The organism is Asticcacaulis sp. AC402 (assembly GCF_000495835.1).
Taxonomy (GTDB): Bacteria; Pseudomonadota; Alphaproteobacteria; order Caulobacterales; family Caulobacteraceae; genus Asticcacaulis.
Genome location: NZ_AWGC01000010.1, coordinates 1 through 56,007, shown reverse-complemented (window position 1 = coordinate 56,007; position 56,007 = coordinate 1). Strand labels below are relative to the sequence as shown.

The window sequence follows — 56,007 nt, the reverse complement described above, 5'->3', positions numbered from 1 at the left end:
AATGGACAGAGCGAAACAAGACGTGACAGCATTCTAAATCCCCGGGCGTTGCCTTTGAAGCACACATTGGCTAAGGCGGCAGCCATGATCAATAGCCTTGTAACCGCGTGCGCCACCATCCAGTTGGAAATTCTGTCCAAGCTGATTTGGGCCGCGCGCCAACTCTTCAAACCCAAGGCTCTGTAAGTTCGGTCCCCTCCCGTTTTGCAGCGCCACGCCCCGGCGCCGTAAATCCTACAAGGCGCCAGATGAAAGTCTCCGCCGATGTCCGCCTCCGCAAAAAATCCCAAACCCTCTCACGGTTGGCTCGCCACCTGGGGCGGTTACATTTTTGCGGCCCTGGGCGCCTTCCTGTTCGCCAGCAAAGGCATTTGGATCAAGCTCGCCTACCAGTATGACATCGACGCTTCGTCCCTTCTGGCGGTTCGCCTGCTTCTGGCCACACCCTTCTTTGTTATCGGTGGCCTTGCGACCTATTGGCGGATGAAATCCCGCGGCATCGAAGGCCCGCCCCCCATTGCCAAACGGCCGGACCTCTACCTGAAAACGCTGGCCGTCGGCGCCCTGGGCTACTGGTTCGCCAGCTATACCGACTTCGAAAGCCTGGTCACCCTGACGCCGCAGTTTGAGCGGCTGATCATCTTCACCTATCCCTTGTTCGTCATTGTCTTCGGCGCCATGTTTTTTCATCAGAAGATGCGCGTCTCGGCCCTGTGGACCTTTGCCGTCGCCTATGCCGGTATCGCCTTCATCTTCATCACCGACTTGCGCATCCAGGGCTCGGCCATCGTAACCGGCGCGCTCTGGTGCATGGCGTCATCGGTGTCGTTCGCCCTCTATCTTCTGCTGGCCAAGCCGCTGATCGCCCGCATGGGGCCGTCCCTGTTCACATCCTGGGCCATGTCCGGTGCGGCGATCGCCACCTTCATCCACTTCCTCATGGTCCACCGCCTGAGCGACATCCACTGGAGCCCCGGCCTGTTCTGGCTGACCTTGGGCCTGGCCATCGGTGCCACCGTGGCCCCCAGCTACCTGACCAACTTCGCGCTGAGCCGGATTTCTTCGCAGGCCAATGCGGTGATCAGCTTCATCAACCCAGTCTTCACGCTGGCCATGAGCGTTCTGATCCTGCGCCTGCCGGCCACCTTCGCCGACATTATCGGCACGCTTCTTGTTCTCCTGGGAGTCGGCCTCTACACTTGGCTGGATCAACGCGCGGCCAAACAGGCGGCTCAATCAATCGGATGAGCATCACGCGCGACGGTGACGGCGGCAAAAAGCTCCGTCGCCGTGCGTCCGGACAGCGGATGAATCCATTCCGGCAGGATGTCCGTCAACGGTCCCATCACGAAGCCGCGATCCGCCGCACGTGGATGCGGCACGATGATGCCGTCCTTACCATCGAGAATCACCCTTTGGTAGGCGATCAGGTCCAAATCAATCACCCTGGGTGCGTTTTTATGAACACCTCTCACGCGGCCAAGGTCAGCTTCTACATCATGCAAAAACTGCAATAATTCCGTCGGTTCCAGAAGTGTCTTCACAGATAGTACGGCATTCACATACTCCGGGTCCTGAGGATTTGGCCAGGCCTGCGACTGCCACAAACGTGAAATTTTGTTAATGAAAAGTCCGCCCCCCTGCAAAGTCTTGACAACATGGCCGAAAGCTTGCGATGCAGTCTCCGTGCCCGACGACAGGTTGGACCCGTAGGCAATTAAAACTGCCTGAGTGTTGTCGCTCACCTCTTCACCCATCATTTTCACCGCTTATTTTGAGAGAGTATTTAAAATGAGCTTTTATCCTACCGACAAGATCGCGCTTTTTATCGACGGCGCCAACCTTTATTCGGCCGCCAAGGCGCTGAACTTTGATATCGATTACCGCAAGCTTCTCGACGAGTTTCGCAAGCGCGGCGTCTTGATCCGCGCTTACTATTATACCGCCCTCGTCGAAGGCGACGACTATTCGCCCATTCGGCCATTGGTGGACTGGCTCGATTACAATGGCTTTGCCCTGGTCACCAAGACGGCCAAGGAATATGTCGACAGCCAAGGCCGCAAGCGCTGGCGCGGCGACATGGACATCGAAATCGCCTGCGACATGATGGAAATGGCCGGCAATGCCGACCATCTGGTGCTGTTCTCAGGTGACGGCGACTTCCGCCGCCTGATCGAAGCCGTTCAGCGCAAGGGTTGCCGTGTCACCGTCGTCTCGACCGTCAAGTCGCAACCGCCGATGACCTCGGACGAACTGCGCCGTCAGGCTGACACCTTCGTCGACCTGGCCGATCTGGCCTCGGTTGTCGGTCGGCCGCGTCAGGTTCATCAAAACTCGCCCAAGTTCGTCGCGGCCGAGGATTTTGACGAGGCCTGATCTTCAGGAGACTAAGCCATGCTCCGTTACGCCGGCCCTATCGGACACATCGCCGTCGCGGACTTCGGGCAAGCCCGTGCGTTCTGCGAAGGCGTCCTGGGGCTGGAATTCGTGCGCAAAGACGGCTTTGCCATTGTGATGCGCTCAGGCCAGATCATGCTGCGGCTGAGCGTTCCTCCTGAAGTTACACCGGTGAGCTATACTGTCTTCGGCTGGGAGGTAATGGAGATTGAGACCCAGGTCGCCGACCTGACCGGACGCGGCGTGGTTTTCGAACGCTATGGCCGCCTCGGCGATGACCAGGACGAAGCGGGCCGATGGCTCACGGCGCATGGCGACAAGGTCGCCTGGTTCAAGGACCCGTTTGGCAACCTGCTTTCGCTCAGCCAGCATGTCGAACCCTGATTGCGACTGCCGTCTGTGCCCGCGGCTTGTCGACTACCGGGACAGCAACCGTTTAACCGAACCCAGCTGGCATAATGCGCCAGCGCCGCCATTCGGCGATCGCAACGGCCGCCTGTTGATCGTCGGCCTGGCTCCCGGCCGCACGGGTGCTAATCGGACCGGCCGGGTCTTCACCGGCGATGCGGCCGGCCGCATGCTGTTTCAAACCCTGATTGCGACCGGATTGGCCAGCGGCACCTACCGGGAGGACGGCCGCGACGACATCAAATTACACGACTGCCTGATCACTAACGCGGTCCTCTGCGCCCCTCCGGGCAACCGACCTCTACCAAGCGAAGAAACGACCTGCCGCCCGTACTTGACAGCGATCATAAAAAACATGCCGCGCCTGAAAGTCATTGTCACCCTGGGGGACGTCGCCCGTCGCAACCTGCTGAAAGCCCTGGGAAAACCCGCCTCGGCCATGACCGGAGGCCACGGTTCGACTGCCGTTTTCGGCGACGTCACCGTCATCAGCAGCTTTCACTGTTCCCGGCTGAACCTGAACACCGGCCGTCTGACACCGACCATGTTCGCTACAATATTTGCGCAAGCTCGGACCTATGCGTGACCGCCATCGAATTGATTCACTATCCGGCGCCGGCACCGCTATCCCGATGGACAATCCGACATCTTGACGACCGAGGCAGCCCGACCGATTATCAAAGCATGGTGTCGTCAGGGAAAAAACTTGCGGAATCAGCCAGGTCTAAGCGCCGTAGCGGCGACAACCCTGGGGCCGTGACAGACTATACTCGTGCTGAGGCGGCCTACACTTTAGAAGGCGACAAGGGCGGTCGAGCCTATTGCCTGCGACATCGAGGCGATATCCTGCGCGAGCTCGGGCAGACGACCGAAGGCGAAATCAGGTTGCGCGAAGCTGAGCGCCTTTATCGTCAACTTGACGATCCTCTTGGCCTGGCGAACACCTTACGTTGCCTGGCTCTCATGCGGGATGACATCGCGGCCACAGCCTTGTGGTTGGAAGCTCGCCTTCTCTATCAATCTCTCGGCGTGGAGGCAGGGATAGCAGAGGCAGATTGTCACCTCGTTTCCCACTCCCGCGCATCGGAATGACAGGAGTCCAGGCTGCTCCTCCACGATCTTCAAAATCGTTTCCTGTCACGGGCCCACTAAGGCCCTTCTAGGGCGGGATGGCTTTTGGTAGAATCGCCATATCGCTCTAAGTTTTTGTTTTGCGGCGCAATTTATCCGAAACGTGCTGCACACTTTATCGGATTGCGCTATAGGGCTACCCCTTATCCCGCAACAGCCTGGCCTTGTCGCGGTTCCAGTCGCGCTCGGCTGAAGCCTCGCGCTTGTCGTGGTTCTTCTTGCCCTTGGCCGTGCAAACTTCGAGCTTCACCCGGCCCTTGTCGTTGAAATACAGCTTGGTGGCGATCAACGTCATGCCCTCTCGCTGAATCGCGTTGATCAACCGCACGATTTCCTTGCGGTGCAGCAGCAGTTTGCGATGCCGGCGCGGCTCGTGGTTGAAGCGATTGGCCTGGGTATAGATCGGGAAGTCGGCATTGATCAGGAACAGTTCATCGTTCTTTTCGACGCTGACATAGGATTCGGCGATATTCGCTCGCCCAAGGCGCAGCGACTTGACCTCGGTACCGGTCAGCATCAGGCCGGCCTCAATCGGGCTTTCGAGGAAATAATCGAAGCGCGCCCGACGGTTATCGGCGATGACCTTATAGTTGTTCTGTTCTTCTGCCATTACGGTTCCATGTGGCGACCGACCCGGGAAAGGTCAAGGTCAGGCCAGTTCCAGCCCCGCCCGCGTCATCGCCTCATCGACCATCGGGCGTACCGCCGCGCTGCACGACGTGATCGGTAAACGCACCTCGTCGCTGCATACGCCCAGGCGGCTCAAGGCGTACTTGGTCGGCGATGGCGACGAATCGGCGAACAGCACCTTGTGTAACTTGATCAGTTTGTCCTGCCACTGCCGCGCTGCGTCAAAAGCCCCTTGCTGAGCCGCGGTGTACAGCGCGACCATGGCTTCCGGCGCCACGTTCGACGTCACCGAAATCACGCCATGCCCGCCGTGCGCCATATAGCCCAACAGGGTCGGATCATCCCCCGATATATAGGAGAAGTTGCTGTCGATCTCGATCCGCATCTGGCTGATTCGTTCCAGGTCGCCGGTGGCGTCCTTGATGCCCACGATATTGGGCAGCTTCGCCAACCGGATGACCGTGTCATTGCTCATGTCGACGACGGTGCGGCCGGGCACGTTGTACAACAAAACCGGAATCTGAACCGAATCGTTTATTGCCTTGAAATGCTGGAACAAACCTTCCTGCGACGGCTTGTTGTAGTAAGGCGCGACCACCAGCACGGCATCGGCACCGACGGCCTTGGCATGCTGCGCCAGTTCGATGGCTTCGGAGGTGTTGTTCGATCCGGCGCCGGCGATCACCTTGACCCGGCCGGCGGCCTTTTCGACGCAGAACCTGACCACCTGCTTATGCTCCTCGACCGTCAGGGTCGAGGTCTCGCCTGTCGTTCCGACCGGCACGAGGCCATGTACACCAGCGGACATCTGGCGCTCAATGTGCGCTGCGAAAGCGGGATAATCGACGTCTCCGTTTTTGAACGGCGTCACCAGGGCGGTGATCACGCCCGAAAAGGCAGGACGAAGAGCAGAATCGGTCATAGAAAGGCACCTGTACGCGGGCGAAGTGTGGCTTTTGGCCCAGCACACGAAAGTTTATCGGGAAAATAGCCATAGATAAGCCGGGCTTGCGCTGCAATGGTCTTTATAAAAAGAAACTATGGCCTATAGTCTCGCTCTATCGCTCGCTTTTGGATGATTTGATGACGACGCTCCAACGCCGCCCCATGTCCCGCTTTTTGCGCCCGTACGCTGGTTTTACGCGAAAAACCATGCTGATTTGTGGCGTCTGTGCGGTTAGCCTGGCCTTGCTACAACCGGTGGCCGCCCAGGACGACCCGGAGGCTGCTGCGCCAATGAGCACCCAGGGTATGCCGTTGACCGCGCCAGCCACTGCGACTCAGCCACCTCAAGCCTATGCTGGCGGCAATCTGTCCGATTCGGACCGCCAGGCCCTGGCCTCAGCGCTGCAGTACGTCCGCACCCGCAACTACGCCCAGGCCGACAGCCTTGGCCGTACCATTAGCCATCCGGCGGCGCGCAAACTGGTCACCTGGCACATTCTTAACAACGACGGGCAGGGCATCTTTAGCTTTGCCGCCCTGGACGCAGCCCGCCGCGACCTGTGGGGCTGGCCGCGTGAAGGCAAGCGCCAGACTGCAGCCGAAAGGATGATCGGCCTTTCGGGCATGACGCCCCAGCAGACTGTCGACTGGTTCAACGGCTCGCCGCCGCAAACCGTCGAAGGCGCTTCTGCCCTGATCACAGCCTATGGCCTGCTGGGACGCACGGTTGAGGCCCAGACGCTGGCCAAGACCTGGTGGACGACCAAGGTCTTCGACTCCGGAGCCCAGGCCAACTTCTACCAGGCCTTCGGACGCTATCTGGATCTGGCAGATCACATCGCACGCCTGGCCTGCCTGGCGCTGAACAGCCAGAGCGCCTCGTCACAGTCTATTCGCGACCTGTATCCCCATCTCGACCAGCATCAACGCAACATCGGTCAGGCCGTCATTGCCATGCGTACCGGCGCCGCCGGCAGCGACACCCTTTACCAGACTGCCCTGGCCGGCGACCCCGCCAACCAGGTGCTGGCCTTCGCTCGCGCCAAATACCTGGCCGGCCGCGACCTGGAATCGCTCGGTTACGGCATCCTGCCCAACCTGCCGCCGGCCTCGATAAGCCCAGAAGCCGCCAAGCAGATGTACGATCTGCGCCTGACCTATTTCAAAACGGCTCTGAAGGAGCGCAACTACCGCGCCGCCTACGACGCCATGAACGGTGGTGGGTTTGCACCAGGCGAAAGCATGGCCGAGGCCGAGTTCTTCGCCGGCTGGATGGCTCTGGTCAAGCTCAATGACAAGGAGGCGGCCCTGCGCCACTTCCATGCCCTTGCCACCGCCGGCACATCGCCGATAACCATGGGCCGCGCCAACTACTGGCTCGGCCGCGCCTATGAAGCGCGCAACGACGCGTCGAAGAACGACACCTCCACCGCCCAAACCTATTACGCCAAGGGCGGTCAGTACATCTATGCCTTCTACGGTCAGATGGCAGCGGAAAAAGCCGGAATCAAGGAGATCGTCCTGGGTAAGGATCCGATACCCAGCCAGGCCGATCGCGACCGCTTTAACGGACGTGAACAGGTCCAGGCGGCACGCATCCTGGGCGGCATGGGGGAAATCGATCTTTTCCGGATGCTCTCCTTGCACATCGGCACCACCCTGCCCAATGCCGAGGAACAGGCCCTGCTGGTCGACATGTCATCCATGTACGACACGCCGATCAACACTATGAAGGTCGCGCGCCAGTCTATGCAGCGCGGCTTCTACCTGCCCGAGCGCGCCTATCCCTTACGCACCATCCCGGGCAATCCATCCTCGGCGGAGAAAGCCTTTGTTTTGGCCATCGCGCGCCAGGAAAGCGGCTTCGATCCGTCCGTGCGTTCGCACGCCAATGCCCGCGGCATGATGCAACTGATCCCGTCGACGGCACGCGCCGTGTCGCGCCGCCTGTCGCTGGGCTACACCGAATCCAAGTTGTATGAGCCAGAATACAATATGACGCTTGGGTCCTATCACCTCGGTGAACTGGTCGACATGTTCAATGGCTCCTACATCCTGGCGGCCGTCGGTTACAATGCCGGCCCCAGTCGCATGGGCACCTGGATCGGCAATTGCGGCGATCCGCGTGGGGAGTCAGCCGATGCGCTCAGCTTTATTGAATGCCACCCGTTCAGTGAAACCCGCAACTATATGATGCGAGTCACGGAAAACACTCGCGTTTATCGCGCCAGGCTCAACGGCGGCCGCGCGCCTCTTACGGCTCAAGCCGACCTGACGCGCGGCACGCCAGCCCCGATAGGGGCGTTCGATCCGGAAGAGTTCAGTGATATGCCAACTGGGCCCATCGCCTATGGTGAGCTTCAAAATGGCCAGGGCGTGGCCACGGCGGCGGCCATTGCGGCAGGCGGTGTCGCTGCCATGAAGCCGATAGCCGACCCCAAGCCTGTCGCCGCTAAGCCCTCCAAAAAGAAGAGCGCTTCGACCAAGACCGGCACCAAAAAGAAGGCCACGACGAAAAAGAAGAAGCAAAACTAGAAAGGGTATCCGCAGATTGCACAGGTTACCCAGATTTGGAGGCTTTGCTCTGCAGCGCACGGCAGAAGAAATCTGTCCATTCTATGTAATCCGTGGACCAAGTTTTTCTACAGCAGTGGCAGGCTTTCCAACCGCAACATCCGCTGCCCATCGACAATACTAAGCTCACCTTTTAGATTGAATGCTTCGGACAAGTGCTTGGCTGAGAATATAATTTCTGGACCCGCCATCTTCACCAGCTGACCTCGATGCATCAGCATCACTTCGTCAGCAAACTGTGCCGCCAAATGCAGGTCATGGAGGCTGAGGACGACCGTCCTGCCCTCGGCTGCCCGCTCGCGCAGACGGATCAGTACATGGCGCTGCCACGCCGGGTCCAGCGCGATCAAAGGTTCGTCGAGCAGATAGATGTCCGCCGACGACACCAGAACACGCGCCAGAAGCACGCGCGCTCTCTGACCGCCTGACAGACCGAAGACACCGCGATCGCTAACCTCCTGCAAGCCCAGCGCCTGAAGCTCGGCAAACGCCTTCTGGCGCGCCAGTTCGGGCGTCAGGTGGGGGCAGCCCAGGGCTGCCACATCGACGCTGGGCAAATCCCAGGCAATGGTGCGTTCCTGCGGCAGATAGGCCATATGAGCCGCGCGGCGCATCGGCGGCATCGTCACGACATCCTCATCGTTCAGTCTGACCCGCCCCGCATTCAGCCGCAGAAGCGACGCCATCGCCTTCAAAAGGGTCGTCTTGCCGGCGCCGTTGGGGCCGACAAGGACATAGAGCTTGCCCGGTTCCAGACGGGCGGTGACCGACTGGACGACCGTGTCGCCGCCCAGGATCACGCTGACATCGCTAAGATCGAGCGTGGCCATCAGTCCTGCATCCATGAACGGGCCGACCGATAGGCCAGAATGGCAAACAGAGGTGCACCGATCAGCGAGGTCAGCACCCCCAGTCGCAATTCCCCCGAGGCCGGGATAAGCCGAACGCAGCCGTCAGCAATCAGCACCATCAACCCCCCGGCCAGGGTCGACGGCCAGATCAGTCGGTACGGATCCTTTATCCCCAGGGCTCGGACCAGATGTGGCGACGCCAGGCCGACAAAACCGATTACCCCGGCGACGGCGACGGCCAGGCCGGCCAGCAGCGAACTTCCGAATACAATTGCCTGAGTCAGCCGTGTCATATCGATACCCATGGAGCGCGCCGTTTCTTCACCCAGGGTCAGGAAACGCAGGCCGCGGCCCAAGTGAAGGCTGAGTGCCCCGACCACCACCAAGCCGAACACGGTCAGGAGAACATCGAACCAACTGCGGTTCTGGACGCTGCCCATCGACCAACTGAGGATTTCGGCTGTAGTCACCGGCGATGGTGACAGATTGAACACCAGCGCCATAAGCGCGCCGCACAGGGCCGACAGGCCAACCCCCAGCAAGATCAGCGCCTGGCGTTGCGGGAAACGCTGCACGAACAGCAACAGCAAAACGGCGATTGCGGTAGCGCCGATCATGGCGAAGCCCTCGACGACGAAGGGTATCAAACCCAGCCCGAGCACGATGGCGATTGAGGCCGCCAGACCTGCCCCGGCTGAAACCCCCAACAAACCAGGCTCGGCCAGCGGATTGCGGAGCAGACCCTGCATCAGGGCACCACTCATGCCCAGCATGGCGCCGACTCCGACGGCGGTCAGGTTGCGCGGCAGGCGGATCCCCCACACCACCTCGGCGCCGACCGATCCTGGACGCACCAGGGCATCGCCCCACGCATGCAGGCTTAAGGGAACATCGCCCAGCAACATCAATGCGATGACGAGAACGGCTGTGGTGATGGCAAGTCCGATATTGAGCGCGGAGGTCGAAACAAGCATCAACGGAACCCCTGCAGCGACAGGCTTTCGATGTCATACGCGGTGAACCAGCCGCCGCAGGCTACGGCCCGGGACGGCAGGATCAGATTAGGCCTGGCAGAGATGATCCGCCGAACGATCGGGCTGCGGCCTGGAACGCGGCGCATGGCGACGGAATCATCAAAAAAGGCCAGCGCAAAAACATCCGGCTTTTTGGTCAGCATAATCTCAGGGGAGAGAAAGTAAAATCCCTTGGTTTGGGTTTCCATGCGGAAGCCCAGACGCGTCAGCATGTCGCCGATCATGGTGTCTGGGCCGGCGCTGTAGCCGCCTGGCGTATAGTACAGTACCGTCCGGCCGCGACCAATGTTCTGGATATTGTCAAGCGTTTCCTCAAAACGACGGGCCTCGATGCGGGCACTGGCCGGCTGGCCGACGGCGTCGCCGACGCGATAAAGCTCATCGCGCGCCTGATCGTAACTCGATACATCATTGATTGTTACAATCTTTATGCCGTGATGTTGGAGCCGTTGCAACAGGCGCAGATCGCCGCCCCACGTGCGAACCACGATATCCGGTTGCAGGGACAGAATTGTTTCCAGATAGGGCTTTACCCGACGTATGGTGCCGACGCGATCGCGAAAAAAAGATTCCGGAAGGGTTGCGCGATCGGACACGGCGGCGATATCCGCCTGCGGTACCAGCCCGAGGACATACTGGTCGGCGCAACCGTCCAGGGATACGATTTTCGGCGGCCTTGAGCTTGCCTGGCTCAAACTGGCGTGGGCAGCGCCGGCGCTGATCCCCATGACGATAGCCACCCAGGTCAGGAAATACTGTGCCCACCGAACCCGCATGACTGGTTTTGCCGCTCCTGAAAGTCCCCGCAACGCGTGTACAAGGATTCTTCGCGAAGGCGAACACTCCGAACAAGGCTTTTTCTGTGCTTAACCGCTTGCGACGGCGCGGCCTTGGCCGTATGGCGAAGCCATGATCATTTCCGATACGCCAAGCCTTTTGCGGACCGAAGCCTGGAGCGACTATGCCCTGGTCGATTCCGGCCATGGCCGCAAGCTGGAACGATATGGCGACTATCTGGTCGTTCGCCCGGAACCGCAATGTTGGTGGGTGCCGAAACATCCGGATCTGTGGGAGCGCGCCGATGCCGCCTTCGATCCGGCGGTGGACGAAGACGAGGGCCGCTGGACCTTTTCACGCAAACCGGCTGAGCACTGGGCGTTGGGCTGGGGCGATGTCAGGTTCAATGGCCGCTTCACCAATTTCCGCCACCTCGCCTTCTTCCCGGAACAGGCCGCCAACTGGGCGTGGCAAAAGCGGGCCATCGCTGCTCGCCCGGGCATGCGGGTATTGAACCTGTTCGGATACACCGGTGTGGCCAGCCTGGTTGCGGCGTCTGCCGGCGCCAAGGTCACGCATGTCGACGCTTCGAAAAAAGCCATCGCCTGGGCTCGCGATAACGCCGCCTTGTCGGGCCTGACCGAGGCGCCGATACGCTGGATCTGCGAAGATGCACGCAAATACGTCCAGCGTGAAGTCAAGCGCGGTTCCAAATACGAAGGCATAATCCTCGATCCGCCGAAATATGGCCGCGGTCCGACTGGCGAAGTCTGGCGCCTGTTCGAAGACCTGCCGGAAATGGTCGATCTGTGCGCCCAACTCCTTAGCGACGATGCCGCCTTCCTGTTGCTCAACGCCTATGCCGCCCGCGTATCCGGCCCGGCTCTGGCGCACCTCGTTGCGCAGGCCGTCGGCACGCGCGGCGGTCAAGTCGACTTCGGCGAACTGACTCTGTGCGAAGACACGAAGCCGCCTAAGGGCGTGAAACCATCGCCGGTGGCGCCTCGCGAAATCGGCCTCAGCTTCTTTGCGCGCTGGCAGGGCTGACAGCATGATCAAGCAGATCACCTCGCTGACCAACCAGACGGTCAAGGACATCCGCGCCCTGCATATGCGCAAGGAACGCGATGCCACCGGCCGATTCCTGGCTGAAGGCCTCAAGATCATCATCGACGCTCTCGATCAGGGATTTGCGCCGCTCATCCTGGTGTTCGGCAAGTCCGACGACCGCCATCCGATGCTGGACCGCGCTATTCGCGAAACCCTTGCGGCCCAGGGTGAGGTTCTGGAAGTAACCCACGAAATTCTCGAAAAAATTTCGCGTAGGGACAATCCCCAGATGGTGGTCGCGGTCTTCACGCAACAGGCCAAAACCCTGGCTGATATCGATCCCGCCGGCAATGATGTCTGGGTTGCCCTGGAACAGGTCCGCGACCCGGGCAATCTGGGCACCATCATCCGCACAGCTGACGCGGCTGGGATCGGCGGCGTCATCCTGATCGGCGACTGCGTCGATCCATTCAGCGTCGAAACCGTTCGCGCTACTATGGGATCGGTCTTCGCCCTGCCCGTCATTAAGTGCACGCGCGAGGAATTCCTGGCCGATCGCGTCCGCTGGACCGGTTCGGTCGTCGGCACCCTGCTTAGCGCTACCCACAATCACCGCACGGCTGACTACCGCCGCCCGACCCTGATCCTGATGGGCACAGAGCAGTCGGGCCTAACCCCCGACATTGCGGCCACCTGCGACACCCACGTCAAGATCCCAATGAAGGGCCGCGCCGACAGCCTGAACCTGTCTGTGGCCACCGGAATCATGATCTACGCCGCGGCAGCCCTGTAAACCTCGGAATATTAAAAAGAATTAAGGTGAAATCGGTTCATTCCCGGTTCATCGATGAAACCTTAGCGTCACGACATATGAGACTTATCACCAAAGGGGCTCCTCATGCACATCAAGTCCGCAGCACTCTTCGTCAAACTCAGCTGCGTCGTCGCGCTGGCCGCCTGCCTGTCGGGCTGCCTGATCGTTGTCGACGGCAGGGATGACGACTTCCACCACGACGCTCCGACGAAAGACGAAAAGCCGGCCGAAACCGGCAGCTTCTAACCAAAAAGGACTTTCATCATGAAAACCATTGCCATTCGCCTGTTCGCCGCCGCCCTCCTGGCGGCAAGTCTGTCCGGCTGCATCATTATCGACGACAGGGGCAGCGATGACTTCGTCCAGAGGCGCTGACTTTATGCATAGTCGTAGGCACCGCCGCGTTCCAGTGCTCGTTGATAGGCCGGCCGCGCATGGATGGTCTTCAACCAGGCCTTGATGTGTGGCCGGTCGACGCCACCCCGACTGGTCGCTGCCTCCAGGGGGAAGCTCATCATTATGTCGGCAGCGCTAAAGCTATCGCCGGCAAACCATGGCGACGATGCCAGAGTGCCTTCCCACAACTCAACATGGGCTGCGAGGTTCGGCGTCACCAATTGTCGCTCGATGGCCTTGGCGATGCCCGACGCGATCGGGCGGAGGAAAAATGGCGTCCGCTTGCGCATCTGCATGGTCACCAGCTTTAGCAATAGCGGCGTCATGAAGCTACCTTCGGCAGCGTACATCCAGTAGGTATAGCGCATGTGCTCGGGCGTACCGATCCTCGGCGCCAGCCGGGCGCCATAGGTAGCGACCAGATATTCAATAATCGCCCCACTCTCTGCAATCGTGCCGACCCGGTCGCTGATCACCGGCGACTTGCCCAAAGGATGTATGGCCTTCAGTTCCGGCGGCGCCATCATCTGCGCGTTGCGCTTGTAGAACTTGATCTCATACGGCAGGCTCAATTCTTCCAGCAGCCACAGGACTCGTTGTGAACGCGAATTATCGAGGTGGTGAACGGTGATCATGGCGGCTCCTGTTTCTCTCTGTATACGCGATTCCCCTGAAACGGTTCAGGTGCCGCGCGGTTTAGCCCGGGTTGTCGGGTCGGCTTCACGCGGATTCTCCGGCCAAACGTGGCGTGGATACCGCCCTTTCATATCACTGCGGACCTCGCTCCAAGAGCCATTCCAGAAGGCCGGCAGGTCCTTGGTGATCTGAATCGGGCGGTGCGCTGGCGAGAGCAGGGCCAGGGTGAGCGGCGTCCGGTTAGGACCAACGGTCGGATGGACGGTAGTGCCATACAGCTCCTGAACCCGAACTTCCACCCGGGGGCCGCTCTCGGCGTTGTAATCGATACGCATGTTCGAACCCGTAGGCATGCGGAGCGTTTCCGGCGCAAGTTTTTCCAAACCACGCTGTTGGTCATGGGTCAACATCGCCCTCAGCGCCTCATAGGTCTGCTGGTTCGAAAGCGAAAGCATAGACTTGCCGGCGGTATAGGGCCCCAGCCACGTTTCCAGTCCTGTCAGAAGCGCCTCGTCAGACAGGTCTGGCCACGTCTCGTCCTGTCCGCGCATGAAGGCCACACGTGCCCGAAAAGCCTGCGACGTTTCAGACAGGTTAAGCGCTTTCAAACCCTTGGCCTGGATTTCCTCAGATTCCGCATGAAGCAATAGGTGTACCGGTACCTTATCGAGAGGTTTCGACGACAGCACCACCGCGCCCAAGCGGGTCTGATCGAAGGCACGGAATCGGCCGTTGCTCTTGTCGAGCACCGTGGCGCGTTCCAGCCGATCGCCGAACAGGCTCAGTATATCCGCTTCGGTGAGGCCGGCCCCCAGGAGGATGCGGTCGCGGTCTTTGCCGCCGCCCAGGTCGCCGACGGCCAGATAGGTCTGGCGCGCCAGAACGTCCGTTTCATCGACATAGACGCCGCGGCCATTGGCCATGACGAACTCCCCCGGCTTTCCACGCGCTTTGGCGATACGTTCCGGAAACGCCTCAGCTAAGAGCTTGTGTGAGATATGCTGCATAAACGATTGTTTTGCCGTGATCAGGGCCTGAGCCTGACGCGCCCATCCCTGAGCCAGTTGCCGTGCCTGGACCACCTTAGGGGTCTTGTCGCGCGACAGCCCCTCCAATCGCAAATCGAGATCGGTCGCCTTGCCCCCCAGACCGCTCTCCGAGAGTAACGCGGCCAGATGAGCACCCGTCTCGGCAGCACCGTTCTCGGCGGCTTTCAGCAGCATATTGGCCAGGCGTGGCGCCATAGGCAATTGCGCCATCCTGCGGCCGTGGGCAGTGATTTCGCCCTGCCCGTCTAATGCGCCGAGAGCCTGCAACAACCTGACCGCCTCAGTCATTGCGGGCTTTGGCGGATGATCCATTAGGGTCAGTCGCTCGGTCGATTTGGCCCCCCACAGCCGCAGCGACAGAGCCAGCTGCGACAGATCGGTTTCGAGGATTTCCGGGTTAGCGAAAGGGATTAGCGACCGGTCCTGCTCTTGGTCCCAAAGCCGGTAGGCGTCCCCAGCCTGGGTCCGGCCGGCCCGGCCGCGGCGCTGATCGGCCGAGGCCTTCGACACCCGTTCGGTGACAAATCGCGTCACGCCCCGCGCCGGATCGAATCTTCCCAGCCGCGACAAGCCGCAGTCGACAACCATACTCACCCGATCCAGAGTCAGCGAGGTTTCGGCAATGGCGGTTGCCAGGACGATCTTGGGATGGCCGGCCACATTACGCCCCAACACGTGCGCCTGATCGCGGAAGTCCATAGCCCCGAACAGCTTGTGAATTTCGATCTCAGGCGCTACCCCGGTTTCCTCGATAAAGCGGGCGACGCGGTGGATTTCCCCCTGGCCCGGCAAGAAGACCAGCAGGGTTTCTGCGGTGTCAGGTTTCAACTTTTGGCTGAGGCGTGCCACGTGCCGGGCGATATCGGCTTCCAACGGCTTGGTCTGGTCGCGGCCGAGATAGTGGGTGGTGACCGGAAAGCTGCGCCCCAAAGACTGGAAACTGCGCGCATCCGGCAACAGGTTCAGGATACGCTCGCCGTCCAGGGTCGCCGACATGATCAGCAAGCGCAGATCGTCGCGCAATACGGCCTGGCTGTCACGGGCAAAAGCCAGGCCGAGATCGGCATCCAGGCTGCGTTCGTGGAACTCGTCGAAGATCACACAACCCACACCGTCGAGACCGGGGTCGTCGAGGATCCGGCGCGAGAAAATGCCCTCGGTAACCACTTCGATGCGGGTCCTGGCGCTCATCTTTGATTCGCCCCGGACCCTGAAGCCGACGGTTTGGCCGACCGGTTCGCCCAGGGTCTCCGCCATGCGTGCCGCCGCCGCCCGGGCCGCCAGCCTGCGCGGTTCAAGCAGAACAATGGATTGCCCTGCCAGCCAAGGCTCGTCCAGCAGCGCCAGGGGTACGCCTGTGGTCTTGCCGGCACCTGGTGGTGCAATGATCACCGCCGTAACGCTGTCGCGAAGGAAGGCCTTGAGCGGCGGAAATATTTCTTCGACGGGCAGCATTCCGCTCACCTAGCAGAAGACGGCAGAGACGCAAATTCTTCCCTTTGCGATATGCCGTTGCCAAAGGGACTTTATGACGATAGCGTTACGGTTTGATGCGGTTAAGCGACCGCAAACGCGGCGGTAACAGCCGACGCGGGGCACACATAAACATTTGCGAGGGGCCTATGGCCAATTTCCTTGATCGGCTTGTACTTAAGAAGTCGATTGCAAAAATCCAGGCCGAGGCGGCAAAAAGTCCGCTGAAGCGGTCCCTGGGTCCGATCAATCTGATGTCACTAGGCGTCGGCGCCATAATCGGGGCAGGGATTTTCGTCCTGACGGGCCAGGTGGCCTCTGCTAATGCCGGTCCGGCCATCATGCTCTCCTTCATCGCGGCTGGTATCGCCTGTGCGCTCGCCGGCCTTTGCTACGCCGAACTGGCGTCGACCATGCCGGTGTCGGGCTCGGCCTATACCTATGCCTACGGAACGCTCGGTGAGGTCGCCGCCTGGATTATGGGCTGGCTGCTGGTGCTGGAATATGGCATCGCCGCTTCGACCGTCGCTGTCGGCTGGTCAGGCTATGTCGTCAGCCTGCTGGGTGATTTCGGGGTGCATCTCCCAACCCTTGGCGCCGGAGGCGATCATCAGGCAACCCAATGGGCGACTCCGCTGGTTCAGGCCGTCGCCGACAAGGCCGGGCATACAACCATGTCCTTGAGCGGCACATTCAACCTGATCGCCGCCATTGGCATCGGCCTGGTGACCTGTCTGCTCGTCCTTGGTGTCAGCGAGTCGGCCAACGTCAACAACGCCATCGTCGTCCTCAAGATCATCGTCCTTTTGACCTTCATTGCCGTTGGAGTCGGCTATATCAATCCGGCCAATTGGGTGCCGTTCATTCCGGAACCGACGGGTAATCCGGGCGAATTTGGCGTCAGTGGTATTTTCCGCGGCGCAGCCATCATCTTCTTCGCCTATGTTGGGTTTGAGGCGGTTTCCACAGCAGCGGCCGAAGCCAAGAATCCTTCGAAAGACGTTCCGGTCGGCATCCTGGGCGCGCTGTTCATTTGTACGGCCATCTATATGGCCGTGGCCGCGGTCATGACCGGCGTCGTTCCCTACCTGGAACTGGCCAGCCCGGCCCCGATAGCAGTTGCCATCGACCGCATGGCGCTAACCTGGGCCAACTTCCCGTGGCCCTACGTCGAAAGCGGCCAGATGAACGCCATCAGCCTGCTGATCAAGGTCGGCGCGGTCGCCGGCCTGTCATCGGTCATGCTGGTTCTGTGTTTCGGCCAGACCCGGATCTTTTATACCATGGCGCGCGACGGTCTTCTGCCCGCCGTGTTCGCCAAGATACACACCAAGTTCCGCACGCCCTGGCTCGGTACAATCCTCCTGGGCATCATGATCGCCATTGCAGCCTCTTTCCTGCCAATCTCCCTCCTGGGTGACCTGGTCTCTCTGGGAACCGCCGTGGCCTTCTCGATCGTCTGCCTGTCGGTCATCTATCTGCGGATCAAGCATCCGGAGATGGAGCGTCCGTTCAAGGTGCCGGGCGGTATCGCAACCGCCGTCGCGGGCATAGCCGCCTGTCTGTTCCTGGCCTGGCAGAACTTTGCTCCGATGGTCGACCATGCCATGCGCGGCAATACCCTGCCGCTGACCATTCTGGTCTGCTATGCCATCGTTGGGGCGGTTATCTATATCGGCTATGGCTTCTGGCATTCTAAGCTGGCCAAGGGCATCGATATTACCGAAGATACCGACATGCCGTCGCCGGCTGAAGCCATGGGCAAAGGCGTCGACGACATTAAGTAGCGCTATCGCACTTGTGCTGCGCAAGGCTCGGGTTCATATCGGACCCGAGCCTTTTTTGTTTTCGAGATATCCATGTCCAATCCGCCGATCCGCCTGTTCATCGCCCCCGTGACGCCCTTGCAGCAGAATTGCACCGTTGTCTGGTGCACGAAGACGAACAAGGCCGCTGTCATCGACCCGGGCGGTGACCTCGATCCGATCCTGGAGGAAATCACCGCGCGCGGCCTGACGGTTGAGAAGATATGGATCACGCACGGTCACGCCGACCACGCAGGGGGTGCGGCTGAACTCAAGGAACGGACCGGGGTTCCGATTGAAGGACCACATGAGGACGATCAGTTCTGGATCGACAACATCCCCAGCATGGGACAGCGCTACGGCATTGCCAATATGCGCAGCTTTACGACCGACCGCTGGTTAAAGGACGGCGATACCGTGGCCTTGGGCGAGACGACCTGGGACGTTATCCATTGTCCGGGTCACACGCCGGGCCATGTTGTCTTCCATCACGCGCCGTCACAGTTTGCCCAGGTCGGCGACGTTTTGTTCGCCGGCTCGATCGGACGGACGGACTTTCCGCGCGGAAACCATGCCGACCTGATCCACTCGATCACGCACAAGCTTTGGCCGCTGGGCGATGTTCGGTTCGTGCCGGGACACGGGCCGATGTCGAGTTTCCACCAGGAACGCCAGGGTAATCCTTTCGTCGCTGATCGAGTTGTCGGCAAGGCCGGGCCGAATACGCAAGGGCCTGGGTAAGATAAGGCGAGGGGCCAAAGCACGTTTTCCTGGCCCCTCCGCGTTTCTCTCAGCCCTTGAGCAGCGGCGCCAGTTTCTGCGCCACAGACATATCGCCCTGGATCTTCATCTTGCCCATCATAAAGGCCATCATGGGGTCCAGGGAGCCGGCCGCCATGGCTTTGAGATCGTCAATGCTGATCTGAATGGTGGTGTCGGCCGGGCCGTCTTCATTGCTGACGACGTTCGGGACGTTGGCGGCATTAATCAGGATCTTGCCGATATCGCCGAAGTCGAACTTGACGACCTTGCCCAGGCCGGAGTTCTCGCCGACTGCGGCGGTTATTTTTTGCGTGATGGTTTCGAGATCGGACATAGCGTTTCTCCTGTTGAGTGTCTACAGATGCGCGACCTTAGCGAAATTTCCGTTCACGGCAAGATAGACGCAAGGTCAACAGGCCGTGATTCCGGAGGATCAAGTGAAACAGTTCGATGTTGTCATCCTGGGCGCAGGCGCCGCCGGCCTGATGTGTGGTATCGAGGCCGCCCGGCGCGGCCGCAAGGTCGTCGTGCTGGACCACGCCGCAAAGCCCGCCGAGAAGATTCGCATCTCCGGTGGCGGCAAGTGCAACTTCACCCACTTGAAAACGACACCGAAAAACTTCCTGTCGCGAAACCCCAGCTTCTGCATCTCGGCCCTGAAGCGCTTCACCGCCTGGCACTTCCTTGATCGCGTCATCAAACGCGGTATTGCCTACTATGAAAAGACCGAAGGCCAGTTGTTCTGCGAAAACGGCGCCCAGGACATCATCAACATGCTGCTGGACGACCTGGAATCGGCCGGTGGCCAACTTTGGCTGAACACCGAGATCAGCGGCGTCCATCAGACGGAGGACGGCTTCGAGATCAAGACGTCGCGAACCACCCTCGCCTGCTCGAAGGTCGTCGTCGCCACGGGCGGCCTGTCCATACCCAAGATGGGCGCTACCGGCCTGGCCTACGAGATCGCGCGCCAGTTCGGCCACAGCATCATCGACACCCGCGCCGGCCTGGTACCCTTTACGCTCGGCGACGAAAAACTGGCCGTACTCGGCGGACTGTCAGGCGTGTCACTGGAAGCGGCGGTGACCGCCGGAAAGACCAAGTTTGGCGACGGATTCCTCTTCACCCATCGCGGCCTGTCGGGTCCGTCGGTGTTGCAAATCTCGAGCTACTGGGACCTGGGCCAACCGGTGACGGTCGATCTGTTGCCCGGCCAGGACGCCATGGCCGTCCTTATGGAGAAGAAGCGCGACCGCCCCAAGGCGATGCTGACGACCATTGCCAGTGAGATACTACCAAAACGACTTGCGGAAAAGTGGCTGGAAATCTTTGCCCTGCCGGCCGAAAAGCGCATGGCAGACCTGAACAAGTCGGAGATGCAGACCCTGGCCGACGCCATCAATCGCTGGACCTTCACCCCCATGGGCACCGAAGGCTATCGCACCGCCGAGGTCACTCTGGGCGGGATCGATACCGACGGCCTGTCATCCCAGACGATGGAAAGCAAGCTCGTCCCTGGCCTTTACTTTATTGGTGAATGTGTCGACGTAACCGGATGGCTGGGCGGCTACAATTTCCAGTGGGCCTGGTCATCAGGCTGGGCCGCCGGGCAGGTCGTTTAGGCACGACCGGGCGAAACAGCTATCATTCACCAGGAAAATACAACGCCGATGCAAATCGATTCCTGATGCCCGGTGCTCAAGCTTCCTGCGCCTGGCGAGGAGCTTTCTTAAGCAGTAAATTCAACCACCGTTGGTACAACAAAAACCCCCGGCCGAAACCGGGGGTTCTTGTTGTCAAGCCAAAGTGAACAGAGCTTACTCGCCCGCGACCGGAGCTTCCAGCAGGACTTCCGCCGGCAGGGGCTCCATGGCCTCCTCACGCTGATGCGACAACTGCTCGTCTCGCTTGGTGGCGATGCGTTGCAGCGAGCGGAGGTAGGCGCCGGTACCGGCCGGGATAAGGCGGCCGACGATGACGTTTTCCTTCAGGCCATCGAGGGTATCGATCTTGCCCTGGACTGAGGCCTCGGTCAGGACGCGGGTGGTTTCCTGGAACGACGCCGCCGAGATGAAGCTGCGCGTTTGCAGCGAAGCCTTGGTGATGCCCAGCAGAACGGCCTGAGTGATGGCCGGACGGCCTCCACGCTTTTCCGTCTTGATGTTTTCGGCATCGACCTCAGTCTTGTCGAGGTGGTCGCCCTTGATCAGGCCCGTATCGCCGGCATCGAGGATTTCTACCTTCTGCAGCATCTGGCGAACGATCACTTCGATATGCTTGTCGTTGATCGGCACGCCCTGCAGGCGGTAAACTTCCTGGATTTCGTTGACCAGGTATTCGGCCAGAGCTTCGACGCCCTGGATACGCAGGATATCGTGCGGGTCCGGGTTTCCGTCGATGATGTAGTCGCCCTTCTGGATGACATCGCCGTCGTGCACAGAGATATGCTTGCCCTTCGGAATCAGGAATTCGACCGGTTCCGAACCATCCTCGGGGGTGATCTTGATGCGGCGCTTGTTCTTGTAGTCGCGGCCGAACTCAACACGGCCATCCATTTCGGCGATGACGGCGCAATCCTTCGGACGGCGGGCTTCGAACAGTTCGGCGACGCGCGGCAGACCGCCGGTGATGTCGCGGGTCTTGGCGCCTTCGGTAGGGATACGGGCCAAGATGTCGCCCGGTTTGACCTCGTCGCCATTGCCCACCGACAGAATGGCCCCGACCGGAAGCATGTAACGGGCATCGGCGCCCGACGCCATCTTCTTGTACGCCGAAGCGTCGTCGATGATGCCGAAGGCGGGACGAACGTCCGCCGACTTTGCCGAACCGCGCCAGTCGACAACCACGCGATTGGTGATGCCGGTGGTTTCGTCGGTTTCTTCGCGGACGGACTGACCGTCGGTCAGATCCTCGTAACGCACCTTACCGCCGACCTCGGTGATGATCGGGGTGGTGTACGGGTCCCATTCGGCCAGGCGTTGGCCCTTTTTGACCTGGGTACCTTCTTCCACGCGCAGGCGCGAACCGTAGCCGACCTTGTAGGTCTCGCGGTCCTTGCCGTCATGGTGGATGGTGATCATCAGGTTCCGCGACATCGAGATCAGGTCGCCGTGGGTACCGCGAACGATGTTGCCCGCCGAGATCTTTACAACACCGTCGGAAGTCGTTTCGTAGAAGGACTGCTCGGCCACCTGCACAGCGCCACCGATGTGGAAGGTCCGCATGGTCAGCTGCGTACCAGGCTCGCCGATCGACTGAGCCGCGATGACGCCGACCGCTTCACCCATGTTGACACGGGTGCCGCGGGCCAGATCACGGCCGTAACAGAAGGCGCAGGTGCCGAGATCCGCTTCGCAGGTCAGGACCGAACGGACCTTGACCGACTGTACGCCCGAAGCCTCGATGGCCTCGACGACGTTTTCATCGATATAGGTGTCGGCCTCGACCGCAACTTCCCCGGACGCGGTGTCCTTGATGTCCTCGGCCGTGGTACGGCCCAGGACGCGCTGGCCCAGCGAGACGAGAACGTCACCGCCTTCGACAACGGCCTTCAGCGTGATACCACGGGTGGTGCCGCAGTCATCTTCCATGATGATGCAGTCCTGGGCCACGTCGACGAGGCGACGAGTCAGGTAACCGGAGTTGGCAGTCTTCAGCGCGGTGTCGGCCAGACCCTTACGGGCGCCGTGGGTCGAGTTGAAGTATTCGAGAACCGACAGACCTTCCTTGAAGTTCGAGATGATCGGAGTCTCAATGATCGAACCGTCGGGCTTGGCCATCAGGCCGCGCATCCCGCCGAGTTGCTTCATCTGAGCCTGAGAGCCGCGGGCGCCGGAGTTGGCCATCATGTAGATCGAGTTGATCTCCAGTTCACGGCCGTCTGGACCGATATGCTTGCGCGAGATCTCCTTCATCATTTCGTCGGAGACGCGGTCGGTGGCCTTTGACCATGCGTCGACCACCTTGTTGTACTTTTCACCCTTGGTGATCAGGCCGTCGGCATATTGCTGCTCGTATTCCTCAACCAGGTTACGAGTTTCTTCGACGATCCCCTTCTTGGTGTCGGGAATGACGATATCGTCCTTGCCAAACGAGATGCCGGCGCGGGCCGCTTCCTTGAAGCCCAGGGCCATCATCTGGTCGGCAAAGATCACCGTCGCCTTCTGACCGCAGTGGCGGTAGACGATGTCGATCAGGTTGCCGATTTCCTTCTTGGTCAGTGTGCGGTCCAGAACCTTGAGGCCGATGTTTTCGTTACGCGGCAACAGGGCGCCGATCTTCATGCGCCCCGGGGTGGTGTCAACCACCTTGGTGCGAACGACTCCGTCCGGATCCTTTTGCGTAAAGCGGCACTTGACCTTCGCGTGCATGGACACGGCGCCGGCGTCGAGCGCGGCCTGGACCTCATTGAGGTCGCAGAAGATCATGCCCTCACCCTGTTCGCGTTCCTTGGTCAGGGACAGATAGTACAGACCCAAAACGATATCCTGCGACGGCACGATGATCGGGCGGCCGTTGGCGGGCGACAGGATGTTGTTGGTCGACATCATCAGGACGCGCGCTTCCAACTGGGCTTCCAGAGACAGCGGGACGTGAACGGCCATCTGGTCGCCGTCGAAGTCAGCGTTGAAGGCCGAACAAACCAACGGGTGCAGTTGGATGGCTTTGCCTTCAATCAGCTTTGGCTCGAACGCCTGGATGCCCAGACGGTGAAGCGTGGGCGCGCGGTTCAGCATGACCGGATGTTCACGGATGACCTCTTCGAGGATATCCCACACCTGGGGCTGTTCACGCTCGACCATGCGCTTGGACTGCTTGACGGTCCCGGACAGACCCTTGGCGTCAAGACGCGCATAGATGAAGGGCTTGAACAGTTCGAGCGCCATCTTCTTCGGAATGCCGCACTCGTGCAGTTTCAGCTCCGGACCAACGGTGATAACCGAACGGCCGGAATAGTCGACGCGCTTACCGAGAAGGTTCTGACGGAAGCGACCCTGCTTGCCTTTCAGCATGTCGGCCAGCGACTTCAGCGGACGCTTATTGGCGCCGGTGATGACACGTCCGCGGCGGCCGTTGTCGAACAGGGCGTCGACCGATTCCTGCAGCATCCGCTTTTCGTTGCGGATGATGATGTCAGGCGCGCGCAGTTCCATCAGCCGCTTCAGGCGGTTGTTACGGTTGATGACGCGGCGGTACAGGTCGTTCAGGTCGGAGGTGGCGAAGCGGCCGCCATCCAGCGGCACCAGCGGACGCAGTTCCGGCGGGATAACCGGCACGACGGTCAGGATCATCCATTCGGGACGGTTGCCGGACTCCATGAAGCTTTCGATCAGCTTCAGGCGCTTGGACAGCTTCTTGCCCTTCATTTCGGACGTATTGTCGACCAGGTCGGCACGGAGCTTTTCGGCGATCGCCGGCAGTTCCATCGCCATCAGCATGTTGCGAACGGCTTCGGCGCCGATTTCAGCGGTGAAGCTGTCGTCGCCAAACTCTTCCTGGCAGCGGAAATACTCATCTTCTGTCAGCAGCTGGTTAAGCTTCAGCGACGTCAGACCCGGCTCAGTAACTATGTAGTTTTCGAAGTACAGAACGCGTTCGACGTCCTTCAGCGCCATGTCGAGGATCATCGAAATCCGCGACGGCAGCGATTTCAGGAACCAGATGTGGGCGACCGGCGAAGCCAGCTCGATGTGACCCATGCGCTCACGGCGAACGCGCGACAGAGTGACTTCCACGCCGCACTTTTCGCAGATGATGCCCTTGTACTTCATGCGCTTGTACTTGCCGCACAGGCATTCGTAGTCCTTGGTTGGGCCAAAGATACGGGCGCAGAACAGGCCGTCACGTTCCGGCTTGAAGGTGCGGTAGTTGATCGTCTCCGGCTTCTTGATTTCACCGAACGACCAGGAGAGGATCTTCTCCGGGCTGGCGAGCGTGATACGGATCTGGTCGAAGGTCGGGGCGACCTGGACCGGATTGAAAATATTGAGGACTTCCTGGTTCATTCCAGTACTCCGATGTGCCTGGGCACGAAAATTAGACGTTCTTGGGCGGTAACGAAGTGCGTGAGGGGCCAATCTTGTTTAGAAGATTGGTCCCCTCGCCTTTTATCCCTGCCCGTTCTCCAGCTCGACGTTCAGGCCCAAGGAACGCATTTCCTTGATAAGGACGTTGAACGATTCCGGGATACCGGCTTCGAAGCTGTCGTCGCCACGGACGATGGCCTCGTAGACCTTGGTGCGGCCCGCCACGTCGTCGGACTTGACGGTGAGCATTTCCTGGAGGGTGTAGGCGGCGCCGTAAGCTTCCAGCGCCCAGACTTCCATTTCTCCGAAGCGCTGACCGCCGAACTGGGCCTTGCCGCCCAAAGGCTGCTGGGTGACGAGCGAGTAAGGCCCGATGGAGCGGGCGTGAATCTTGTCGTCGACCAGGTGGTGTAGCTTCAGCATGTAGATGATGCCGACCGTGACCGGACGCTTGAACTGCTCGCCGGTCTGGCCGTCGAACAGGATCGATTGGCCCGAGCGGTTGAGACCGGCCATTTCAAGCATGTCTTCGATATCGTTGATGTGGGCACCATCGAAAACCGGGGTCGCAATCGGCACGCCACGGGTCAGGTTGCGGGCCAGTTCCCTCAGATCGTCTTCACTTTCGGGAAGCTCCTGATCCTTGCCGTAAACCGCATGCAGGTGATCGATCAGAGCCTGCTTCTGGCCGCCGTTCTGCCAGTCTTCGAGCATCTTGCCGATCTGCTTGCCGATGTTGGCACAGGCCCAGCCGAGGTGGGTTTCGAAGATCTGACCGACGTTCATGCGCGAAGGCACGCCCAGCGGGTTCAGAACGATGTCAACATGCTCGCCGTCGGCCAGGAAGGGCATGTCTTCGACCGGCAGGATCTTGGAGATAACCCCCTTGTTGCCGTGACGGCCGGCCATCTTGTCGCCCGGCTGCAGCTTGCGCTTCACCGCCACGAACACCTTGACCATCTTCATAACGCCCGGTGGCAGTTCGTCACCGCGCTGCAGCTTCTCGACCTTGTCTTCGAAGCGACGGTCCAGGCGCTTGCGGGCGTCCTGGAACTGACGGTTCATCGCCTCGATCTCGGCCATGAGCTTTTCATCGTCCAGGGCGATCTGCCACCAAAGACCGCGCGAGATTTCGCCCAGCTTGTCTTCGGTAACCTCGCCACGGCCCAGGCCCTTCGGACCTGAGATAGCGTCTCTGCCCAGAAGAATTTCCTTCAGACGGCCATAGATGTTGCGTTCCAGAATCGACAACTCGTCGTCACGGTCCTTGCCCAGGCGCTCGATTTCAGCGCGCTCGATGGCCTGAGCGCGCTCATCTTTTTCGACGCCGTGACGGTTGAAGACGCGGACTTCGACCACTGTGCCGGCAACGCCCGGCGGCAGGCGCAGGGAGGTGTCGCGGACGTCTGAAGCCTTTTCGCCGAAGATGGCGCGCAGCAGCTTTTCTTCCGGCGTCATCGGGCTTTCACCCTTCGGTGTCACCTTGCCGACCAGGATATCACCTGGCTGGACTTCGGCGCCGATGGCGACGATACCGGCCTCGTCGAGGTTGCGCAGGGCTTCCTCGCCGACGTTGGGGATGTCGCGGGTGATTTCTTCGGGGCCCAGCTTGGTGTCGCGGGCCATCACTTCGAATTCCTCGAGGTGGATCGAAGTGAAAATATCGTCGCGCACAATGCGTTCCGAGATAAGGATCGAATCTTCGAAGTTGTAGCCGTTCCACGGCATGAAAGCGACGAGGACGTTGCGGCCAAGGGCCAGATCACCGAGGTCGGTGGACGGACCGTCAGCGATGATGTCGCCTGCTGCCACCTTGTCGCCGACCTTGACGATCGGACGCTGATTGATACAGGTGTTCTGGTTGGAACGCTGGAACTTCGACAGGCGGTAGATGTCGACACCCGGCTTGGTCGGATCGTTTTCCTCGGTGGCGCGGACAACGATACGGGTACCGTCGATCTGCTCCACCACGCCCGGGCGGCGGGCGCCCACAGTGGCGCCGGAGTCACGCGCCACGACCTCTTCCATACCGGTGCCGACGAACGGCGCATCTGACTTGACCAGGGGCACGGCCTGACGCTGCATGTTCGAGCCCATGAGGGCGCGGTTGGCGTCGTCGTTTTCGAGGAACGGGATCAGGGCGGCGGCGACCGAAACAACCTGCTTCGGCGACACGTCCATAAAGTCGACGGTCGAAGCCTGCTGCAGACCCGGCTCACCGTTGACACGACCCTGAACCAGATCCTCGACGATCCTCTTGCCGCTGTCCAGGACGATATTGGCCTGGGCGATGACGTGCTTGGACTCTTCCATGGCTGACATGTAGACAACGCCTTCCTGGGCGACGCCGTCGACAACCTTGCGGTAAGGGCTTTCGATAAAGCCGTACTTGTTGACGCGAGCGTGGGTGGCCAGGGAGTTGATCAGGCCGATGTTCGGGCCTTCCGGCGTTTCGATCGGGCAGATCCGGCCATAGTGCGTCGGGTGCACGTCACGGACTTCGAAGCCTGCCCGTTCACGGGTCAGACCGCCAGGGCCCAAGGCCGACAGGCGGCGCTTGTGGGTGATTTCCGACAGCGGGTTGGTTTGGTCCATAAACTGCGACAGCTGCGATGAACCGAAGAATTCGCGCACCGCGGCGGCAGCTGGCTTGGCGTTGATCAGGTCGTGCGGCATGACCGTGTCGATATCAACGCTGGACATGCGTTCCTTGATGGCACGCTCCATACGCAGCAGGCCGACGCGGTATTGGTTTTCCAGCAGTTCGCCGACCGAGCGGACCCGGCGGTTGCCCAGGTTGTCGATATCGTCGATTTCCCCGCGGCCGTCGCGCAGTCCGACCAGGATCTTGAGGATCTTCAGGATGTCGTCCTTGCGCAGCACCCGCTCGCTGTCGGCGACGTCCTGCTCCAGACGCATATTCATCTTCACTCGGCCGACACTCGACAGGTCATAGCGCTCCAGTTCGAAGAACAGGGAGTTGAACATGGCTTCAGCGGCTTCGATCGTCGGCGGCTCGCCCGGACGCATGACACGGTAGATGTCAAACAAAGAGTCTTCGCGCGAGCTGTTCTTGTCGACGCGCAAGGTCGAACGCATGTAAGGCCCGACGGTAACGTGGTCGATGTCCAGCACGTCGACCGTGGTGAAGCCATTGTCTTCCAGAGCCTTGACCGAGGCGGCGTCGAGTTCGTCACCGGCTTCCGCGTAGATTTCGCCGGTCGCGAAGTTGACGGCATCGCGCGCCAGATAACGGCCGATCAGGGCGTCCTGCGACAGCAGCAGCGACTTGACGGTGTCGCCCAGTTTCTTGGCGTTGCGGGCGGATATCTTGGTGCCGGCAGTGGCCACGACCTCGCCGGAATCGGCGTCGATCAGGTCGAATTCCGGCTTCACACCGCGCCAGCGCTCGAACTTGTACGGCGTAACCCAGCCGGCTTCGCGCTTTTCGTAAGGCACGACTTCATAGAAGGTCGTCAGGATTTCTTCCCCATCCATGCCCAGGGCAAACAGGAAAGAGGTCGCTGGCAGCTTGCGGCGGCGGTCGATCCGGACATACAGAATGTCCTTCGCGTCGAACTCAAAGTCGAGCCACGAACCGCGGTACGGGATGATGCGCGCGCCGAAAAGCAGCTTGCCCGACGAGTGGGTCTTGCCCTTGTCGTGGTCGAAGAAAACACCCGGCGAACGGTGCATCTGCGAGACGATGACGCGCTCGGTGCCGTTGACGACGAAGGTCCCCTTGTCGGTCATCAATGGGATGTCGCCCATATAGACATCCTGCTCCTTGATGTCCTTGACGGAGCGGGCGCCGGTATCCTCATCAGTTTCGAACACGATCAGGCGCAGCTTGACCTTGAGCGGCGCGGCATAGGTGATGTCACGCTGGATGCATTCCTCGACATCGTACTTGGGCTCTTCGAACTCATACGAAACGTACTCGAGGGTGGCACGCTCATTGAAATCCTTCACCGGGAAGACCGACTTGAACACCGCTTCAAGGCCGTCGTCGATCCGGTTGACCGGACGGACGTCGCGCTGCAGGAACTGCTCATAGGAAGAACGCTGAACCTCGATAAGGTTCGGCATTTGAATGGCTTCGGGGATGCGGCCGAATGATTTCCGGATCCGCTTCTTCTGCGTGAAGGTTAAGGGCATTGCAATTCCTTGCGTGAACGCTTGGATTAAATTGTTAGGCAGTCAGACTGCGCGCGAGGTTTGTTGAAGGCTCCGTCCGGGAGCCAAAAGCTTGCCTTGCGCCTGCTCTTTTTTGATCTCGCGATCAAAGACGCTGTTGTTTATGGTTCAGGCTAGTGAACCAAACCCTTCGCCGGCGGAAAGAGCATAAGACCGGCCTGCGGGTCCCACTGCAGGCGCAACACGCCTTTCGGGGGAGCGTGCCATACCGCACTTACCCCCATTCGTAAAGAGCCTTTATCAATATTTTTCTTGACGGCCTAAACCCGCGGGAATCAAGGCGAAATTGCGGCATCACGGCCGTCGGATGCCCTGCCACGGATCGGGTATCCGGACGATGCGGATCCCGGCTCGCCAACTGTTGGGCCAGGCCCGCCCGCCCATCAGCCCGATCAGCAGGAATCCCGCAACAAACCCGCCCAAATGCGCTTCCCAGGCAATCGGGATATTCAGCGGACCACCCTGCCCTTGCAGAACTTGCAGCAACAGGTAGGGCCCGCCAAAAAGCAGGACCACCAGGGCGTTCGACCAGATGAAGAACCAAATCGCGTTGACCGTAGCGTTGCTGACCAACGGCCTTATCTTTTCACCAAAGACATCCAGCCGCATGACGGCGGCATAGACGCCGTAAACCGCGCCCGACGCCCCGACGACGGGGATGTCGCCGTCCGGATGCAACTGCCAGAACAACAGGTTGCCCGCCAGGCCACACAGCAGATACAGCAGGTGAAACGGCACGACGCCGCGCCAGCCCTTGCCAAAACGCGCGGCAACCAAAGGCGCCAGGTTGAGATAGGCCCACACATTACTTGCAAAATGCACGTAACCTAGCCATGGCGCTTCCGGCGTATAGCCGTGCAAAAACGTAGAGGTAAGCAAGGTCCACCAGCGGCCTTCTTTCATTGCAGTGCCGGAGAATGCCCAGTCCTCCATCGTCACGACGCCCGCCACCTGGCCAGCCATTACGATGCCGCACGCCACGACCACCAGCCACACCGGCCAGTTTCGTGGATCCAACATCAGGCTTACGGCGCTGAGGCGCTGTGGCTCCGGACTTTCAGGCCGGTCGGTTACAGGAACGGCTGTATCGCTCATCCTCTCGATATGGGATCGCCATCGCCCAACGGAAGACCCACATGCAAAACGGGCCGAAGGTTTCCCTCCGGCCCGTCAGAAGATTGGCTTTGATGCCTTGGCATTTTCGTTTTCGCGAAAATACCGGGTGCCGAAATTACTTAACTTCGACCTTGGCGCCGGCTTCTTCCAGCTTCTTCTTGATGTCGGCAGCTTCCTGCTTGGAGATGTTTTCCTTGACGTTCTGCGGAGCGCCTTCGACGAGGTCCTTGGCTTCCTTCAGACCCAGGTCGGTACGGATCGTGCGGATTTCCTTGATCACGTTGATTTTCTTGTCGCCGCCGTCGGTCAGGACAACGGTGAACTCGGTTTGCTCTTCGACAGCTTCGACCGGGGCGGCAGCGCCACCGCCGACAGCGGCGACGGCGACCGGAGCGGCAGCGGAAACGCCCCACTTGTCTTCCAGCAGCTTCGACAGTTCAGCGGCTTCGAGAACCGACAGGGCGGACAGGTCTTCGACCAGCTTTTCCAGTTTGGACATTGTAGTTCCTTAAGAGATAGAGATTGATGAGGGAATGTAGGTGGTGTTCTTAAGCTTCTGCGTTTTCGCGGGCATAGGCCCCGATGACGCGCGCCACAGCGCCGGCAGGTGCCACGAGGACGCCGGCGATCTTGGTCGCGGGCGCTTGCAGCAGGCCGATCAGCTTGCCGCGCAGCTCGTCCAGGGACGGCAGCGTGGCCAGCGAGCGGACACCGGCTTCGGTCAGGACATCCGTTTCCATGATGCCGCCAATGATCTTGAGCTTGTCATTCTCTTTGGCGTACTGGACGGAAATCTTGGCAGCGGTGACCGGGTCGGCCGAATAGACCAGGGCGACCGGGCCTTTGAACAGGGCATCGCCCTTTTCACCGGCCGAGCCGTCCAGGGCCTTTTGGGCCAGGCGGTTCTTGAACACCTTCACAACAGCGTTTTCCTTACGGAGACGGTTGCGAAGTTCAGACATTTCCACAAAGGTCATACCCGTATACTGGGTAACAACCACGGCGCCAGAGTTCGCGAAGACGCCCTTGAGCTCTTCGATCGTCTCGGCTTTTTGTGCGCGGTCCATAAGTGGCCTCCATGGTAATCCTGTGGCGAGCGTAGAGACGCCACGGGGGGTGAAGCTTTAGCCGGAGACCCGGCCAAAACGTAACAAATGACTTTATCGCTTCCAATAAATTGGAAACGTCAAAATCGACTGTCGAGAGGAGAAGCTTTCACCACAAGGATTACGCTCATTTCCGCTTTTAAGGAAATGCAAGTAAGTCTTGGTTGGCTTATCGCGTCCCGTCTGGTTTCGGCCGGCGGCGGCTACCGCAGATTATGGATCAGGCGGCCCCTGATCCCCGAAGGTTCTCGGACAGAACGGAGTGGGCGCCGCAAGCGACATCCACGCCGGAGCGGGCGGTATACAGACAAAGCCCATACACTGCAAGCCCAAAGTCGTCCTGGAAAGTCCGCTGGCCAGGCATCTTCGATCCGCCGTGCAACGAAGACGACTTCATGCAGGGGATCCGGTAGGCCTCGGTCAATAACGCCTCCAGCGCCCGTAGTTCGGGCGACCTGATCAAGTTGACGGACCCGGCCACCATCCGGTTTCAGGGCCAGATCCTGGACAGCTTGGACACAAAAACGCATGACTTCGCGATCAGTGCGATCCGCAACTGAGTCAACAACCCCGCCCGACACCAGTTGTGTAGCAAGGCGTTGTAAGTTTACGTTTTCCCTCTCCTCCCTTTTTTGCTGGAGAGGTACTGAGCAAGTGAGCCCTATATTCGGCGAAACGCGTCGAAGCGGAAGGGGCCTCTTACGGTCATCCGCTCCGCCCATTTCAAACCAACAGTGTCGTGACGCACCGTAAGACCCGTGGTACACCGGTGTCATAGCCAGACACAAGGAACATCATGAACCGTTTTGCCATGCTCTTTGCCGTCACCGCCCTGGTCCTGGCGGTCCCGGCGGCGGCCCAGACTCAAACGCCGGCAGCCCCCGTCACCTATCCGCCCTATGGCCGCATCATCACTCTTGCCGAGGCCAAGATAGCCGTTGCGGCGGCTGAGGCCGAGGCGCGCAAGAACGGCTGGAACGTGGTGGTCATCGTGGTCGAGCCGACCGGCGCTCTGGTCGCAGCCGAAAAGATGGACGGCACCCAATATGGTTCGATCGATGTGGCGACCGGCAAGGCGGAGACGGCAGCCCGCTTCCGTCGCCCGACGCTGGCCTTCCAACAGGCGGTCAGGGACGGCAATCTCAACTCGATCTTCACGGGCGCTATGGCGCTGGAAGGCGGCGAACTTTTGATCATCGACGGTCAGGTCGTCGGCGCCATCGGGGTCTCGGGCGCAACGGCGGCGCAGGACGGTCAGATCGCGCGTGCCGGAGCAGCTGCGGTGCTCAAGTAAAGCAAGGCTCAGCGCGCAACGTCCGCTTGGTCGCGGCCGGATAGGTGATGAGCTTGCCGGCGGGTCTGATTGGCCGCGTCACCAGATTGCCGCCACAGTTGGGACAGGCATGCTCCAGCTTTGCCGCGCAATCGGGGCAATAGGTGCATTCGAAGGTGCAGATAAATGCGTCTGCCGCCGGCGGAAGATCGCCGTCGCAGCATTCGCAATTGGGTCGAAGTTCAAGCATCCAACATCCTTTAGGCAAGAAAAGACCGATTGCTGTATGTCCCCGTTGCACCGGGAGGCAGATCACTTGCGATTAGCAAATGAGACGGTGGGGGATTTGGCCGGCTGACATTATCCACCATTGGCCAGAAATCTATATGTGTTTTGAGACGTTGGGGAGGGAGCGCCTACAACCCTCGCCGCTTTCATCCGGCGTGCGGCAACCCGGAACGGAGCGTACTCAGGTACGTAAACCTCGGAAGCGAAGAAAACGGCACTTTGCAGCCCCGCCGGACGGAATATCCGGATAGTCGTCAAGCAAAGGCGAAGCCCTCATCTGCCCAACCGGTCAGGCCGCCGATCATCACCTTCACCTTGCGCCCCAGCCTTGCCAGTTTCAGCGCGGCCTGGTCGGCGCCATTGCAGTGCGGACCAGCGCAGTAAACCACAAACAGCACATCCGAAGGCCATGTCGCCAAAGCCTCTTCGCTGATCGTGCGGTGCGGCAAGTGATGCGCCCCTGGAATGTGCCGTTTCGCAAAGGCCTCCGGCGACCCGACGGCATGCAGCAAGACAAAATCCGGATCCCCAGACGTCAAAGCATCCTGGACGTCGGCGCAGTCGGTCTCGATCGCGAGTTTCGCCTCATAAACCCTGATGACATCTTCGGGTGCTGCGGCGGGATAGGCGGTGACGAAAGAACGGGTGGCATGCATGACACAATCTCCTGTGAAGTTGACGAAGCGAATATGCCGTAGCGGAAACGCCTCTTGAAGATGGCACGATTGCCAGCTATGGTAAGAATTATGCCAAACCTGCCTCGCCCCAACCGACTTGTCTGCGCGCTGGCCTTTGACGGTATGCCGCTGTTTGAATTTTCCATCGCCGTGGAGCTGTTCGGCCTCGACCGGCCGGAAATGGGGCCCAACTGGTACAGATTTCAGGTCGTCCAGCTCGAAGCAGGCCCTTGCCGCACCACGGCCGGGCTCTATCTCACGGCGTCGGCGCCGCTATCCCTGCTGGAAGAAGCGGGTACCATCATCATCCCTGGCTGGAGTCCTACAAAGGCGATTCCTCAGGACCTGATCGACATCCTGCACCGCGCCTATGACCGCGGCGCACGCATCGTCACAATTTGCTCCGGCGCCTTCGTCCTCGCGGCCGCCGGCCTTCTCAAGGGCCGCCGCGCCACCACCCACTGGAAATATGTCGACTTCGTCAAGCAGCACTATCCCGAGGTCCAACTTGTCCCGGACGTGCTCTATATTGACGAGGGACAGATCATGACCTCGGCTGGCAGCGCCGCCGGCATCGACCTGTGTCTGCATCTGATTCGCCGCGACTATGGACCTGAAGCCGCCAACAAGGTCGCCCGCCGCCTGGTCGTACCCCCGCACCGCGACGGCGGCCAGGCGCAATACATCGAACGCGCCGTGCCGACCGACTACGAGAGCAAGCGTCTTGGCCCCCTGCTTGACCACATGCGCCAAAGCCTCGACAAGGAGCACCGCATCCCCGAACTTGCCCGCCGTGCCGGCATGAGCGAACGGACCTTCCTGCGCCGCTTTTCAGAAGCCACCGGCACGACACCGGCCAAATGGCTGTTGGGCGTCCGCCTGAACGAGGCCCGCGACCACCTCGAAGCCAGCGACATCAGCATCGAGCAGATCGCCGAACGGACCGGCTTCGGCACCACGACCAATCTGCGCCATCACTTCCGCGAGCACCTGAACACCACGCCCACGGCCTATCGCCAAACCTTTTCCCGCGCCGCCCAATGAGCCGTTTCGCTGATACGCCGCCCCCGCCCTACTACGTTGTCAGCTTTTCGTCGCAACGGACCGATGGCGATGATGGCGATGATGGCTATGGCGACATGGCCGACCAGATGGTCGCGCTCGCCGCACAACAACCGGGCTACCTCGGCATCGAAAGCGCGCGTGATGCCGAGGGTTTCGGCATCACCAATTCATACTGGGCGGACGAGGCCAGCATTATTGCCTGGAAACGAGTCGCCAACCACCTGGCGGCGCAAAAGCTGGGGCGCAATAAGTGGTATGAGCGATATATCACCCGCGTCGCCCGCGTCGAACGCGCCTACGGGTTTGAAAAGAGCTGAGGGCAAATTATAACTGGGCCAAAATTCGGGCGGGGGAAGACGCGCCTACATCTTCCCCCTTTATTACCTGAGCTGCGGCAACCCGGAGAAGGAAGTTCACTCAGATAAACACGTAAAGCCCGATACCGTCTCAAACTATAGTAAGCCAAGCAAGTTGACAGAGAGTCGATTGGCTCGATTTCAAAAGCAACAAACATCTACGACGAATTTCGTAGGTTAAGGATGCTTGAGGTCATGATCAATGTCGAATGAATTATCAGTAATGTTGGATTAAAATATTTGCATTACCCTGCAAAGTTGCCAATTTTGCTTTCATGCGATACTTTCGCGGTGGTAGACTTTCACCGGACTTGATTTTCTGACGCGGCTTTGGCACGGACTTGCGACATGGCTGTGACAGATATCCAACCCATCCTCAAATTCCTCGGCAGCGCGACACCGCTGGCCTGGATCGACGCCGCCGTGGCCAACCAGGACCTGCTGCTCCTCGACCACAAGAACTGCGAGTACAAGGCGGCCAGCAATGCCATCAATCTTATGGCCAAGTACCAGGAGCGCGTGGAACTGGTGACCGCCATGGCGCGGCTGGCGCGTGAGGAACTGGCCCACCACGAACAGGTGATGAAGTTCATCAAGACGCGTGGCGTGGTCCTGCGGCCGCTTTCCGCCGCACGTTACGCCGCGTCCTTGCGCACCCTGGTCCGGCGCAACGAGCCTGGCATGCTCACTGACATACTGGTGATCAGCGCCTTTATCGAGGCCCGGTCATGCGAGCGCTTCGCCGCCATCGCACCGCATCTCGACGCCGAACTCGGTGGCTTTTATGCCAGCCTGCTGCGCACCGAGGCGCGCCACTTTACTGGCTACCTCAAACTGGCCCATCTGTATGGCAACGCCGCAGATATCGCCCAACGCATCGAAACCGTCCGCAGCCACGAACAGGCCCTCATCCAAGATCCGGATACAGAGTTCCGCTTCCACTCCGGCCCGCCGGCGTGAACGATCCATTCAGCGCGTCTCAAACAAAAAAGCCGCCCCGTTGCCGGAGCGGCTTTTTATTTCCAATAAATCAGAAATTACAGGCTGGTGGTGGAGGTATCGACCTTCACGCCCGGGCCCATGGTTGAAGACACCGAGATCTTGCGAACATAGAGCCCCTTGGCACCCGACGGACGGGCCTTGACCAGAGCGTCGACCAGAGCCTTGACGTTGACTTCAAGGGCTTCGGTGGTGAAACTGATCTTGCCAATGCCGACATGAACGATACCGGCCTTTTCGACCCGGAACTCGACCGCGCCGCCCTTTGCATCCTTGACGGCTTGGGCGACGTTCGGCGTGACGGTCCCGACCTTCGGGTTCGGCATCAGGCCGCGCGGCCCCAGCACCTTACCCAGACGGCCGACCAAGGCCATCATGTCCGGGGACGCGATGACGCGATCGAAGTCCATGAAGCCGCCCTGGATCTTTTCGACCAGATCTTCTGCACCAACGACTTCGGCGCCAGCAGCCAGAGCTTCCTCGGCCTTCTTGTCCTTGGCGAACACGGCGACACGGACGTGCTTGCCTGTACCCGACGGTAGGTTGACGACGCCACGGACCTGCTGGTCGGCGTGACGCGGGTCAACGCCCAGGTTGATCGCGATTTCGACGGATTCGTCGAACTTGGCCTTGGCGTTGGCTTTGACGGTTTCAAGCGCCTCGGTCAGCGGATACAGCTTGGCGCTGTCGGTGTTCCAGGCTTGAATGCGTTTTGCGAGCTTGCTCATATCAGTCCACCACCTGCAGGCCCATGGAAAGGGCGGAACCCTCGATAATCTTGGTCGCCTGATCGAGATCGTGGGCGCTCAGATCCTTCATTTTCTTTTCGGCGATGTCGCGCAGTTGCTGGCGCGTGATCTTGCCGGCGGAGTCGCGACCAGGCAGCTTGGAGCCCGACTTCAGTCCCAAGGCTTGCTTGATAAAGAAGGTCGCCGGCGGCGTCTTCGTCATGAAGGTGAACGACTTGTCCTGATAGACAGTGATAATCGTCGGGAGCGGCGTGCCCTTTTCGACATTTTCGGTGCGTGCGTTGAATTCCTTACAGAAACCCATGATGTTAACGCCGCGCTGGCCCAGTGCAGGACCGATGGGGGGCGAAGGCGTGGCAGAGCCGGCCTTCACCTGGAGCTTGATATAGCCCAGGACTTTCTTAGCCATTGGATATCTCCGGTAGTCCCCAAACGAGGGACATTGTGAGCCGTGGTGCGCATCTCTGCTCCCACGGATTTATCCCGCCCAAAAGCGAGATCGCGGCCTATAGCGGTTTACAGTCGAAAAGACAAGCCTGGAAAGCCAGTGTATTTTGAACCTATGGGTCTTCGGGCGAGATAGTTTTGTCTCACGCGAAGACGCGAAGAAAAACCAGTCTCCTGTCCTACAACCCACGGCCCAGTTTCCACGCCAGGGAGATTTTCAGCGCGCGGCTATTCGGCCGCGTCTGCGTCGTAAGCCGCAGGGCCGACGTGTCGATGACCGAAGCATAGCCCGAAGTGTCGAACACATCGTTCAAACTGACCACCAGCGACAGCCGGTCGTTGACTGGCCGCGAATACGTAATATCCGCCCGGTATGAGGCCTCGCTGTACCCCTGAAAGGTCGGGGTCCGGCTATAGCCGGTCACGTTCAACTGGTAGCGGTCGCCATTGCCCGCGCGATACTCGGCGAGGGCATTTCCCGAACCATTGGTACGGCCGCGCAACACAGCCCCGCCCCCACCTTCTCCTTCAAAAGGTACCTCGGCATAGAACAGGTTGCTATTGATAGAATAGGTGATCCTCTCACCGATCGTCCCACGCAGTGTCACCTCCGCCCCGCCCGAACGGCTAAATCCCGAATTGATGGTGGTGGTCATCAGCAGGCCATTGCTCAGCACCTCTGTATAGGGCGAGAAATCACCGCGGGTCTCGCGATAATAGACCGTCGCTGAGGCGCTGAAGGACTTAGCGTCGAAACTATAGCGCGCTTCGAACGCATCGGTGACCTGCGGTTCCAGGCCGGGATTCCCGGCCACGATCTGCTTGGCGCCGATGTAACGCGGCGTTTCATCATAGTCGCGCAATAGCGGTCGGTCGACGCGGCGCAGGACGCTCAGACGAAGCCGGCCATTGCCGCCCAAGGTACGATCGGCATGCAGCGATGGCAGAACATCGGCAAAGTCCAATTGGCGTCCGACCGGCAGGTCCAATTGCTGGTGTTCGATGCGCACGCCAGGCAGAAACGTCCATTTGCCCGCCGGGTTCTGCCACGTCAGATAGGACGAGGTCAGGGTTTCAGCGCCTTCGAAAACGCTGTCGAAATCGTCGACACCCATCTGGGCGCCTCGGTTGACATAGCTGTTGCGGATCCGGCTGTCGCTGCGTTCCCAAGAAAAGCCGGCGGTCAACAATTGGTTGCCGAAGCGGCGCTCATAGTCGCCCTCGAACCGGTCGCCGGCCGTATCGCGTCCGGTTGTGGTGGTGTAACCGCCGCCGATATCGCGTTCGTAGCTGGCGGTGAAATTGCGCACTTCACGTGTATGATCATAGGCTAAACGCAACTGACGCCCCTCGCCACTGAGGGCATAGACCGCCTCGAGCCGGCTGTCGCGATTGCCAGTCTTGATCGAAGAGACCTCATTGAAGACATCAGCACCACGCGATTGCGCCAGAGCGTCCGAAGCCGAAGCGAAATTGCCGTACTCGCCCTTGACCGCGATCTCAGCCTGTTCCGACAGGGCGTATTCGGCACTGAGCGACGCCGTGGCGTTGTCCGAGCTGTACCGCGTGCGATCCACGCGGTCGCTAACCCAATAACCGCCGGCGCCATCGGGCAATTCCTGATGCTGCAGCAGGGTCGACCGGTTTTGATAGTGGTCGAGAAAAGCCCGGCCCTGATAGGTCCACCCGCCTTGGGTCATCACTCCCGACAGGCCGATACTGCCCTGGTTTCGGGCATTGCCCTCCAGGTTCAGGTCGCCACCAACCTTGCGCCGCTTGCGCGTGATAATGTTAATCACGCCACCTTGACTACCGTACTGGGCCGATGGCGCCGTCAGGACTTCGATGCGCAACACATCGGCGGCGGCTAGGGCGCGAACGGCGGCATTGCCTTCTGGCGGCACCTTGCCGTCGATCAGTATGGTCGCCGCCACGCCGCGCAGCGCCACAATACCATCGGGGGCAACCGTCACCGACGGCACGGTGCGCAGAATATCGACGACGACGCCCTTTGTCTCGCGCTCGACCGCGTAACTCAACCGGTCGGCCTTCTCGACGACGAGAAGCCGTCCCGTGACAATAACCTCAGTCGTATCGTCATTGGATGGCTGTTGGGCGGATGGTTGTTGGGCCCGGGCGGCGCCCGCCAAGACAAGGCCTGCCAAAATCAAACCGGTGCGCAGATCAGGCAAGGTTCACCCGATACAAACTGTCGCGTCTGCATTCGCCCCGACAGCCCTTGATACCCATGGCGCGGGCCTGGGCATCAACATAAACAAGGTCGCTACCGTCCGTCAGATGCCAGCCAAAGCGGGTGGGCGGCGACAGCACGATATCACGGCCCACGAAGCAGTCCCCGAGAGTCCGAATTAGAGCGCGATGAGTTTTAATGGAATCAAAACCCCGATCTAAGTTTTTGTTTTGTCGCGCAATTTTTCCGAAAAGTGGCTTCCACTTTATCGGATTGCGCTCTGGAGCCTCGCCCAGATGTCCCGCACTGCGTGTCACCAGATATGTCATCGTCCTCACCCGGCCGTAACCGCGCGCCTATCTTGAACGTCGCAGTCTGAACGCAGAATGAAGCGCTTCACCGGAAACGCGAAACGCTCCGGGCAACCGGAGCGTTCTGCAAAAAAACACTGGAGTCTTGAACTCAGACCGTCTTTTCGACCTGACTGTATTCGAGATCGACGGGCGTGGCACGGCCGAAGATCGAAACCGACACGCGAAGACGGGCATGTTCCGGATCCGAGCTCTCGACGACTCCGTCGAATGAGGAAAAGTGACCCGAAGTGATTTTGACCTTTTCGCCGATGTCGAAAGCCAGAACGGGCTTGGGCCGCTCCACCGCCGCGTCGACACTGCCGACGATGCGCTGAACTTCCTTCTCGGACACCGGCATAGGCTTGGAGCCAGAACCGAGGAAACCCGTAACTTTCGGCGTGTTCTTGACCAGGTGATAGGCCTCATCCGACAGCTCCATCTTCACCAGGACGTAGCCCGGAAAGAACTTGCGTTCGGAGTTGAACTTGCGGCCGCGGCGAATCTCGACGACCTCTTCGGTCGGAACCAGGATCTCGGAGAACTTGTCCTCCAGACCTTGCGACTTGGCCTGTTCACGCAGCGACTCTGCAACCTTCTTCTCGAAGTTCGAATAGGCGTGAACAATGTACCACTTGTGGTTTGGGTTCGACACTACAGCTGTGACGTCTGGCGTCGTACTTGGGACGGGATTAGCCATCGAAAATTCCTTAAGTGCCGATTTGGGCCAACATTTTGGACCCCCAGCCGAGTGCGAGGTCAACAACCAGGAAAAAGACACCGGCGAGAACGACCATGATCAAAACGAAGACCGTCGTGACCCAGGTTTCCTTGCGGGTGGTCCAGGTAATCTTGCGTGCTTCCTGACGGACTTCACTGAGGAACTTGATAGGATTGAACGGCTTTTTGGGCGCCTTGTCGGCTGTGTCAGCCGCGGCCGCCTTGGCCGGTTCGACCTTGCCGATGGCTGTGCCGCCGCCAGTCTTGCCGCCCGTGACAGTCTTGCCGCCCTGGACCGTCTTGCTCTTGACCTCTGGTTTCTTCACCGTGTTCAGCCTGTAAGTTGCCTGTTGCTCCGAGCAACAGAAATGAGGCTCGAAACCTGTATTTCAAGCCTCAGTTTGGTGGTGGCGCATTTTTACCGAAAAGTGCACTATGATTTCGCATAACACTTTTCGGAAAGCGCTCCGATAATAGTGGCAGGGGCAGAGGGGTTCGAACCCACGACCTTCGGTTTTGGAGACCGACGCTCTACCAGCTGAGCTATACCCCTATTGCTCAAGCGCAGGGCGCTCTCGCATTGAGCCGTGCGATGTATCAGCGCTTGCGGCAACTGGCAACAGGTTGAATGCGATTTTTCACATAAGCCGTGCAAAACGGGCGCCTTACGGCACGAACAACGGATCGACCACGGCCCAGAAGGCGGATTTGGGCGCTCCTGTCGTATCGAACAGCAGCGGGTGGTTCAGCCGCGCCGTCGGAAAGGTCGACAGCCATGTGCTGTTGTCGGCCACACCCCACAGGGTCACCGATTTAACGCTGGCGTGCGCCTGATACAGGTTGAACATAGCGCGATACTGGAGCGCCTGGGCGCGCAGGGCGTTGGTATAGGCGGCGGTGCCGACCACAAAGGCTGTCTGACAGCCGGTCGGCGGCGAGCTGTAGCAACTCCCCGAATCTGTCGTGTACAAAGACACATCCAACTCGGTGACGTGGTTGACCAGGCCGCGCGTCTCGGCCGCTACCAGAGCCGCCTCGGCATTGGCTACCGTCGGAAAGCCGGTATTGATATGGAACTGATGGCCGATGCCGTCGATCGGTACGCCGCGCGCCAGCATGGTATCCACAATGGCCATGAACCGACCCAGCTTGGCCGTATCTTCGGTGCCGTAATCGTTGATGAACAGCTGCACCGTTGGGTCCGCCGCGCGAGCGGCACGGAAAGCGATCTCAATATAGTCGGGCCCGAATATCTGATACCATTGCGAATTGCGGTAGTTGCCGGACGCGTCGTCGCGGGTTGCTTCGTTGACCACATCCCAGGCGTAGACCTTGCCCTTGAAGCGGGTCACGACATCGGTAATGTAGGTCTCCAGCCGCGCCTTGACCATGTCCTTATAGCCGGGTGCTGTCGAATCGCCTTCGAAAAACCAGGCCGGCGAGGTCTGGTGCCACAGCAGGGCGTGACCGCGCACCTCGATGGCGTTGGTCTGGGCAAAGGCCACCAACTGATCGGCCGGACCGTAGTTGTAGACTCCCGCCGATACACCGATCGGATCGGCTTTCATCACGCTTTCAGCCGTAATGCTGCCAGCATGCTTCAGCAGCACGGCATTTGTTGTGGCATTGACGGCCTGACCGGGATCGACCGCCATGCCAATCTTGAACCTGGCAGCAAAGTGCGTTTTCAGCGCCGGAGCTGTCGCAGGGTCCGGCAAGCTCGAACTACTGCTTGAGGAACTTGAAGTAGCACTGCTGGACGAAGACGTACCGCCGCCGCTGGAAGAACCGCCACCGCCTCCCCCACCGCAAGCCGACAACAAGGCGGACGCCGCGGCGGTCAAAACCAGCGCGCGGCGATCCAGGCGGACCTTTGAGGTCATGATATCTTCTCCCAAACGACTTTTTTCATTATGGGAGAGACGGTGGCGACAATTTCACCTTCTGTCAAGGTAGCGCTACCATGAAGCATCAATCAATGCCGCAATGCCTCCGTAAGACAACAGCATCCGACATAGATCATGGCTCTCGATCGGCTAGAGCGGGATGAGTTTTGATGGAATCAAAACTCCCGCTCTAAGCTTTTGTTTTGTCGCGCAATTTGTCCGAAAAGTGCATCACACTTTATCGGATTGCGCTCTAGCGGATCGCCACCAGCTTGCCGTCGTCTGTAACGACGAACACAGTATCACCAACCACGATTGGCGCGATATAGGCGGCGCCACCCAGCTTCAGCTTACCCTTGGGCTCGCCGGTTTTGGAATCGTAGGCCACAGCCTGACCGTCTGAATTGACCATAATCAGCCTGTCCGAGGCCAGGATAGGCCCAGTCCATTGCGGAACCTTGCCGACCAGCTTTTCACGGCCCATGCCGAAAAAGCCCTTTTTCATTTGCTGGCGGCCTTCGTTCAGGTCCTGTATCCAGTGGATCTGACCGCTATCGCGGCTAACGGCCATGAGTTCCCCTTGCAGCGACGTCAGGAAGACCACGTCGCCGGAAACCCAGGGAGAGTTAACACTGTCGGCCGGCACCTGCCATTTTTGCGTGCCGGTCCGCACGTCCATGGCGGCAAAAACGCCGGAATGGGAAGCGGCATAGACTACATTGTCATAGAGAGCCGGACGACCGGCGATGTCACGTATTTGCGACAGGGCGTTGGTCCGCGCTGACTGGGCCAGGGTCTGTTCCCACAAGGGGTCGCCGGTCGCCGTGCTCAGTGCGACGAGTTCCCCGGAGGAGAATGGCGCGATGATCAAATCGCCGGATACCACGGGAGAGGCCGATTTCAGGATCCGGGCCGGCTCTGCGATGGCTTGATAGGTCCATTTCATCTCGCCAGTCACCTGATCGAAGGCGAAAATCTGGTTGTCGACGTCAGTGGCGAAGACATGAGTCGCGTCAACCGTCGGGGCAGCGTGAAACTGGGTATCTACCGGCTTTTGCCAAAGAATGGCACCGCTGGCGGCATCGATAGCGTTGATCGACCGGTAACCCGAGGTCACAAACAGTTTGCCGTCGCCCGTCAGGGCCAGGCCCCCGCCGAAGCCGTGCTTGTCACGCTTCAGCTTCGGATTCAGGTCCAGTGACCACACTTGCGCGCCGCTGGCGACATCGAAAGCCGTGACGCGGGCTTGGCCATCAAGGGTGTAGACGCGCTGACCGTCTGAGACCGGCTGGGCGACGACCTCGGTGTGGGTCTTGCTGGCCGCGCCGATCGACCTGGTCCAGGCGACCTGAAAGCTGGCGGCGGCATTGCTGTGCTGGACGGACTGGACCGGACCGCCAGCAACCGGCCACGAAGCGACGGTTGCGGCAGGCGGCAGGTAGTAGCCGACATCCTTAAGGCTCTTGGACGGTGTCAGCTTTTGGTCGAACGCGACGATTGAAATTCGTTGGCCCTGGGAAGCGACAGCCTGGTTCTCAGGGTCTTCGCGCTTTGCTATTTTGCTGATGGTTTCACAGCCCTGCAGAGAGAGGCCGGCAGCGACGGCCAAAGCGAGGACTGCAGCGCCTTTTGCCGGGCGTTTCGCCAAGCGATTTGAAGAGGACATCATAGATGCGGTTTCCATGCAGGGGACTGATCAGATGAGCGAAAATGACTTATTGCGTCGGGATATTTGCGCCTGCCGGCATACCGGCGGGTATTGTGGGGACTTCGGCTGCCGGCATAGCCAGTACCGATTTGACCGCCGGTGCGGCCCCCGAGTCAATGGCTTGGACATACAGTTCAGCGCGTTTTTTCAACGCGTCGGGAGCGTCGAGCGCGAACGTCAGGGAGTTGAGATCGGTGCGGGCGCCTTTGACGTCACCGTTTTGCAACTTAGCCATGGCCAGAGCTTCGCGGGCGAGGAAACTATAGGGACGCTTGTCCCCGGCGAGCGGCGAAAGGCGTTTTTGGCTGTCCGCATAAACGCCCTTATCCATGACCAGATAGGCTGCCTTTAACGCGGCGAGGTCAGCCATTCGGGTATCTGCGGCGGCCTTGGCGGCGTCGTCAAACAGCTTGATTGCGTCGTCGGTCTTGCCCTCACGCTGGGCCAGACCCGCCAATTGCATCAGCGACATGGCCTTGTAGGCGCCGCTTCCGGTCTTGGCAGTCTCTTCAAATTTAGCCTTGGCGGCGGCGGAGTCGCCTGTGTCGGCGGCCTCGATTCCGGCCTGGAAAGCTTCCGACGCCGTGGCGGCTTCTTTTTTGCGCCACTCGTCAAAACCCCAGTACCCCAGGGCGCTAAGAAGCGCTACGGTGGCGATCCCGGCGGCCCACGGCGCTGCCTTTTTTAGGATGCGGGTCCATTCCTGGGCGCGCAGGTCTTCTTCGGTTTCTTCAAAAATATCGCTCAAAGGAGCATCCCCAGTCTTTTCGCTCTAAATCTATTCGTTATAGGTGTGGCCTTGGTTGGCAGCGCGCCCTTTGTCGGCGCGAACCTAGCCAAAGCCAAGGGCTTACGCAACCGGAATACAGCGCCCGCCCGCCCCCATAACTCATGTCAGACCCTATTACTTAGCAAAATATGTCTCTTCTGGGGCGGGAAAGCTGCGCGCCCTGACATCCTTGGCGTATTGCGCGGCGGCAGTGGCGATTTCGCCGCGCAGGTCGGCATAGCGGCGCACGAACTTCGGCGACCAGTCAAACAACCCCAGCATATCGTCCACAACCAACACCTGGCCGTCGCAGGCGTTGGACGCCCCGATGCCGATGGTCGGCACCTTGACCATGTCGGTGATTTCTCCAGCCAGGTCAGCGGCAACGCCTTCAACCACGATGGCAAAGGCGCCGGCGGCGTCGCTTGCCAGCGCTTCCTGCATAACCTTGTCGCGTTCGGACTGATTACGCCCCTTGGCCCTGAAACCGCCGTCAACATTGACCGCCTGTGGCCGCAGTCCGACATGGCCCATGACGGCGATGCCGCGGCATACCAGGTATGCGATCGTTGCAGCTACCGTTGGGCCGCTTTCGACCTTGACGGCCTGCGCGCCGGTCTCTTTCAACAACGTCACAGCGTTCTGGAACGCCTGTTCCGGGCCGGCTTCGTACGAACCGAACGGCATGTCGACGACAACAAAGGCGCGCTTGGAGCCGCGCATGACGGCCTTGCCATGCAGCACCATCATGTCAAGGGTCACCCCGATGGTATTGGGCAGACCGTGAACGACCATGCCGACGCTGTCGCCGACCAGCAAAACGTCGCAATGATCGTCGAGGATTTCGGCCATCGGCGCCGAATAGGCGGTCAGGACGACCAGCGGTTCCTTGCCCTTGCGAGCGGTGATTTCCGGCGCGGTAATGCGTTTGACGGGGGCTTGGGTGTGGCTGCTCACTACGCACAAATCCTGTTTAGTCAACAATCTAGCGCCTATGATCTGATTCCAGCCTGCAGCGCTAAATAGTCTCTTCTTGCGAATAGGCGTAATACACGCCCACTATCGCCAAACATAGGGAGAAGCTGACCCAAAAAAAGGCCGGGGTCTGCATATAAGTCAGATATTGCGCCGACGCGTCCATCAAATCCATAGAGGACTGTCGTACGACATCGACCAGTTCAACGCCGGCGCGCCAGGTTTCATCGGTTTCGGCCGCAGCCTGTTCGAGCGAACGGCCATAGGCCGACTTGCCGCCGACCTGCCAGTCCGGCATCCGCACCAGTTGCGCCAGCGCGTAGACCCCGCCGATAAAGCCGGCCAGGACGACCAGCCATTGCCGCAGCCACAATTTGACCTTCAGCCCCTGCATGACGCGGCGCTCGAAGGCCGGAGCGTCGTCATGGGCGACCGGGGCCGCATACAGATCTTCGATATCACTGTCTCTCATGATCCTGTTTCCAGAACGGCAGGCTTGATGGGCGAACTCGGCGCCAGGGACAGCTTCAGCTGATCCAGGGCACGACGAATATGACTCTTGACGGTGCCCAGCGGCATCTTCAGTTCGTCGGCAATCTCCTGATGACTCAGGTCGCCGCTGAAATTCAGACCCAGACATAGTCTTTCCATAGGTTTGAGCCGGTTTATGGCAGCATCAAGGCCGGGACTACGAAAATTTTCGTCGATGGCGGAGGGTTCGGGTTCAAAGGCAGTCATGTCGTCGGCCAGTAGGTATTTCTTCGACGACTTGACCTTCTTCAGATAGCGGCGGGCGGCAATCTTCTTCAACCAGCCGATGAAGGGACCATCAAATCGATAGTCTCCGAGGCGCTCATAGGCGATCATGAAGGCTTCCTGGGCCATATCGTCGGCGTCGGAAGATTGCGCCCCCATACGGCGAAGATGGGTCCGGATGGTACCGGCATGACGCTGAACCAGTCCGGCAAAAACGTTCCGGTCGCCGGCGGTGCACAGCCGCACCAGATCGACGTCGGATTGCCGGGAAAAGTCCAGTCTGTCGCCCGAGTTGGCCATAGCTTTCGTCGTTTCCGGGTTGCCGCAGCTATGACTATTTCGAACGCGTGTTGAGGCCGATAACGCCCAGTATCAGCAGGGCCAGACCGATCATGCCGGGTATGGCTGCAAGACCTGACAACTCGTTACCGAAGAAAGAGCCATGCTCGATGACCGGCCACAGCATCAGGCCTGCGGCCACTGCCATCAGGATAAGTCCGGCGCGAATATCGTTCATCGGAGTCTTCGCCTTGGGGACGGATTTTTGCAAACTGTCCATGAACTCGGCAGGAAGGGTTTCACCTTTTTCGATGGCTGTGCGCACCGTTTTTTGAAGTTCGGCATTATTGCGCGCCTTGGTGAACTGTATGATGGCGACAATCGCGATCGGCATACCGAACGTAAAAATAATCGCCACAATGGGGATAAGAATTCCAGCTTCCATAAAAGCTCCTTTTGGTTGGAGTAAAGGCAAGCCAATTGACGGCCTTTGACATTAGGAGGCCCCCAAAGCCTCCTTTGGATGCACGGATTCGGATTAAGTTTTTGTAATTCCATTTTCGCCATTTTGCGCTATGGACAGCGTTAACGCGCCGGGTCAATGTGCACCGGTTCACGATTATGAACGCTTCCATGAGTCCGCGGGTGAAGATCACCTGTCCGACCTGAGGCCAACAGGAGATTTTTATGGCGTTTCTTGCTTCGGCCCTTATGGCGCTGTCCTTGCTTCAGGCTGCCGAAACCGCCGACATCCCCTCGCCGGCTCAGCCAGCAGCCACTGAGCAGCGCGGCAACATCTTTACGCGTTGGCTCCCGGGCAAACGCAACGAATCAGCCGAGCAGGCCCCGGAGCCCTCCGATGAGACCGCCGGAACCGAAAAGCGCAGTACCATCTTCACGCGTTGGCTTCCCGGCAAGCGCAACGAATCAGCCGAGCAGGCCCCAGAGCCCTCCGATGAGACCGCCGGAACCGAAAAGCGCGGCAACATCTTTACGCGTTGGCTTCCCGGCAAGCGCAACGAACAAGCCGAACGGGCGCAAACAGAGACACCGCCGACCGAAGTCGAGGTCAAGGGCTTGCGCCGCTGGAAGAACATGTTCCCGGACAAGAAACAGAAGGTTTTGACCGACTACCACGGCGACAAGATCAAGACCCAGAAGTGGTCATCGGGTCAGTGGATCATCGAGGTACGCCGCGATGGCTTCGCCGACGGTACGCAGTGTTACCTGCGCACAAGGGAAATGGTTGGCAAGAGCCGCATAACCTATGCCGATGGGGTGCTGGGCTTCCGATTCAAGCATTATGTCGACCCCAACAAGGTGTTTTTTCGAGTCGACGACCGGCCATCCAAGGCCTGGCGTGCCGTTTTCCGCGATCTGCACATGCTTGGCCTGACGGTGAAACCCTATGCCAGTGACTACCGTGACGAGAGCGTCATCCTGATTCCGGCCGAGGAAATGGCTGGTGCACACGAAATCGCCATCCGGCCGACCGAGGAAGGAAAGCCGGAAAAATTCGACATTAAGGGCTTTGAGAAAGCCATGGCGGCGTCAAAGCGCGTCGGTTGTGTCGAATATGTCCGCGAAGATTTCTAGAGCACACTCCGATTAAGTGGACGCCCGTTTCTGGATAAACTGCGCGACAAAACAAAAACTTAGAGCGGGGTTTTGAGTCCATCAAAAGCCCGCTTCGGGGCGCAGTCGCAAAAGTACTGCACACTTTATCGGATTGCGCTCTGGCGAATGGCCTCAAGCTCGTGTTTTTCCCGTTTTGATGTTCGTGCCGCCGCAAAGCAGCGGGGTCGTGTTGTTCGCGGTAAACCTTCAAACACTTCGACACGGTCCTGAACTCAAAGCGTTTCCTCCAACACCTTTACCGTATCCGGCCGAAAGCCCGTCAATACCTGATCGCCGATTTCAATCAACGGGCGTTTGATCATCGATGGCTGCGCAATCATCAGCTTGATTGCCTTGGCTTCGGTCAAATCAACCTTGGCTTCCGGAGGCAAGTCCTTGAATGTGGTGCTGGCCTTGTTTAACACCTTTTCCCAGCCAGCTTTGGCACTCCAGGCTTTAAGCTTAGCCACACCGATTCCCGACTGCTTGTAGTCATGAAACTGATAGGCAACACCTCGCGCCTTCAACCAGTCGAAAGCCTTCTTCATCGTGTCGCAGTTGGGGATGCCATAGACGGTCAGCATAAGTGCTCCTCAGATCTGCGGCACCGTTAGCACGACTTTCCCGACGGTCAAACTAACTCGGCAACTCGCTCGTACTGCCCCAGAATGTGACCACCTGGCGCAGCGTGTTGGCATACTGCGCGCCGTCAAACGGTTTTACAACGTAGCCGTTGGCATGGCGTTCGAAGCATTCGCGGATATCGGTCGGCGATTCGGAACTGGTGAACATCACCACGGGAATCGATTTAAACTCGCTCGATTCCTTGACGACATTGAGGAACTGCTTGCCGTCCATGCGCGGCATATTGATGTCGAGCAGGATCAGGTCCGGCGTCCGGGCACCTTCGAACGCGCCTTCCTTGTGCAGGCATTCCAGCGCCTGGTTGCCGTTATTGGCCACCGTCATCCGCACTGGAGGCACAGCCGTCGTCAGAGCCCGTCGCGTCATCTCGACGTCGCCCTCATTATCTTCGACCAGCAGTATGTCGAGTTGAGAGCGCATGCGAGTTAGCCTCCGTCAGGCAATCTGAAGGTAAACACATTACCCTCCCACGGATGAGACGTAAAGCGCATGTCCCGCAGCATTAGAGCGCAATCCGATAAAGTGGACACCACCGCACGGGCGCTGCCGTTTTCGGAAAAACTGCGCGACAGAATACAAACTTAGAGCGGGGTTTTGATTCCATCAAAACGCATACCGCTCAAGCGTGTCAGCAGGTGCTATTCGTCTTGCGGGCCGGTTTTGTAAAAACCAGACTCTCCTGAGACGGTGGCGTCGGCGGGTCTCGGGGGCGCCCCAACCTGTCTGAGCGACAACCTGTGTGCTCCATCATGACGGACATTCGGCGCGCATTTTGCGGTTGATCCCGCAGCATTGGCGCCGCCGTGCCCATGGCGGGTGAGGAATTATGCCACCCATAAGATCTATTGTACCTTAACCAGAGACAAGGATGTGATGTGATCCTTGCCGCAAGTCGGGAATGACAGCGAACACGGTTAAACCCGTCTCGGACGCTATTCCCATTCAATCGTACCCGGCGGCTTCGAGGTCACGTCATAGACCACGCGGTTGACGCCCCTGACTTCGTTGACGATGCGGGTGGCACAGCGGCCCAGCACAGGCCACGGGAACTCGAAGAAGTCCGCCGTCATGCCGTCGCTCGACGTTACCGCCCGCAACGCCAGAACATCCTCATAGGTCCGTGCATCGCCCATGACACCAACCGTTTTGACCGGCAGCAGCACCGCGAACGCCTGCCAAATCTGGTCGTATAGCCCGGCCTTGCGGATCTCATCGAGATAGATGGCATCGGCCTCCTGCAAGGTCTTGACCTTCTCCGGCGTTACGGCGCCTGGAATTCGAATCGCCAGACCCGGCCCAGGGAACGGATGCCGGCCGACAAACGCCTCTGACAGACCCAGTTCGCGCCCCAGGGCCCTCACCTCGTCCTTGAACAGTTCGCGTAGCGGCTCGACCAGTTTCAGCTTCATATAGTCCGGCAATCCGCCGACATTGTGATGCGACTTTATCACGGCCGACGGCCCGCCCGACGGCGACACGCTTTCGACCACGTCGGGATACAGCGTCCCCTGGGCCAGGAACTGGGCGCCGTCAATCTTGGCGGCCTCGGCATCGAAGACGTCGATAAACAGCTTGCCAATGGTCTTGCGCTTGGTTTCGGGATCGTCGATCCCGGCCAGGGCGCCAAGGAAAAGCGCTTGCGCTTCAACGTGGATCAGCGGGATGTTGTAGTGATCCCTGAACAACGCCACGACCTGCGCGCCCTCTTCCTTGCGCAGCAGGCCGGTGTCGACGAATACGCAGGTCAGTTGCTCGCCGATGGCCTCGTGGATCAGTACTGCCGCGACGGATGAGTCGACTCCGCCCGACAGGCCGCAAATCACCTTGCCGGTACCGACCTGGGCGCGGATCTTTGCCACCTGTTCATCGCGGAACGACGCCATCGACCAGTCACCGGTAAAGCCGGCGATTTCGAACAGGAAGTTGCGGATGATGTCCGTGCCTCGGGCGGTATGGACCACTTCGGGATGGAACTGGACGGCGTAGAACTTGCGCTTTTCATCGGCGATGGCGGCATAGGGCGCACCTTCCGACACGGCGATGACCTCAAAACCTTCCGGAATGGCGGTAACGCGGTCGCCGTGGCTCATCCACACGGTTTCGTTGTCATTCAGCCCCTTGAAGATCGGTGACGGCTTGATGATGTCGATGCTGGCGCGGCCGAATTCGCGATCGTGACCGGCCTCGACCCTACCGCCCAGCAGGTCGCACATCAGTTGCTCGCCATAGCAGATGCCGAACACCGGCAAATTCATCTCGAACAGCTTGGCATCGATGGTCGGTCCCTCGTCGATGACGCTATGGGGCGAACCCGACAGGATGACCGCCCTGGGGCGCAGGCTGTCGATCGCATGGGCCGCCTTGGTAAAAGGATGGATTTCGCAATAGACGCCGCATTCGCGCACCCGGCGCGCGATCAGCTGCGTCACCTGGGAGCCGAAATCGATGATAAGAAGCGCTTCGTGATGAGCGGGCACTTAGGACGTCCTTGTATAGGCGGCAATAAAGAAGCCGTCGGTGGCAGTGGTATGGGGGGTGAGACGCAGGCGGTGGCCCGCAGAAAGTTCAGTCAGCTGCGCCGTGTTGTCGACGAACAGGCCGGCCATCCCGGCCAGGCTGTGAATGGGCAAGGCAACGAAGGCCGGGTTCTCAGCTTCGAACACATCGGCCGTGGCGGCATTTTCATCATCCAGCACCGAGCATGTGACATAGACCAACCGTCCGCCGGGCCTCACGCAGCGTGCCGCGCGCGACAGGATATGGGTTTGCAGGGTGTGCAGCCGCTCGACCTCGGCTTCGTTGAGGCGATGGGCTTCTTCCGGATGACGCCGCCAGGTACCCGAACCTGAACAGGGCGCATCAACCAGGACCAAGTCGGCGTCGTGCAATTGTGACAGTTGCGTATCATTTTCCGGATCGAAAAAATGGACGAAATGCGCTGATGCTCCGGCGCGCTGCAAACGCGGCTCGATGGCCCGCAGGCGCTTTTCGACGACATCGCACGCATAGATCTCGCCCTTGCCGTTCATCATCTGGGCCAGCGCCAGGGTTTTCCCGCCGCCGCCGGCGCAAAAGTCGATGACCTTCGGCATCTTGCCTTTGTCGGCGCCTGGCAATAAACCGGCCCCGGCCAGAAAAGCCGCCAGTTGTGAGCCCTCGTCCTGGATCTCGATCAGCCCCTGCTGATAGGCCGTTAGCTTGACCAAACTGGGCGGCGGCTCGGCCGGCAAGCGGATGCCGAAAAGCGAAAACGGTGTCGGCTGCGGTGAGAGCCCCTCTTCAACCAAGACTTTAAGCATGGCCTCGCGAGTCGTCTTGGCGCCATTGACCCGCAGGTCGATGGGCGCCCGGGGCATCATGAGGCAGGTGGCTTCGACCGCCCACGCCCCGCCGAACTGCTGCTGGAAACGACTTACGACGAACTCCGGCAAACCGCTCCTGACCCACGCCGGAGCCTCGCCATCGGCCGCCGACAACAAGCCCCTCTCGTCTTCGGTGAGTGGCTGCGGGCCGTAGCCGGCGCCACTATACAGGATTTCGATGTCTTCAATGGCCATGCCGTCGATCAGGGCCAGGGACGCGAGCACGAGGGCCCGGCCTTCGCCCTTCGTGTGCCCTGGTGACTTTTCCCCCTTCTGCATCGCCCACAGCAGCCGCGACCTGCCGCGGACACAGCGGTAAACGCGGTCGGCAATGGCACGGCGGTCCTTCGATCCAGCGTAGCGGTTGCCCTGGCCCCACTGCTTCAGCACCGCTTCCACCGTGGTGCGCGTCCCGGAAACCTGGTCAAGGATGTCGGCGGCGGCCTGGAGACGAGCGGCCGGCGTCAAATGGTGGTTCCGAAGGCGGGGTTTCCAAACACCAGCGTGTAAAGGCACATCAGAAGCCCCACCAGCGAAAACACAAAGGCAATCGAGCGGATGTAGCGAACGCCGAATGCGTACAATGGCACATAGGCAATGCGGCCGACCAGGTAGATATGCGCACCCAGGATCGAGATACTGTCGGACTTGGCGGTAAAGTTCAGGCAAACCGCGATAATGCAAAAGAAGACATAGGTTTCCATGAAATTTGCAAATGCGCGCTCAAGGCGTCCCGCCAAAGGCGGCACCTCAAACGGCGTATCACGCGGTCCGGAATTCCATTTCGCGTATCCTGCTGCCTTGAAGGCAGCAAACGGAGCTGCCAGCAAGGTGATCAAACCGACCAGACCTGCCCAAACCGCTACCCAAAGTTCCTGCGTCATGTGTTACTGCCTGTAGTTTGGGGCTTCGCGCGTGATCATCACGTCATGGACATGGCTTTCGCGCAAGCCCGCATTGGTGATGCGAACAAAGCGCGCCCGTTTCTGGAATTCTTCGATGGTCGGAGCCCCGACATAACCCATGGCCGCGCGCAGTCCGCCGACCAGCTGGTGCAGCACCGGGGCAATCGGCCCCTTGTACGGGACTTGGCCTTCGATGCCTTCGGGGACCAGCTTCATGGAATCGCGGACCTCCTTCTGGAAGTAGCGATCGGCCGAGCCCGAGGTCATGGCCCCGAGCGAGCCCATGCCGCGATACGACTTGTACGACCGGCCCTGGTACAGGATTTCCTCGCCCGGCGCCTCTTCTGTGCCGGCGAACATCGACCCCAGCATGGCGGTCGCCGCCCCGGCGGCGATGGCCTTCGCCAGGTCGCCGGAGAACTTGATGCCGCCATCGGCGATGATGGGTACGCCTGAACCTTCCGCAGCGCGAACGCTGTCGAGGATGGCAGTCAGTTGCGGCACGCCGACACCGGCAACAATGCGCGTCGTGCAGATGCTGCCTGGACCGATACCGACCTTGACGGCGTCAGCGCCGGCGTCGATGAGGGCACGCGTGCCGTCATAGGTGGCGACGTTGCCGGCGACGATCTGGACCTTGTTGGTTTCCTTGCGCAGCCGGGTGACGGACTGCAATACCAGGCTGGAATGGCCGTGGGCGGTGTCTATGACAACGACGTCAGCGCCCGCCTCGACCAGGACCATGGAACGCTCGAAGCCGGCATCACCGACGGTTGAAGCGCCCCCGACCAGCAGCCGGCCGGACGAGTCCTTGGCCGCGCTTGGATAGGCCTGGGACTTCTCCATATCCTTGACGGTGATAAGGCCGACTGAACGGTAGGCATCGTCAACGACGATGATCCGCTCGATGCGATGCCGCGCCATAAGGTCTCGCGCCCGGGACTGGTCGACGCCATCGGTAACGGTGATCAGGTTTTCCGTCGTCATCAACTCGGCGGCAGTCTTGGAGCCATCGCTTTCAAAACGGATATCGCGGTTGGTCAGGATGCCAACCAGCCTGTTGGTTTCGCGCTCGACGACCGGGAAGCCGGAGATGCTGCGCCGGGCGATGATATCGCGAACCTCCGCCAGCTTCGTGTCGGGATGGATGGTGATCGGATTGATGACCATGCCGGATTCAAAGCGCTTGACGGCGCGGATCTCGTCGGCCTGCTGCTCGTTGGTCAGGTTGCGGTGAACGATGCCCATTCCGCCGGACTGAGCCATGGCGACGGCCAACCTGGCTTCAGTAACGGTATCCATGGCGGAAGAGACCAGCGGGATGTTCAGGCTGAGTTCGCGGGTAAATCGGGTCTTCGTTTCGACCTGGGTGGGCATGACCTCAGACGGGCCGGGCTCCAGCAAAACGTCGTCGAAGGTGAGGCCTTCGCGTATATCCATAAGGAACGCTCCATTTTGCGGCTTGTGCATAGGGGAATCGCCGAGGGAGGTAAAGGGGCGCGGAAACAAATTATTGTTTCGGCTTATCCCATTTCTGTAACGCTGAAGGATTCGTGTTAGGGTGCCGAGGTGATGGAGGGGGAAGACGACATGTTGATCGTTCCGCGTATCCTGATGAGCGTTCTGGGCGCAGCTGCCGTGACAGCCTTGGCGCTGAGTGTCATGGGTTACCTGGTGATGACCGGAAAAACCGCCGTTGACGGATTGTCCATTGCCCAAGCCATCTTGAGTATTGGTTTTTACAATGCCCTGACCGTTGCCGTTTTGATCGGTATGCCCCTGTTTGCCTGGTTGCACCGGCGGGGACGCCTGACTTGGTGGCCTGTTATGTGGACGTCATTTATGACAGGACTTGTTGTAATCGAGCTCTATTTTGTAGCTCTCTATGGTCATTACGACTTGTTGCTTGCCCTTGCCGCGCCCTGGTTTCTCCTGCCGCTCTACAGTTGGTTTTTTTATCTCCTTGCGCCGCTTGCCGGTTTGACAGCTCTGTTGGTATGGAAAACGTTCCCGGGTGCCACGACCGAATTGCCTAGGCGGCCGTTGCCTTCAGCCCGATAATCGCCGTCACCAGCATGGCCAGAAAAACGACGCGCAAGGGCGTCACCGCTTCGTGGAACAGCACCATGCCCAGGATCGCTGCCCCCAGCGCTCCGATACCGACCCACACGGCATAGGCCGTGCCTATTGGCAGGGTCTGCGCGGCCTTGGCCAGCAGGAACATGCTCAGCGCCAGAGTGATGATCGTAAATACCGAAGCGACCGGCTTGGTGAAACCGTGGCTGTATTTCAATCCGATGGCCCAGCAGATCTCCAGCAGGCCGGCTATGATCAGATATATCCAGGCCGGAGTGAGGCCGAACGAAGCGGCCATGCTATTGGATCTTCTCGGCCTTGGTGATGTTCTTGTACATCGACAGAATCGGAATGCGGAAGCCGTAATGGCTGATTTTGAATCTGCCCTTTTCGGCCAGCTTGCCTTGGATGTCGGACGAGTTGAACTTGAAGTAGTGGAGACTGTCGGTGTTACGGTAGGTGCCTTCGCTGGTGAAGACGAGATAGACGTCCTGGCGTTTACCATTTTTCGTCATCAACTTGTTTTCGACATGGGTGACCGTGACTTCCGAGGACCCATGTGTCCAGTAAGGCGTCGTCGCCCAACCCACGAACAGGATCACCACAACCGCGACAATGGCGAAAATCAGCTTTTTCACAACGCAATCTCCCATGAGGGCGCCACCCTAGCGCCGATCCTGCCAAGCGACAATGAGAGAATGTCGTAACCTCGCCTATCCCTTGAACCCCGTCGCCAC

Annotated in this window: 56 protein-coding genes and 1 tRNA gene (1 of these 57 only partly in view); 18 read left to right on the top strand and 39 right to left on the bottom strand. The window is 59.8% G+C overall.

The features are described from left to right. Positions 1-32: the start of a thermonuclease family protein gene (locus tag ABAC402_RS26050; protein WP_023448634.1), read on the bottom strand. 445 nt of this gene lie to the left of the window's left edge; the window shows 32 of its 477 coding nt (coding positions 1-32); it begins with the start codon at positions 30-32; its stop codon lies beyond the left edge, outside the window. Positions 33-264: 232 nt separating this feature from the next. Between ABAC402_RS26050 and ABAC402_RS26045 the strand changes: the two genes are divergently transcribed. Then, positions 265-1,248, top strand: coding sequence for a DMT family transporter (locus ABAC402_RS26045; RefSeq protein WP_023448632.1), 984 nt, complete (start codon positions 265-267; stop codon positions 1,246-1,248). Here ABAC402_RS26045 and folK read toward each other — a convergent pair. Then, complete coding sequence (folK, locus tag ABAC402_RS26040; protein ID WP_023448631.1) at positions 1,233-1,760, bottom strand: 2-amino-4-hydroxy-6-hydroxymethyldihydropteridine diphosphokinase; 528 nt, start codon at positions 1,758-1,760, stop codon at positions 1,233-1,235. The genes ABAC402_RS26045 and folK overlap by 16 nt on opposite strands. A gap of 31 nt (positions 1,761-1,791) precedes the next feature. On the opposite strand from folK, the gene ABAC402_RS26035 reads away from it, so the two are divergent. The 4 genes from ABAC402_RS26035 to ABAC402_RS26020 are packed head-to-tail and all read left to right on the top strand — an operon-like array spanning position 1,792 to position 3,897. Continuing rightward, on the top strand, positions 1,792-2,376 hold the full coding sequence (locus tag ABAC402_RS26035; RefSeq protein ID WP_023448630.1) for an NYN domain-containing protein: 585 nt from the start codon (positions 1,792-1,794) through the stop codon (positions 2,374-2,376). 18 nt (positions 2,377-2,394) lie between these two features. Continuing rightward, positions 2,395-2,781 carry a VOC family protein gene (locus ABAC402_RS26030; protein ID WP_023448629.1) on the top strand — a complete coding sequence of 129 codons (387 nt, stop codon included), beginning with the start codon at positions 2,395-2,397 and terminating at the stop codon, positions 2,779-2,781. Continuing rightward, positions 2,768-3,391, top strand: a complete 624-nt coding sequence (locus ABAC402_RS26025; protein ID WP_023448628.1) for a uracil-DNA glycosylase — start codon at positions 2,768-2,770, stop codon at positions 3,389-3,391. The genes ABAC402_RS26030 and ABAC402_RS26025 overlap by 14 nt, the downstream gene beginning before the upstream one ends. After that, positions 3,388-3,897 carry a hypothetical protein gene (locus tag ABAC402_RS26020; protein WP_155847327.1) on the top strand — a complete coding sequence of 170 codons (510 nt, stop codon included), beginning with the start codon at positions 3,388-3,390 and terminating at the stop codon, positions 3,895-3,897. Before ABAC402_RS26025 ends, ABAC402_RS26020 begins: the two co-directional genes overlap by 4 nt. A 175-nt stretch (positions 3,898-4,072) precedes the next feature. Here the strand turns inward: ABAC402_RS26020 and smpB are convergent, their stop codons facing one another. Next, entirely contained in the window at positions 4,073-4,546 is a 474-nt protein-coding gene (gene smpB, locus ABAC402_RS26015) for an SsrA-binding protein SmpB (protein ID WP_023448626.1), read from the bottom strand. 39 nt (positions 4,547-4,585) lie between these two features. Then, positions 4,586-5,488, bottom strand: coding sequence for a 4-hydroxy-tetrahydrodipicolinate synthase (gene dapA / locus ABAC402_RS26010; RefSeq protein ID WP_023448625.1), 903 nt, complete (start codon positions 5,486-5,488; stop codon positions 4,586-4,588). Between the two features lie 230 nt (positions 5,489-5,718). Here dapA and ABAC402_RS26005 point away from each other — a divergent pair, with 230 nt between their 5' ends. After that, positions 5,719-8,046: a lytic transglycosylase domain-containing protein gene (locus ABAC402_RS26005; RefSeq protein ID WP_023448624.1), complete on the top strand. Its 2,328-nt coding sequence runs from the start codon at positions 5,719-5,721 to the stop codon at positions 8,044-8,046. Positions 8,047-8,153: 107 nt separating this feature from the next. Here ABAC402_RS26005 and ABAC402_RS26000 read toward each other — a convergent pair whose 3' ends face one another. From ABAC402_RS26000 to ABAC402_RS25990, 3 genes are read right to left on the bottom strand one after another with little or no spacing between them, the layout of a single operon-like run. Beyond that, positions 8,154-8,915: an ABC transporter ATP-binding protein gene (locus ABAC402_RS26000; RefSeq protein WP_023448623.1), complete on the bottom strand. Its 762-nt coding sequence runs from the start codon at positions 8,913-8,915 to the stop codon at positions 8,154-8,156. Then, positions 8,915-9,910, bottom strand: a complete 996-nt coding sequence (locus ABAC402_RS25995; RefSeq protein WP_023448622.1) for an iron ABC transporter permease — start codon at positions 9,908-9,910, stop codon at positions 8,915-8,917. Before ABAC402_RS25995 ends, ABAC402_RS26000 begins: the two co-directional genes overlap by 1 nt. After that, a complete protein-coding gene (locus ABAC402_RS25990; protein WP_023448621.1) occupies positions 9,910-10,746 on the bottom strand; it encodes an ABC transporter substrate-binding protein in 837 nt (278 codons plus the stop codon). The genes ABAC402_RS25995 and ABAC402_RS25990 overlap by 1 nt, the downstream gene beginning before the upstream one ends. Before the next feature lie 133 nt (positions 10,747-10,879). Here ABAC402_RS25990 and ABAC402_RS25985 point away from each other — a divergent pair, with 133 nt between their 5' ends. The 3 genes from ABAC402_RS25985 to ABAC402_RS40125 all read left to right on the top strand — a co-directional run bounded on the left by ABAC402_RS25985 (position 10,880) and on the right by ABAC402_RS40125 (position 12,857). Then, positions 10,880-11,794, top strand: coding sequence for a class I SAM-dependent methyltransferase (locus ABAC402_RS25985; RefSeq protein ID WP_023448620.1), 915 nt, complete (start codon positions 10,880-10,882; stop codon positions 11,792-11,794). Between the two features lie 4 nt (positions 11,795-11,798). After that, positions 11,799-12,590, top strand: coding sequence for an RNA methyltransferase (locus tag ABAC402_RS25980; protein WP_023448619.1), 792 nt, complete (start codon positions 11,799-11,801; stop codon positions 12,588-12,590). A gap of 105 nt (positions 12,591-12,695) precedes the next feature. Beyond that, complete coding sequence (locus ABAC402_RS40125) at positions 12,696-12,857, top strand: hypothetical protein (RefSeq protein ID WP_023448618.1); 162 nt, start codon at positions 12,696-12,698, stop codon at positions 12,855-12,857. A 131-nt stretch (positions 12,858-12,988) separates the two neighbouring features. On the opposite strand, the gene ABAC402_RS25975 is transcribed toward ABAC402_RS40125, so the two are convergent. Both ABAC402_RS25975 and hrpB read right to left on the bottom strand, forming a co-directional pair. Further along, complete coding sequence (locus ABAC402_RS25975; RefSeq protein ID WP_023448616.1) at positions 12,989-13,642, bottom strand: glutathione S-transferase family protein; 654 nt, start codon at positions 13,640-13,642, stop codon at positions 12,989-12,991. A 45-nt stretch (positions 13,643-13,687) separates the two neighbouring features. Beyond that, positions 13,688-16,147, bottom strand: a complete 2,460-nt coding sequence (hrpB, locus tag ABAC402_RS25970) for an ATP-dependent helicase HrpB (protein ID WP_023448615.1) — start codon at positions 16,145-16,147, stop codon at positions 13,688-13,690. Positions 16,148-16,314: 167 nt separating this feature from the next. Here hrpB and ABAC402_RS25965 point away from each other — a divergent pair, with 167 nt between their 5' ends. Together ABAC402_RS25965 and ABAC402_RS25960 are read left to right on the top strand one after the other, a co-directional pair. Beyond that, on the top strand, positions 16,315-17,952 hold the full coding sequence (locus ABAC402_RS25965) for an amino acid permease (protein WP_023448614.1): 1,638 nt from the start codon (positions 16,315-16,317) through the stop codon (positions 17,950-17,952). Between the two features lie 72 nt (positions 17,953-18,024). Then, complete coding sequence (locus tag ABAC402_RS25960; RefSeq protein ID WP_023448613.1) at positions 18,025-18,711, top strand: MBL fold metallo-hydrolase; 687 nt, start codon at positions 18,025-18,027, stop codon at positions 18,709-18,711. A 49-nt stretch (positions 18,712-18,760) separates the two neighbouring features. Here ABAC402_RS25960 and ABAC402_RS25955 read toward each other — a convergent pair whose 3' ends face one another. After that, positions 18,761-19,066 (bottom strand): SCP2 sterol-binding domain-containing protein, encoded by a 306-nt coding sequence (locus ABAC402_RS25955; protein WP_023448612.1) that lies wholly within the window; start codon positions 19,064-19,066, stop codon positions 18,761-18,763. Between the two features lie 103 nt (positions 19,067-19,169). Here ABAC402_RS25955 and ABAC402_RS25950 point away from each other — a divergent pair, with 103 nt between their 5' ends. Continuing rightward, positions 19,170-20,354, top strand: coding sequence for an NAD(P)/FAD-dependent oxidoreductase (locus ABAC402_RS25950; protein ID WP_031235280.1), 1,185 nt, complete (start codon positions 19,170-19,172; stop codon positions 20,352-20,354). Between the two features lie 195 nt (positions 20,355-20,549). Here ABAC402_RS25950 and rpoC read toward each other — a convergent pair whose 3' ends face one another. The 5 genes from rpoC to rplJ form a co-directional block, all read right to left on the bottom strand. Continuing rightward, positions 20,550-24,737 (bottom strand): DNA-directed RNA polymerase subunit beta', encoded by a 4,188-nt coding sequence (gene rpoC, locus ABAC402_RS25945; RefSeq protein ID WP_023448610.1) that lies wholly within the window; start codon positions 24,735-24,737, stop codon positions 20,550-20,552. A 102-nt stretch (positions 24,738-24,839) separates the two neighbouring features. After that, positions 24,840-28,916, bottom strand: coding sequence for a DNA-directed RNA polymerase subunit beta (gene rpoB / locus ABAC402_RS25940; RefSeq protein ID WP_023448609.1), 4,077 nt, complete (start codon positions 28,914-28,916; stop codon positions 24,840-24,842). 333 nt (positions 28,917-29,249) lie between these two features. Then, positions 29,250-30,050, bottom strand: a complete 801-nt coding sequence (locus tag ABAC402_RS0119890; RefSeq protein WP_023448608.1) for a rhomboid family intramembrane serine protease — start codon at positions 30,048-30,050, stop codon at positions 29,250-29,252. Positions 30,051-30,186: 136 nt separating this feature from the next. After that, positions 30,187-30,570, bottom strand: a complete 384-nt coding sequence (rplL, locus tag ABAC402_RS25935; RefSeq protein WP_023448607.1) for a 50S ribosomal protein L7/L12 — start codon at positions 30,568-30,570, stop codon at positions 30,187-30,189. 49 nt (positions 30,571-30,619) lie between these two features. Further along, entirely contained in the window at positions 30,620-31,138 is a 519-nt protein-coding gene (gene rplJ / locus ABAC402_RS25930) for a 50S ribosomal protein L10 (RefSeq protein WP_023448606.1), read from the bottom strand. An 835-nt stretch (positions 31,139-31,973) separates the two neighbouring features. Between rplJ and ABAC402_RS25920 the strand changes: the two genes are divergently transcribed. Beyond that, on the top strand, positions 31,974-32,471 hold the full coding sequence (locus ABAC402_RS25920) for a heme-binding protein (RefSeq protein WP_023448604.1): 498 nt from the start codon (positions 31,974-31,976) through the stop codon (positions 32,469-32,471). Here the strand turns inward: ABAC402_RS25920 and ABAC402_RS39650 are convergent. Next, on the bottom strand, positions 32,464-32,700 hold the full coding sequence (locus ABAC402_RS39650; RefSeq protein ID WP_082179857.1) for a DUF1272 domain-containing protein: 237 nt from the start codon (positions 32,698-32,700) through the stop codon (positions 32,464-32,466). The two genes, ABAC402_RS25920 and ABAC402_RS39650, sit on opposite strands and share 8 nt — an antisense overlap. Positions 32,701-32,992: 292 nt before the next feature. Beyond that, the gene (locus ABAC402_RS25915; RefSeq protein ID WP_023448603.1) at positions 32,993-33,394 is read right to left on the bottom strand and encodes a rhodanese-like domain-containing protein; all 402 of its coding nucleotides are present in this window, start codon (positions 33,392-33,394) and stop codon (positions 32,993-32,995) included. A gap of 90 nt (positions 33,395-33,484) precedes the next feature. On the opposite strand from ABAC402_RS25915, the gene ftrA reads away from it, so the two are divergent. The 3 genes from ftrA (at position 33,485) to ABAC402_RS25900 (ending at position 35,796) form a co-directional block, all read left to right on the top strand. Further along, entirely contained in the window at positions 33,485-34,459 is a 975-nt protein-coding gene (gene ftrA / locus ABAC402_RS25910) for a transcriptional regulator FtrA (RefSeq protein WP_023448602.1), read from the top strand. Then, positions 34,456-34,797 carry an antibiotic biosynthesis monooxygenase gene (locus ABAC402_RS25905; RefSeq protein WP_023448601.1) on the top strand — a complete coding sequence of 114 codons (342 nt, stop codon included), beginning with the start codon at positions 34,456-34,458 and terminating at the stop codon, positions 34,795-34,797. Before ftrA ends, ABAC402_RS25905 begins: the two co-directional genes overlap by 4 nt. A 387-nt stretch (positions 34,798-35,184) precedes the next feature. After that, on the top strand, positions 35,185-35,796 hold the full coding sequence (locus tag ABAC402_RS25900; RefSeq protein ID WP_023448600.1) for a tRNA-(ms[2]io[6]A)-hydroxylase: 612 nt from the start codon (positions 35,185-35,187) through the stop codon (positions 35,794-35,796). Positions 35,797-35,873: 77 nt separating this feature from the next. Here the strand turns inward: ABAC402_RS25900 and rplA are convergent, their stop codons facing one another. The 14 genes from rplA to ABAC402_RS25835 all read right to left on the bottom strand — a co-directional run bounded on the left by rplA (position 35,874) and on the right by ABAC402_RS25835 (position 47,110). Further along, positions 35,874-36,563, bottom strand: a complete 690-nt coding sequence (gene rplA / locus ABAC402_RS25895) for a 50S ribosomal protein L1 (RefSeq protein WP_023448599.1) — start codon at positions 36,561-36,563, stop codon at positions 35,874-35,876. 1 nt (position 36,564) lies between these two features. Further along, the gene (gene rplK, locus ABAC402_RS25890) at positions 36,565-36,993 is read right to left on the bottom strand and encodes a 50S ribosomal protein L11 (protein WP_023448598.1); all 429 of its coding nucleotides are present in this window, start codon (positions 36,991-36,993) and stop codon (positions 36,565-36,567) included. A 217-nt stretch (positions 36,994-37,210) separates the two neighbouring features. Beyond that, complete coding sequence (locus ABAC402_RS25885; protein ID WP_023448597.1) at positions 37,211-39,223, bottom strand: TonB-dependent receptor; 2,013 nt, start codon at positions 39,221-39,223, stop codon at positions 37,211-37,213. After that, the gene (locus ABAC402_RS40120) at positions 39,216-39,551 is read right to left on the bottom strand and encodes a hypothetical protein (RefSeq protein WP_155847326.1); all 336 of its coding nucleotides are present in this window, start codon (positions 39,549-39,551) and stop codon (positions 39,216-39,218) included. Before ABAC402_RS40120 ends, ABAC402_RS25885 begins: the two co-directional genes overlap by 8 nt. A gap of 133 nt (positions 39,552-39,684) precedes the next feature. After that, a complete protein-coding gene (nusG, locus tag ABAC402_RS25880; RefSeq protein ID WP_052025271.1) occupies positions 39,685-40,272 on the bottom strand; it encodes a transcription termination/antitermination protein NusG in 588 nt (195 codons plus the stop codon). A 10-nt stretch (positions 40,273-40,282) separates the two neighbouring features. Then, positions 40,283-40,618 (bottom strand): preprotein translocase subunit SecE, encoded by a 336-nt coding sequence (gene secE, locus ABAC402_RS25875; RefSeq protein ID WP_023448594.1) that lies wholly within the window; start codon positions 40,616-40,618, stop codon positions 40,283-40,285. Positions 40,619-40,769: 151 nt separating this feature from the next. After that, positions 40,770-40,845: transfer RNA gene (locus ABAC402_RS25870), tRNA-Trp, on the bottom strand. A gap of 112 nt (positions 40,846-40,957) precedes the next feature. After that, positions 40,958-42,175: an endo-1,4-beta-xylanase gene (locus tag ABAC402_RS25865; RefSeq protein WP_235079916.1), complete on the bottom strand. Its 1,218-nt coding sequence runs from the start codon at positions 42,173-42,175 to the stop codon at positions 40,958-40,960. Between the two features lie 256 nt (positions 42,176-42,431). Continuing rightward, positions 42,432-43,847: a PQQ-binding-like beta-propeller repeat protein gene (locus tag ABAC402_RS25860; protein WP_023448592.1), complete on the bottom strand. Its 1,416-nt coding sequence runs from the start codon at positions 43,845-43,847 to the stop codon at positions 42,432-42,434. A 46-nt stretch (positions 43,848-43,893) separates the two neighbouring features. Beyond that, the gene (locus ABAC402_RS25855; RefSeq protein WP_023448591.1) at positions 43,894-44,634 is read right to left on the bottom strand and encodes a tetratricopeptide repeat protein; all 741 of its coding nucleotides are present in this window, start codon (positions 44,632-44,634) and stop codon (positions 43,894-43,896) included. A 156-nt stretch (positions 44,635-44,790) separates the two neighbouring features. Further along, the gene (gene panB, locus ABAC402_RS25850) at positions 44,791-45,612 is read right to left on the bottom strand and encodes a 3-methyl-2-oxobutanoate hydroxymethyltransferase (RefSeq protein WP_023448590.1); all 822 of its coding nucleotides are present in this window, start codon (positions 45,610-45,612) and stop codon (positions 44,791-44,793) included. Between the two features lie 61 nt (positions 45,613-45,673). After that, positions 45,674-46,102, bottom strand: coding sequence for a hypothetical protein (locus ABAC402_RS25845; protein WP_023448589.1), 429 nt, complete (start codon positions 46,100-46,102; stop codon positions 45,674-45,676). After that, a complete protein-coding gene (locus ABAC402_RS25840; RefSeq protein ID WP_023448588.1) occupies positions 46,099-46,686 on the bottom strand; it encodes an RNA polymerase sigma factor in 588 nt (195 codons plus the stop codon). Before ABAC402_RS25840 ends, ABAC402_RS25845 begins: the two co-directional genes overlap by 4 nt. Positions 46,687-46,720: 34 nt before the next feature. Then, entirely contained in the window at positions 46,721-47,110 is a 390-nt protein-coding gene (locus tag ABAC402_RS25835) for a DUF6249 domain-containing protein (RefSeq protein WP_023448587.1), read from the bottom strand. A gap of 242 nt (positions 47,111-47,352) precedes the next feature. Here ABAC402_RS25835 and ABAC402_RS25830 point away from each other — a divergent pair, with 242 nt between their 5' ends. Continuing rightward, positions 47,353-48,261: a hypothetical protein gene (locus tag ABAC402_RS25830; RefSeq protein ID WP_023448586.1), complete on the top strand. Its 909-nt coding sequence runs from the start codon at positions 47,353-47,355 to the stop codon at positions 48,259-48,261. Positions 48,262-48,515: 254 nt separating this feature from the next. On the opposite strand, the gene ABAC402_RS25825 is transcribed toward ABAC402_RS25830, so the two are convergent. From ABAC402_RS25825 to guaB, 6 genes are all read right to left on the bottom strand, one after another. Continuing rightward, positions 48,516-48,866, bottom strand: a complete 351-nt coding sequence (locus ABAC402_RS25825; protein ID WP_023448585.1) for an arsenate reductase — start codon at positions 48,864-48,866, stop codon at positions 48,516-48,518. Positions 48,867-48,918: 52 nt separating this feature from the next. Next, a complete protein-coding gene (locus ABAC402_RS25820) occupies positions 48,919-49,347 on the bottom strand; it encodes a response regulator (RefSeq protein WP_023448584.1) in 429 nt (142 codons plus the stop codon). 512 nt (positions 49,348-49,859) lie between these two features. Continuing rightward, the gene (guaA, locus tag ABAC402_RS25815; protein ID WP_023448583.1) at positions 49,860-51,404 is read right to left on the bottom strand and encodes a glutamine-hydrolyzing GMP synthase; all 1,545 of its coding nucleotides are present in this window, start codon (positions 51,402-51,404) and stop codon (positions 49,860-49,862) included. Beyond that, positions 51,405-52,757, bottom strand: a complete 1,353-nt coding sequence (locus tag ABAC402_RS25810) for an RsmB/NOP family class I SAM-dependent RNA methyltransferase (protein WP_023448582.1) — start codon at positions 52,755-52,757, stop codon at positions 51,405-51,407. Continuing rightward, positions 52,754-53,173, bottom strand: a complete 420-nt coding sequence (locus ABAC402_RS25805; RefSeq protein ID WP_023448581.1) for an MAPEG family protein — start codon at positions 53,171-53,173, stop codon at positions 52,754-52,756. Before ABAC402_RS25805 ends, ABAC402_RS25810 begins: the two co-directional genes overlap by 4 nt. 3 nt (positions 53,174-53,176) lie before the next feature. Continuing rightward, the gene (guaB, locus tag ABAC402_RS25800; protein ID WP_023448580.1) at positions 53,177-54,634 is read right to left on the bottom strand and encodes an IMP dehydrogenase; all 1,458 of its coding nucleotides are present in this window, start codon (positions 54,632-54,634) and stop codon (positions 53,177-53,179) included. Between the two features lie 150 nt (positions 54,635-54,784). Between guaB and ABAC402_RS25795 the strand changes: the two genes are divergently transcribed. Beyond that, positions 54,785-55,255: a hypothetical protein gene (locus tag ABAC402_RS25795; protein ID WP_155847325.1), complete on the top strand. Its 471-nt coding sequence runs from the start codon at positions 54,785-54,787 to the stop codon at positions 55,253-55,255. Here the strand turns inward: ABAC402_RS25795 and ABAC402_RS25790 are convergent. Further along, positions 55,227-55,568 carry a multidrug efflux SMR transporter gene (locus ABAC402_RS25790; protein ID WP_023448578.1) on the bottom strand — a complete coding sequence of 114 codons (342 nt, stop codon included), beginning with the start codon at positions 55,566-55,568 and terminating at the stop codon, positions 55,227-55,229. The two genes, ABAC402_RS25795 and ABAC402_RS25790, sit on opposite strands and share 29 nt — an antisense overlap. A gap of 1 nt (position 55,569) precedes the next feature. Further along, positions 55,570-55,908, bottom strand: a complete 339-nt coding sequence (locus tag ABAC402_RS25785; RefSeq protein ID WP_023448577.1) for a DUF1523 family protein — start codon at positions 55,906-55,908, stop codon at positions 55,570-55,572. Positions 55,909-56,007: the final 99 nt, after the last annotated feature.

What these genes read in the sequence shown, in the direction of transcription:
- ABAC402_RS26005 (WP_023448624.1), top strand. Translation starts at nt 5,719, where the DNA reads ATGCTGATTTGTGGCGTCTGTGCGGTTAGCCTGGCCTTGCTACAACCG.
- ABAC402_RS25860 (WP_023448592.1), bottom strand. Translation starts at nt 43,847, where the DNA reads ATGATGTCCTCTTCAAATCGCTTGGCGAAACGCCCGGCAAAAGGCGCT.
- hrpB (WP_023448615.1), bottom strand. Translation starts at nt 16,147, where the DNA reads ATGCTGCCCGTCGAAGAAATATTTCCGCCGCTCAAGGCCTTCCTTCGC.
- ABAC402_RS26045 (WP_023448632.1), top strand. Translation starts at nt 265, where the DNA reads ATGTCCGCCTCCGCAAAAAATCCCAAACCCTCTCACGGTTGGCTCGCC.
- ABAC402_RS25790 (WP_023448578.1), bottom strand. Translation starts at nt 55,568, where the DNA reads ATGGCCGCTTCGTTCGGCCTCACTCCGGCCTGGATATATCTGATCATA.
- ABAC402_RS25985 (WP_023448620.1), top strand. Translation starts at nt 10,880, where the DNA reads ATGATCATTTCCGATACGCCAAGCCTTTTGCGGACCGAAGCCTGGAGC.
- ABAC402_RS25975 (WP_023448616.1), bottom strand. Translation starts at nt 13,642, where the DNA reads ATGATCACCGTTCACCACCTCGATAATTCGCGTTCACAACGAGTCCTG.
- ABAC402_RS25955 (WP_023448612.1), bottom strand. Translation starts at nt 19,066, where the DNA reads ATGTCCGATCTCGAAACCATCACGCAAAAAATAACCGCCGCAGTCGGC.
- ABAC402_RS25980 (WP_023448619.1), top strand. Translation starts at nt 11,799, where the DNA reads ATGATCAAGCAGATCACCTCGCTGACCAACCAGACGGTCAAGGACATC.
- ABAC402_RS26035 (WP_023448630.1), top strand. Translation starts at nt 1,792, where the DNA reads ATGAGCTTTTATCCTACCGACAAGATCGCGCTTTTTATCGACGGCGCC.
- ABAC402_RS25960 (WP_023448613.1), top strand. Translation starts at nt 18,025, where the DNA reads ATGTCCAATCCGCCGATCCGCCTGTTCATCGCCCCCGTGACGCCCTTG.
- ABAC402_RS25795 (WP_155847325.1), top strand. Translation starts at nt 54,785, where the DNA reads ATGTTGATCGTTCCGCGTATCCTGATGAGCGTTCTGGGCGCAGCTGCC.
- ABAC402_RS25905 (WP_023448601.1), top strand. Translation starts at nt 34,456, where the DNA reads ATGAGCCGTTTCGCTGATACGCCGCCCCCGCCCTACTACGTTGTCAGC.
- dapA (WP_023448625.1), bottom strand. Translation starts at nt 5,488, where the DNA reads ATGACCGATTCTGCTCTTCGTCCTGCCTTTTCGGGCGTGATCACCGCC.
- rplJ (WP_023448606.1), bottom strand. Translation starts at nt 31,138, where the DNA reads ATGGACCGCGCACAAAAAGCCGAGACGATCGAAGAGCTCAAGGGCGTC.
- ABAC402_RS26000 (WP_023448623.1), bottom strand. Translation starts at nt 8,915, where the DNA reads ATGGCCACGCTCGATCTTAGCGATGTCAGCGTGATCCTGGGCGGCGAC.
- ABAC402_RS25820 (WP_023448584.1), bottom strand. Translation starts at nt 49,347, where the DNA reads ATGCGCTCTCAACTCGACATACTGCTGGTCGAAGATAATGAGGGCGAC.
- nusG (WP_052025271.1), bottom strand. Translation starts at nt 40,272, where the DNA reads ATGGCTAATCCCGTCCCAAGTACGACGCCAGACGTCACAGCTGTAGTG.
- ABAC402_RS25805 (WP_023448581.1), bottom strand. Translation starts at nt 53,173, where the DNA reads ATGACGCAGGAACTTTGGGTAGCGGTTTGGGCAGGTCTGGTCGGTTTG.
- ftrA (WP_023448602.1), top strand. Translation starts at nt 33,485, where the DNA reads ATGCCAAACCTGCCTCGCCCCAACCGACTTGTCTGCGCGCTGGCCTTT.
- ABAC402_RS39650 (WP_082179857.1), bottom strand. Translation starts at nt 32,700, where the DNA reads ATGCTTGAACTTCGACCCAATTGCGAATGCTGCGACGGCGATCTTCCG.
- ABAC402_RS25995 (WP_023448622.1), bottom strand. Translation starts at nt 9,910, where the DNA reads ATGCTTGTTTCGACCTCCGCGCTCAATATCGGACTTGCCATCACCACA.
- smpB (WP_023448626.1), bottom strand. Translation starts at nt 4,546, where the DNA reads ATGGCAGAAGAACAGAACAACTATAAGGTCATCGCCGATAACCGTCGG.
- ABAC402_RS40120 (WP_155847326.1), bottom strand. Translation starts at nt 39,551, where the DNA reads ATGACATATCTGGTGACACGCAGTGCGGGACATCTGGGCGAGGCTCCA.
- ABAC402_RS25840 (WP_023448588.1), bottom strand. Translation starts at nt 46,686, where the DNA reads ATGGCCAACTCGGGCGACAGACTGGACTTTTCCCGGCAATCCGACGTC.
- rplA (WP_023448599.1), bottom strand. Translation starts at nt 36,563, where the DNA reads ATGAGCAAGCTCGCAAAACGCATTCAAGCCTGGAACACCGACAGCGCC.
- ABAC402_RS25825 (WP_023448585.1), bottom strand. Translation starts at nt 48,866, where the DNA reads ATGCTGACCGTCTATGGCATCCCCAACTGCGACACGATGAAGAAGGCT.
- ABAC402_RS25990 (WP_023448621.1), bottom strand. Translation starts at nt 10,746, where the DNA reads ATGCGGGTTCGGTGGGCACAGTATTTCCTGACCTGGGTGGCTATCGTC.
- ABAC402_RS40125 (WP_023448618.1), top strand. Translation starts at nt 12,696, where the DNA reads ATGCACATCAAGTCCGCAGCACTCTTCGTCAAACTCAGCTGCGTCGTC.
- ABAC402_RS25835 (WP_023448587.1), bottom strand. Translation starts at nt 47,110, where the DNA reads ATGGAAGCTGGAATTCTTATCCCCATTGTGGCGATTATTTTTACGTTC.
- rpoC (WP_023448610.1), bottom strand. Translation starts at nt 24,737, where the DNA reads ATGAACCAGGAAGTCCTCAATATTTTCAATCCGGTCCAGGTCGCCCCG.
- rplL (WP_023448607.1), bottom strand. Translation starts at nt 30,570, where the DNA reads ATGTCCAAACTGGAAAAGCTGGTCGAAGACCTGTCCGCCCTGTCGGTT.
- ABAC402_RS25900 (WP_023448600.1), top strand. Translation starts at nt 35,185, where the DNA reads ATGGCTGTGACAGATATCCAACCCATCCTCAAATTCCTCGGCAGCGCG.
- guaB (WP_023448580.1), bottom strand. Translation starts at nt 54,634, where the DNA reads ATGGATATACGCGAAGGCCTCACCTTCGACGACGTTTTGCTGGAGCCC.
- ABAC402_RS25920 (WP_023448604.1), top strand. Translation starts at nt 31,974, where the DNA reads ATGAACCGTTTTGCCATGCTCTTTGCCGTCACCGCCCTGGTCCTGGCG.
- ABAC402_RS0119890 (WP_023448608.1), bottom strand. Translation starts at nt 30,050, where the DNA reads ATGAGCGATACAGCCGTTCCTGTAACCGACCGGCCTGAAAGTCCGGAG.
- ABAC402_RS25865 (WP_235079916.1), bottom strand. Translation starts at nt 42,175, where the DNA reads ATGACCTCAAAGGTCCGCCTGGATCGCCGCGCGCTGGTTTTGACCGCC.
- ABAC402_RS25830 (WP_023448586.1), top strand. Translation starts at nt 47,353, where the DNA reads ATGGCGTTTCTTGCTTCGGCCCTTATGGCGCTGTCCTTGCTTCAGGCT.
- folK (WP_023448631.1), bottom strand. Translation starts at nt 1,760, where the DNA reads ATGATGGGTGAAGAGGTGAGCGACAACACTCAGGCAGTTTTAATTGCC.
- ABAC402_RS26025 (WP_023448628.1), top strand. Translation starts at nt 2,768, where the DNA reads ATGTCGAACCCTGATTGCGACTGCCGTCTGTGCCCGCGGCTTGTCGAC.
- ABAC402_RS25845 (WP_023448589.1), bottom strand. Translation starts at nt 46,102, where the DNA reads ATGAGAGACAGTGATATCGAAGATCTGTATGCGGCCCCGGTCGCCCAT.
- rplK (WP_023448598.1), bottom strand. Translation starts at nt 36,993, where the DNA reads ATGGCTAAGAAAGTCCTGGGCTATATCAAGCTCCAGGTGAAGGCCGGC.
- ABAC402_RS25965 (WP_023448614.1), top strand. Translation starts at nt 16,315, where the DNA reads ATGGCCAATTTCCTTGATCGGCTTGTACTTAAGAAGTCGATTGCAAAA.
- rpoB (WP_023448609.1), bottom strand. Translation starts at nt 28,916, where the DNA reads ATGCCCTTAACCTTCACGCAGAAGAAGCGGATCCGGAAATCATTCGGC.
- ABAC402_RS26030 (WP_023448629.1), top strand. Translation starts at nt 2,395, where the DNA reads ATGCTCCGTTACGCCGGCCCTATCGGACACATCGCCGTCGCGGACTTC.
- ABAC402_RS25915 (WP_023448603.1), bottom strand. Translation starts at nt 33,394, where the DNA reads ATGCATGCCACCCGTTCTTTCGTCACCGCCTATCCCGCCGCAGCACCC.